This window comes from Candidatus Cloacimonadota bacterium, assembly GCA_019429305.1.
Lineage (GTDB): Bacteria > Cloacimonadota > Cloacimonadia > Cloacimonadales > JAJBBL01 > JAHYIR01.
In genome coordinates, this window is record JAHYIR010000001.1 from 1 (window position 1) to 57671 (window position 57671).

Here is a 57671-nt window from a genome sequence, read left to right on the forward strand (position 1 = left end):
AAAACTGTTATATCCGATAGCACCTGGAGTATTAACAACCACGCCGGCAACACCTTCGTTACCGTTAGCACCAATACCAGTAGGCCAGTTAACACTGGTAGCATAACCGATGTTTGTTTCCCATTCTTTGGATACTTTAGTTAAATAACTTGTCCAAAGATTAGTAGTACCTGAGCCGTCTGAACGGTGAACGACTTGAATCGGCAATCTGGGGAGTCTTTTCCCCGGATTAAGGTCTTGAATTCTCTTATCATTCCAGGTTTTAACCTTTCCTAAAAAAATGTCAGCCAAGAGAGGACCGTCAAAAATCAATCCTTTCTCTATACCGGGAAGATTATAGGTGACAACCACATCAGCCAAAGTAATTGGCATATTGAAAGCTTTACCACTGGTATTTTGCTCGATGTTTCTCATGACATCGTCGGAAAGAAATGCTTCGGTCATGCCAAACATTATGGTCTGCTCACTGAACTGGCGAATACCGCCACCAGATCCTATTGATTGATAATTTATAGTTACTCTACCGTTGGTAACATCACGATACTCATCAGCCATAGCTGTCACTAATGGTGCAGGGAAAGATGCACCGGCACCTAAAAGCTCAACTCTTCTTTGTGCTTCTAAACTAATAAAACTGAAGCATAATAGAATTACCAAAAAAAGTAAGGTTATTTTCCTCATTTCTAAACTCCTTAGTTTGTTTTAGCGGAGAACTATTTCTCCACATACTGACACTTAAGGGTTACCAAATATTTGTTAATAAAGTATAAAGGAACTGTTAAACTTGGGTTAGAGTTGAGCAGTGGTATTTGACAGCCTGAATAGGCAGAAATCTTATAAAAGAATACCTAAAACATGTAAAATTGAGTTCTTTGCCGAACACCAGTAAACAGATAAGGCATTATAAAACAAAACTGTCTGAGTGCATCATTTTAACATTATCTTAACACTTCGATTATTGGCTTTTAACATACATAATGTAAAATTGAGTATCTGTTAACTTAGTAACAGAAATAACCTTAGATAGTTTTAATTATGTAGAGGATGAGAAATCTAAGGTTTTAATCTGTTTTATAAAAGGAGAAGAAAATGATAAAAGAGAAGATCTTGAAACTAAAAGAAAAGCTAATTGCTGAAGCAAACATTGTTCAGATGATGATAGAGAAAAGTATTGATGGTTTAATTGAGGGTTACTCCGATAAACTGTTTGAAGTTATGAGACACGAAAGTGAAATAAATCAAATGGAGATCGAGATCGAAGAGTTATGTACTAACACAATAGCTCTCTTTCAACCGGAAGCCAAGGATCTGAGAACTGTCCTGATGATATATAAAATCAACAATGACATTGAACGAATCGGTGATCAGGCAGTAAATATAGCAGAAAGTAGTCAATTCTTGATCGAAAGACCAGCTCTGAACTTGATTAAGACTATTCCACCTATGGCAAAAGAAACTATAGGGATGATACGAGACAGTATTTCAGCTTTCGCTGATGAAGATACTAAACTCTCTATGAGTGTTTGTGTGCGTGACTCTAAAGTGGATAACATGAATGAAGAGATCATAAAAGAATTAATAGAGGAGATGATCAAGGATCCTCAAACCGTTGAGAGAGCCTTTCATCTGATCAGAATCTCAAAGAACTTAGAAAGAATTGCTGACTTATCAACTAACATTGCCGAAGATACAATCTTCATGACCGCTGGTAGGGTTATAAAACACCATCAGGAAGCTTAAGAAGAAAAACTAATATTACTTATTATGACATTTGATTTCACTAGCTCTTCTACAAACTACGATTCGTGAATACTCACGACAATTAGACTTGACTTGAGACGTATCTCTTAACATCAATCATTACTGAGGTATAAATGATGAAGGTTGTCATACAAAGAGTAGAGCAAACAGTTGTCAAAGTTGCTGATCAGGTGATCGCATCTATGGGTAAAGGACTCTTGCTGTTGCTTGGAATTGCTGCAGAAGACGATGGGAATCAAATTCCTTGGTTAGCAAAAAAGATAGTTGAATTGAGGATCTTTCCTGATCAAGAGGGCAAAATGAATCTGTCGGTAAAAGACATCGGTGGCGAGATCCTCTTGGTTTCACAATTTACTCTTTGTGCTAATACAGATAGAGGTAGAAGACCAGATTTCTTTATTGCTGCTGAACCGGAAAAGGCAGAGAAATTGTATGAAGAGTTTGCTCTTGAATTGGAAAAACACGGGATAAAGCCAAAACTGGGAAGTTTCGGTGCCTACATGAAGATCAGTCTTACTAATGACGGACCGGTTACTTTTGTTTTGGAGAGATAGAAGAGATTAATTCCTCAATGCAAATAGACGCTATCTTCATACTTCACCAAAATGGATTGCTATATAGAATTGGTTTTACTATTTTGGTGAAGGAGACTCAGGATGATATAATTAGAGGATCAAAGTGATCATTAAGATCTCTGAAACGTTAATGTATCCTATTATCAGCTAAAAATTCCGATTATCATTGACGTTTTTTTAGAGGATGATTTTTTGTTTAAAAAAAGAAAAAATAGGAGTAAAAGGGGGACTTATGTCAAGAGTAAAGAAAGAAACGATGGATGGTAACACTGCAGCGGCTCATGTAGCGTATGCCTTAAGTGAAGTAGCAGCGATATATCCAATAACACCTTCTTCGCCGATGGGTGAGCTTTCAGACGCTTGGTCAGCTGAAGGTCGTAAGAATATATTTGGTTTACCTGTTGAGGTAGTTGAATTACAATCTGAAGGCGGAGCTGCCGGGGCAGTACATGGCGCCTTATCAGCAGGAGCGCTAACTACAACATTTACAGCATCACAAGGGTTGATGCTGATGTTACCTAATATGCACAAGATAGCGGGGGAGATGTTGCCTACGGTATTTCATGTCTCTGCTCGATCTTTAGCTTGCCAGTCGTTATCTATATTTGGTGACCATTCCGATGTTATGTCGGCACGCAATACCGGCTTTGCTTTAATGGCAGGAAGTTCAGTACAGGAAGTACTCGATCTGGCTACGGTATGTCATTTGGCAACTCTCAAATCTAAGGTACCGTTCTTGAACTTTTTTGATGGTTTTCGTACCTCCAATGAAGTACAGAAAATCGAGGTGATGGATTATGATGCTCTCAAAGAACTCGTTGATATGAAGTATATCGAAGAGTTTCGCTCTCGAGCTATGAATCCCGAGTTACCAAGAGTAAAAGTTGGTGCACAGAATCCTGATGTCTATTTTCAGGGTAGAGAAACGGTAAATAAATATTACCAAGTCACACCTGCTATTGTGCAAGAATATATGGATCTGTTTGCTCAAAAATTTGGCAGACAATATCACTGTTTTGACTATTTCGGAGCTCCTGATGCAGATAGAGTTATTGTCGCAATGGGAAGTGGTTGTGATACTATCGATGAGACGATTCAATACCTGAATAATCATGGATATAAGGTTGGTCTGATCAAAGTAAGATTATACCGTCCTTTTGATGTTGAGAGATTTTTAAAGGTTATCCCCTCTTCTGTTAAGAAGATAGCTGTTCTGGACAGGACAAAAGAACCGGGTTCGATTGGCGAACCTCTTTATCTCGATGTAGTTACTGCTCTGCAAGAAAGGCGTGATATAAAAGTTATTGGTGGTAGATATGGTCTATCATCAAAGGAATTTACGCCGTCGATGGTAAAAGCTGTTTATGAGCATTTAAACGATAAATGTACTCATGGTTTTACGGTTGGTATTAATGATGATGTATCCAATCATTCCATACCGATAAAGGATCATATCAATACTATCCCTGAAGGAACAATAAGTTGTAAGTTCTGGGGTCTCGGTTCTGACGGAACCGTAGGAGCAAATAAGAACTCGATCAAAATAATCGGTGATAGTACCGATATGTACGCTCAAGGTTATTTCCAATATGACTCCAAAAAATCTGGTGGTATAACCAGAAGCCATCTGCGATTTGGAAAAAAGCCGATCCAATCACCTTATTTAGTGCAAAATGCCGACTTTATCGCCTGTCATAATCAGGCATTTATTGGCAGGTATGACCTTTTAGAAGGAATTAAAGAGAAGGGAACATTTCTGCTTAACTCTAATTGGACTGCAGAGGAAGCTTTCTGTAAGTTAACCGAAGATATGCAGAAGACGATTATCGAGAAAAAGATCAAATTCTATAACATTGATGCCTTGAAGATAGCTACTGCAGTTGGCTTAGGCAATAGAATCAATTCTGTGATGCAAACTGCCTTTTTCCTGATCTCAGGTGTACTGGAGAGACAGGAAGCAATCAAATTGATCAAAGCCGCTATCAAGAAGACCTATCAAAAAAAAGGTGAGAATATCGTCAAAATGAACTGGGAAGCAGTTGATAAAACCGATGAAGCACTGAAAGAGATACCGGTACCACAAGAGATACCGGGACAATGTTCTGATCATAAAAAACTCGTTCCTGACGATTCGAACGAATTTATAAGAAAAGTTATCGAACCGATAATGAGAGAGAAAGGGGATGAAATACCTGTTTCTATGATGCCTCTCGATGGTTATGTCCCTTCCGGAACTACCAGACTGGAGAAGAGAGGAGTTTCAGCGATAGTACCACATTGGATATCTGAGAAGTGTATCCAGTGCAACCGTTGTTCGTTTGTCTGTCCACATGCAGCTATACGAGTCAAACTTATCGATAAAAAACTACTCGATAAGGCACCAAATACTTTTACCACACTGGAAGCTGCAGGTAAAGACAAGGATAACTACAACTTCAAGGTTCAAGTATATATAGAAGACTGTCAGGGCTGCCGCAACTGTGTTATCGAGTGCCCTGTACAGGCATTAGAGATGAAGCCGGTAGAAGAAGAAAGAGAAGCTGGAGAATTTAACAATGAGCTCTTCTTTGAATCTTTACCGAATGATGTGATCGGCGATTCCGTAAAAGAGACTACCGTCAAAGGTAGCCAGTTCAAACAACCGTTATTGGAGTTTTCCGGTGCCTGTGCAGGATGTGGAGAAACACCATATGTTAAACTTATTACTCAGCTCTATGGTGATAGAATGATCATTGCGAATGCTACTGGTTGTTCTTCAATCTGGGGAGGCACTTTCCCGAGTATTCCATATTGTAAGAATTCAGATGGGGAAGGTCCAACTTGGGCTAATTCGCTCTTTGAAGATAATGCCGAATATGGCTTTGGGATGCGGCTAGCAGTCGATTCCAATCGTCGTATGTTAGCTCTCAATATAGACAAATTACTGGAGATAGGAACTGATTCTGAGCTGATAAAAGCTCTGCAAAAGGCAAAAGAACTCTGGAAGGAGACCGGAAAAGAAGCCAAAGAGAATGTCAAATTGATCAAGAAGATGTTGTCTCAGTCATTGGGTAACGAAAAAACCGATCCTTATGTTAAGAGAATTATAGAGCTACAACACTATTTCATCCAAAAGAGTGTCTGGGCATTTGGTGGTGATGGTTGGGCTTATGATATTGGGTACGGTGGTCTTGATCATGTGCTGGCTTCCAATAGGAATGTGAATATACTGGTTATGGATACAGAAGTTTATTCCAATACCGGAGGTCAGGCATCAAAAGCAACTCCCTTAGGAGCGGTTGCGAGATTTGCTGAATCAGGGAAAAAGACAACTAAGAAAGATCTCGGTATGATGCTGATGAGTTACGGTTATATCTATGTAGCTTCAGTAGCCATGGGATACGATAAAAACCAGCTCACTAAAGCTATCATCGAAGCCGAAACTTATGATGGTCCTTCTATTATAATAGCTTATGCACCTTGTATAAATCATGGTCTTGATATGTCATTGACCCAAAAAGAAGAAAAACTGGCAGTAGATTCCGGTTATTGGATACTGTACCGTTATGATCCTCGTTTAAGAGAGCAGGGGAAAAATCCGTTACAATTGGATTCCAAAGAACCTGGTGAACCGGTTACTAAATTCCTCGATAATGAGAAACGTTATAGTTCTTTGAAGAACACTTTCCCAGATAAGTTCGACAATTACAGGGGAGAGATCGAAAAGTTCGTTAAGGAACGATACACTGCCTATAAGAGAATGGCTCAAGAATTCTAAATAGAGTAAACTATATCGACATAAATAAAAGTCCTCGTATTGAACGGGGACTTTTTTTGTTACAATAAATCTATAATATTATTAAGAGAGGTAAGGTGATTTATTCTGTAGATCTCTCTGCTAACTCAATGTATTACATATTTATGAAAAGTCTGAGAGAAGTATTTCTATCTCAGGAATCATACTTGACAAAAAGAACATCACTTTTAAGAGGATTATGGAGCTAAGGAGCTCTTTTAATATTATTTTTAGAGGATATGGTTTTGGAAACATTAGATTCTAAGGCATTAGCTGACAACCTTGCTGCGACCAAAGTTGCCGATATAATACTCGATAAGGATGCGTTGTTTTTGCTTTCCTTATCTGATGAGTATTATGGCATTCAAGAGCGTTGTAAGCGCTTTTTAGAAGAGTTATATCACCCGTATGTCAATCCCGATACAGTAATATTAATGATGCGGCAGTGTGTTCTGGGAGATTTGTGGCTTTATGTGCAAGTGCCAGAATCTACTAATGCTATTAAGGTTATAATTAAGCTGTTTAAGAAACTGGATACTGTATGTAAAAAACCAAATCAAGAAAAACTCTTAATTCAGTTGTTTTTGGAATTTGTTTCAGCTCTTTCCGATCACAGAAACTTAACAATTAATGTTTTAGACAATATCAAAATCATATTACAAGATTGGATAAAGCATAAGAAAGATGTTTTTATCCGATTGAGTGGGTTGTGCCGTAAAAGTCTGAATCGTTTGATTACTTTTCAAACAGAAGAGGATATTTTTTTTCAGATAGTAAAGAATCTCCTGAAAGAAAGTCTAAAATATTGGGAAAAGAACACAGATATTGAGAGTTTATACAAACGCATAGGCTCATCGAATAACGTAAGTATCGTTGAGCTAAATAATGCTATCGGGAAGGATTATTACCAGAACTGGCTGCGGAAATTGAGATATAGAAAAGACATGAGCTCCTTGAGTGATATACCTGCTTTCAATGATATAGCTGCTCAACATCGCGATTTTCTAAGAGAGTTTACTCATCTAACTGAGAGGATACATTACATATTCTATCTTTTAAGTTTGCCGGGTATGGTTGATTTGCGAGATCATCTTTTATGGGATCTGAACCGGCAATTGGCTGATTTAAACAAAGAACTCTCACCGGAAGAAATTTTATCAATGCTCGATTCTCTGTTTAAAGCTTTTAATGATCTTCGACAAAGTCATCTTACTATTGTTTTGGATTGTCTACATACCATCGGTAAAACAGTTTTATCAGGAGAGGATCAAGAACTAAAAAACACTCTACTGCGGAAGATTATTGACTTAGGATTTACCCCTCCGGGAGATATTCACATAACTGATGACTGGCAGATCGAGGTAGATAAAAACCATATAAAGCATCTTAGAGTCTATTTGGAGTTAATAGCGATTGATCCCCTACAATGTAAAAACCTTCTGGCTCACATGATCATTAGTCTCACTCGCCAAGGTGTATTTATTTCCGATACCGATCTTTTTCAAAAGGATGTATCGTCTTTCCTGAACTCTGACATAAAGCCATTGTTTGTACAAATAAAACATCTCTTACGTCTTTTCCCTGTCTTTTTCAATGAAATTGGAGCAGAGGGTGAAATACGAGATATCAGTACAGAAATAGATGAAATAGGTCATCGCAATGACCGTTTGATACATTTCCTGCGTAAACAATTGCATAGTGAAAGTAACAATACTCACATACTTTTGATAGAAAAGATCTTAGCATACTGGATCGATCTGAATCCTAAACATCTCAACAAGATTATCCCTGAAGATGTAAAAAACTATATTCAGCGGCCAGATGAAAATACTAGAAAGCAGAGTAAGATCGTTAACCATTTTCTACAAGATAAAGGTTTTAGCGCTGAGGAACTTTTAAGTCTCTCTTGGCAGAAAGTTCAAGGATTGTTTGAAGATAGAAATGATGATTTTTTTCTAAAACGCTTGAAGTTGCTTTGCTATTGTCACTTTCTTCTCAAGGATAAATACAATTTAGACCCGCATGACGTAATAAAATTTCTCTCTCATTATAGCTTTTTTACTGCAAAAGAACAAAATCGGCTACGGCATTGTTTGGTCCGTAAGGATTACGAAAGTTCAATCCGTCTCATGCTTAACTATATTGAAAGACTAAATATTACGATTTTGGACTCCAAACAAAGTACCGGTTGGGAAAACATTTATTACAAAAGACATATAGCCGCAGGGATTCCATCTATGTACGGTGTTTATAAAGAGCCGAAATTGGATGCTATGGGAATGGTATTTAGACTGGAGAATGTAATTCGCAGACTCTTTGAAAGGAATATTGCTCAGTTAAACATACATTATATAAATGGGAAAACACTACGTCGGATTATTCGCATTCTTGACCTTTATGACTATGCAATGAAGCAAGAGATGGTAACTAATGATGCCTTTAGTTCTGCATTGGCAATGTTGAGGTCAGTAGTGAATATAACAAATCTCTCACTTGACCAGTATTTAGATATTTTCAGACTACTGAAAGATAGTATAAATGAAATAATTAACGAATACTATTATCGATTTTACGATAGTGAGATTAAAAAGATCAGCCAGCTTTATAAAAGCAAAGAAGCATCAGAAATTTTTGCTGAAGAATTTTATCGTAATCTGTTCTCGACCTCTTTCTTGGTGCAAGGTTTGGATAATTTTATAGCTAGCATATTAGATTCACTGGAAGAGATGAAATACCTATTTGCTTCAAACGATATATCTAGAGTAATGTCATATGATCCGGATAAGCTTTTTTTCCATCTTTATACCAAGAATTCCCGTATAGAAAATCAAGTGCTCTTGGGTTCAAAGGCATACTTTTTGAAGAGAATGTACCAATATGAATTTCCTATACCACCAGGTTTTGTTATCACTACTGATCTGTATAGATATCGTGATATCATTAATACACATCCGAATATCTCTAATGAATTTGACGATCTTTTATGGCAAAATATTAAGCGATTAGAGCAATATACAGGTTTACGATTAGGAGATCCGGAAAGACCATTGATCTTATCTGTTAGATCTGGTGCTCCGTTAAGTCTTCCCGGAGCTATGGATACTTTCCTCAATATAGGACTGACTGATGAAATTACATTGAAGCTTTCCCAAAGACCTAATTATGGATGGACGGCTTGGGACTGCTATAGGCGATTAATTCAAAGTTGGGGAATGGCTCATGGTATTGACAGGGATGATTTCGATGCTGTTATGATCCGTTTCAAAAAGTTGTACCAAGTCGAGTTGAAAACTGAGTTTACTGATGATCAGATGCGTTTAATGGTTGATGAATATAAGGCTGTTTTAGCAGAAAATGACATTTACTTAGAACAAGAACCATTTATGCAGGTTTATAAGGCAATATCGCATGTTTTGGATAGCTGGAACACTGAACGAGCAAAACTATATCGACAAAAACTACATATAGCGGATGAATGGGGTACAGCTGTAATCATTCAGAAGATGGTGTTAGGCAACATATCTCTTGACTCCGGAACAGGGGTATTATTCACATATGCTGATTGGAATCCACAGCTTGGGATCTGTTTGAATGGAGATTTTAAATTGTGTAGTCAAGGTGAAGATGTTGTGGCTGGTCTGGTACATACTTTACCGATTTCAGAATCACAAAGACAGCAAGGACAGCATTCAACAGAGATATCTTTAGAAAAAGATTTCTCGGAATTGTATCATGCATTGTTGTCTTATGCGAAAAAGCTGATTGAAGATCGCAACTATCCTCATCAGGAAATTGAATTTACCTTTGAAAGGCCCAATAAAGAAAAACTTTATATCCTCCAAACAAGAAATCAAGTTATTCATAAAACACCGGATTATAATGTGTTAGCTTTAGATAATAGCAAACGTAAACTGATCGGAACTGGTATAGGGATAGGGAAAGGTGCTGTTAACGGTATAATTGTAATTACTAAAGAAGATATTGAGCGTTTTGCTAATAAGGATTCAGCATTGATTCTGGTTAGACCTGACACAGTTCCGGATGATATGGATATGCTATTCGAATGTCAAGGTTTACTTACTTCCCGAGGAGGTGTAACTTCCCACGCTGCAGTGACTGCTACACGACTTGGATTAATCGGAGTAGTGAATTGTCGCGAATTAGTAGTAAACGAAGAAGTAGCAACTTGTCGCATTGGTAATTTCAGTTTAGTAGCTGGCGATAAAATTGCTTTGGATGCCACCAGTGGATCTATCTACTTAGGCCACTATCCATTAAAGAGTGTAAATGCATTAAGATAGTATAAAATATAAAGGAGTATAGAAAAATGGATCTTAGTTTAAAAAACAAAGATTTACTCGGTATCAATGGTATGGGTAGAATTGGTAAGCTGTTGTTGTGGAACCAGATTCACCTCAAAAAATTCGATGGTATAATAGTGAATTGTGGACGTGAGATTGGAAAAGATCTCGATGATCTCATTCAAGCTGTTGAGACGGACAGCACTTATGGTTCTATTCATAAGTTTCTCTATGGTATGACAGGAAAAAAGGCATCTATTACTATCTTAGATGCAAAGATGCCGATACTGGAAATAGATGGAATTCCTGTAAAAATTCTGCGGAAAAATAGGAACCCTAAAGATATAAATTGGTTAAATGAAGGTGCAAAAATTGTTGTGGATTGCACCGGCAACTTTCTTGATCCAACATTGACTGCTGAAGCAGGTAAACCCTGCCTGCGTGGACATCTGGAGGCAGGAGCTCTCAAAGTTATTTGTAGTGCACCTTTTAAAATAAAAGCCGGTTCTAATAACAGTGCAGATTCTAAGACTATGATCTACGGAATAAACCATCTGGATTATGACCCAAGGAAGCACCACATAATATCTGCAGCTTCCTGTACAACAACGGGTTTAGCACACATGATAAAGCCACTATTAGAGAATAAATTAACTTCACGTGTAGTGACTGCCTCGATGAGTACGATACATGCCGCAACAAATACACAGTCCATTTTGGATAGTTTGCCCAAGACAGCAGCAACTGATCTTCGAAAGACACGTAGTGTTTTGAATAACATCATTCTCTCTACGACTGGGGTCACAAAAGCTTTAGAACAGGTGATGCCTATTATTAAACATATTGGCTTCATGGCGGATAGTGTTCGTATTCCTACTAATACCGTTTCTTTGATAAATCTGAATGTAACTTTTTATACTCAATTGAATGATTTAGGAGATCCCATCATCAACCGTAAAGTAATCAATGATGTTTATCAAGCAGCTGCAAATGGTGCACAAAAAGATCTTTTGATATATAGTGAAAGACAGAATGTTTCAGCTGATCTAATTGGTACAATGGCAGCAATTGTTATCGAAGCACATGAAACCCATACAAGAACAGGATTTATAGATTTTCCACCTGAAGCATTAGCTCTTCAGGGAATAAAAACTGATAAGATGCTGGAAATGCCGGTAACTCATGCTAAGATATATGGCTGGTACGATAATGAACTGGGCTCATATGTGAACTGCCTCTCCCGTCTGACTAACTATATTAAAGAAAATTCTTTATGATAGACAGAAGATTTATTGACTAATGATTTAGATAATGGGAGTTAAGCTATTGAGGGAAAATGAATAGAATTAAGGTATTGTCAGAAGAGGTAAGTAATAAGATAGCTGCCGGTGAGATTATTGATCGCCCTGTTTCAATAGTAAAAGAGTTGGTAGAAAATGCACTCGATGCAGAGGCAACAAAGATCACTGTTATTATTGAAAATGGTGGTAGAAAGAAAATTCAGGTTATTGATAATGGTCTCGGAATGAGTGAAGAAGATGCTCTTTTAGCTTTTGAACGGCATGCAACCAGTAAGATCCGCAATGTAGAAGATATAATCAAAATCTCTTCTCTTGGCTTTCGGGGAGAAGCAATACCGAGTATAGCTTCTGTAAGCCGTCTGGAGATGATAACAAAAGATGAAGAAAGTGAAACTGCTACGAAGATAGAAGCTGAATTCGGGAAGATAAGAAATGTTAGTAAAGTGCCTGCTAATAGGGGTACGGAAGTAACTGTACAAAGATTGTTCGATAATCTACCTGCCCGTAAGAGTTTTCTTAAATCAGAACAGGTGGAGTTAAAACATATCACCGATTATATGCATTATCAGGCACTGACCTTTCCTGATATCCAGATAAGATTGATTAGTAACGGACAGGAGAAATTAAACTATCCGGCTGTTAAAGATCAGACACAACGACTCTCAGCTGTATTAGGGAGTGGTTTTTACAAACAGGATTTCGTGAAGATTTCAGCAAAAAGTGACCAAGTAGAGATCAATGGATATATTGCCGGTTTAGAGGAATCAAAAGGTACTTATGATGATTACCGCTATATCTTTATCAATGGCAGATTTATTAGAGACCGCATCGTAATTCATTCTATTAGAGCAGCTTATGAGCCGTTTATAAAAAAGTATCGCATCTATCAACAGGGGAAAACACCGCCATATATCCTATTTTTGAACATTGATCCTGAGTTGATAGACTTTAATGTTCATCCGGCTAAGTTAGAGGTTAGATTCCGAGATCCGCATCTCGTGCATAGCTATCTTAAATCTACTATTATTCAAGCTTTATTGGGCTATCAGGAGAGCAAGTTCAAGATCGCCAAAGAAAAGTTTGATCTAACATATCAGGGGGGAAGCCCAAGTATCCTTGAAAAGCAGATGCTTGCCAAGAAAGCCAATAAGAAAGAACTCAGGCAGATGAATGTCATTCTGAATGAGCTGTATCAACCCGATATCTTTAAATCAGATGCTTCAGAGGGTGGGACGACAGTAAATATAGCACCGTTGGAACAGAGAGCTATTCCTGCGGATCTTTATCTACCTCCTGAAGAAGAGGTTGTTAACCCTTGGCAGCTACATAACAGCTATATTTTAGTTCAGAGTGAGGATGGTTTGATCATGATCGATCAACATGCTGCCCATGAAAGGATCATCTATGAAAAAGTTTTCCATAGGATGTGCGGAGTACCTGCAGAATCGCAAAAGATGCTTTTTCCGATTGTTGTTGATATACCCCCAATACTCAGACCGACAGTCTCTATTATGTTAGAAGAAAATCCGGAATTATTCAATATGGTTGGCTTCTCTCTGAAAACTTTTAGTGGGGATTCGGTTGTTATTGATGAAATCCCGGTAGAATTGGGTAACTGGGATGGGGGAGAGGTGTTTATTGAAATTCTATCTCAATTACAAGATGAATATAAAGAAACAGAAGATTTTCGAGACAGTATCGCCAAAGCAGTAGCCTGTAAAGCCGCTATTAAGGCAGGAGATAAAATATCCCGCAAAGAGATGCTGCAACTTATAAACGATCTTTTTGCCTGTCAGGTTCCTTATTTCTGTCCACACGGCAGACCGGTACTGATAAAATTCACTCTCACCGATTTGGAGAGAAAATTCAAAAGAATATGATCCCTTTAATTATCATAGAAGGTCCGACAGCAGCAGGGAAAAGCTTTTTAGCTATACAGATAGCAGAAGCTTTGGAGACAGAAATCATATCTGCGGATTCAAGACAGATCTACCGCTACATGAATATTGGTACAGCAAAACCAACGAAGCAAGAAAGAGAAAGGATAAAACATCACTTAATTGATATTGTTGAACCCAATGAAGAATACAGTGCCGGTCAATTTTCCTCTGATGCCGATACAATACTAAAACAACTAAACTCTGAAGGGAAAATTCCCATAATCTGTGGTGGTACTGGGTTTTATATAAAATCACTTCTGGAAGGGCTTTTTGCGGCACCAGAAATACCTGAAAAAATTCGTACTGATCTGGAAGAATTAGAAGACAGCAAAGGGACAGATTATCTATTTCAAATGCTGTTAAATGTTGATCCTAATTCTGCAGATAGGATCCATCAGAATGATAGTTATCGCATCAAGAGAGCATTAGAAGTATGGATTGCTACCGGTAAAAGCCTTGGAGAACATTGGGAGAATCAAGAAAAAATTGAAAAGAAATATAATACTTGCAGGATAATGGTTACGGAAGACCGCCAAATACTTTATGAGAGAATAAACAGTCGCCTAGAAAAGATGATCCAAGATGGATTGATCAATGAGATAAAGCAAATATTAGAAGCCGGATATAGTGAAGATGATCCGGGGATTACCTCTGTAGGGTATAGAGAATTCATTCCTTTTATTAAGGAGAATACTTCATTTCTTACCTGTCTGGAAGAAGCAAAGAAAGATACTCGCAATTATGCCAAACGTCAATTAACGTGGTATAGAAAGGTTTTTTTCGATATGATTATTCATATTACCGACTACAAAGTACATGACCTGCTAGACAGGATCAAATATTTCTTGGAAAGTGAAGATAAAGCATTATCTTGAGTAGAAAGAAGCTAATTATGTTAGTTTTTTTTGGAACAAAAATATAAAGGAAGGTAAATAATGATTGTTGCCAGTGTCAACAATTACGATATTGATGAAAGAGAGTTTCTGGCCGAATTGAACAGATTGCTCCGAGAAAAAAATCGACAGCAAGTTAATGCCCAAATGAAAGAAATCGCCTTAGATAATCTCATTAGCGGTGCCATAATATTAGAAGAAGCACGACTTCAGAATCTGAGTGTTTCAGAAGATGAAGTACAACAGGAGATGATAAACTTCCAAATGTGTTTTAAAACTTCTGAAGAGTATGAAGAGTTTCTCAAATCAACTGGATTGACCCATGAACAGATGTTACAGAGACTGTATGATAAGATTCTAGTCCGACGTTATTTGGAAAGTTGTGTTTCAAAAGAGTTTGATGTGGATGATCAATATCTTCGAGAGTTTTATGAAAAAAATATCCTACTATTCAATACAGAATTGATGATTCGAGTTTCACATATCCTGACAACCTTAGACAAGGGATTGGCAGGATCTGAGGAATTACGACAAGAGATTAAAAATCCTAAAGATTTTGACCAGGTAGCGAAAAAGTGTTCTGAGTGTCCAAGTTGTTGTCAGGCAGGAGATCTGGGGTATATAGTCAAAGGTAAGATGGTCAAAGAATTCGATGAGACTGCCTTTAATTTGAAAGTAAATGAGATCAGCCAACCGGTAAAAACAAAACATGGCTATCATATAATTATGGTTACCGAACGCAAAGAACCGGGTACGCTTTCGTTTGATGAGGTAAAAGAACCTCTAAAAAAGAGATTATGCCAGATTGAATATGAGTTGGAAGTAGATAGACATATCAAAGATCTAAGGGATAAAGCAGATATCTATATCAATGAAGAATATTTCGGTTTTAAACTCAAGAAAGGAGCTCTTTAAGATGGCTTTATTAGGTGTTAATATTGATCATATTGCTACCATAAGACAGGCAAGATTGGGCATTGAACCTGAACCTTTACATGCTGCTCTTATTGCTCAACAAAACGGGGCAGACCAGATTACTGTTCATTTAAGAGAGGATAGAAGACATATCCAGATCAGGGATGTTAAGATGCTGCGAGGTATAGTACAAACAAAACTGAATTTGGAAATGGCACTGACTACAGAACTTATAGCCATAGCTAAATCAATTAAACCGGATACGGTCACGCTTGTACCTGAAAAAAGAGAAGAACTCACTACAGAAGGGGGGTTGAATCTCAATATAAAAGGATTGGAAGATAGCATCAAAGAGCTTATAGATAACGGAATTGAGGTAAGTCTCTTTGTCGAACCGGATCTAGAAATAATAAAAACTGCTGATAGACTAAAAGTCCAAGCAGTAGAGATACATACCGGAACTTATGCCAATGCTAAAGATGAACAAGATATTAAAAATGAACTAGCAAGGATTTACAAGGCAAGTAAAGCTATTAAATCTGCAGGCATGAGAGTTGTTGCGGGGCATGGCATAAATTACCATAATGTGTTTGGATTAACTGCCTTAAACATAATAGAAGAGTATAATATTGGACATAGCATTGTCTCTCGTGCAGTATTCACAGGTCTTGCAGAAGCCGTTTCTACCATGAAAAAGTTTATTTCCTGATCATCGTTTTTCCAATGAAAATAAGATAAATAATTTCCCTTTAGAACTAGTGATTATGCGGTGTGATGGATTATAAGAAGAAACTATACTCTATAGAATGGTTAGTTATACCGGCTCCAGATATTCAAAAAGCCCGCATTTTTTATAGTAATGTTTTTAACTTTCAATTAACAGAATACAACGAATCCTTTACTCTGTTTAAAGCCGGTAACATCAGTGGTGCTTTGGATAGTAGTTTAAAACCATCCATCAATAGTCTCAGTTTTTCTATTACAGTGGATGATATACTAGAAGTATCCGATAAAATTTTACAATATGGGGGAGTGATCATCAAAGAAACGTATTCACTAGGGGGAAATCTTGGTGTTTGTGCGCAATTTGCTGATCCCAATGGTAATATTCTCGAACTCTATTCTACAAAATAATCATTAATCTTATGAAGGGGAAAGTATGTCGATTGAAATCCGAGAGATAAAATCTCAACGAGAGGTTAATCAATTTGTCAAGTTACCGGCGAAATTGCATAAAGATCATCCTAACTGGGTTCCACCTATCCATTCTGAAGAAAAAAAGCTACTTGATCCTAAACAGAACTTATCCCATTCCTATTGTGATACGATCTTTGCTTTAGCATATGAAGAAGATCAGATTATTGGCAGGATTGGAGGGATAATTAACAAACGCTACAATGAAAAACAAAACTTGATTAATGTGCGGTTTACTCATCTGGAGTCTCCTGATAGAATTGAAGTTACCCGAGCTCTGCTAAATTTTATTGAAAACTGGGCGAAAAAGAAAGGAATGGAGAAAATCATCGGACCGATGGGATGGACTGAAGAGGATCCGGAAGGCTTTATGATCGAAGGATTTGAACATATTCCCAATCTGGTCACTTATCAGAACTTCCCCTATATTAACTACCATCTGGAGCAGTTAGGTTATAGCAAAGAGATGGATTATGTAGTTTATAAAATAGATTTGAAGAACGCTATGACTGATTTTTATCGGAAAGTTTATGAGAGAGTGAAGCAATACAAAGAAGTAAAACTCCTTGAATTTCAAAAAAGAAAAGCTCTGAAGAGATACATAGTGCCAATATTCCGTTTAATGAATGAGTGTTTTATCAATATCTATGGTTATTCCGAACTCGACGAAGAAGAAATGAAACATTTAGCGAAAAGATATATTCCTGTTATAGATCCCCGATTTGTCAAAATCGCTGTCAATAATCAAGGTGATGTAGTTGGCTTTATTATTGGAATTCCTAGTTTAGCAAAGGGTTTGATTAAGGCAAAAGGACGACTCTTTCCCTTCGGTTTTTATCATATTCTATCAGCTCGGAGAAAAGCGAAAAAGCTCGATGTATATCTCGGTGCTATTAAAGAATCTTATCGAGGTAAAGGAGTTGATATTTTGATGGGTTATCACATGCTAACATCAGCTATTGCCACCGGTTATGAATACATAGACAGCCATCACGAAATGGAGACGAATACAAAAGTCAGAGCTGAAATGGAAAGAGTAGGTGGACAAGTATATAAAAGATTCAGACTCTATCAAAAGAGTTTAATTTAGGTTTTTACAGAGATTTTTAGAGAAAATATCTCTTTTTAGTTATACCGATCGACATTTTACCTTTACACCTTCTATCATAATTATCCTCTCTGTTAAGGGTTTACCTGATTCAGGGGGAAAATCCCTTGACGTTAAGACTGTTTATTAAGAAGGGTTTCATTACAAATTCATAGTAATTTTCAGCATCTTGAATACAGAGCTTCAATCTAAAGGATAGAACCTGATAAAATTAAGAAAATAAAAAATAGATAAGGAGGCCATAAGATGGCATTAGAAGTGATGAAATCTAAAATTGCCAAAATGCAAGAGAAACACAACATATTATTAGAGTACTCCTTTGATGTAGTTGAGTTGGATAAAGGATACGCCAATCGCTATCTGCGGGTAGATCTAATGAAAAAAGAGGTCACTATTCAACTGGTTACCGAACAGATGAAGGATCTTTGGGTTGGAGGAAAAGGGTTTGATCTTTGGTTAACTTTTAAGGAGATTACCCCTCAAACTCGTTGGGATAGTCCAGAGAACCCTATTTGCTTCTCGCCGGGTCCTTTAGGTGGTACTACATCTTTTCCGGGTTCCGGGAAAACCTTAGTTACAGCAATATCGCCACTGACCAATATTATGATCGACAGTAATGTCGGTGGATATTTTGGACCTTATTTGAAATTTGCTGGATTTGATGCTTTGTTGGTCATAGGGAAAGCAGAAGAAGATGTTGTATTGGTTATTGATGCTGCCAAAGGGAAGATCAGGATTGAAACAGCTCCGGAAGAACATCTCGATTCACATATCTTAGCTGAAGAGCTAACTGAGATGTACGCAGATAATGAGTTAGACAAACGTAATGTTGCTGTAGTTTCTTCTGGTAGTGCTGCCGCTTATTCTCGAATAGCTATGCTTAACTTCTCATTCTGGGATTGGAGAAGAGGAGTAACGAGGTTTAAGCAGGCCGGACGTGGTGGCATTGGCATGGTATTTCGTGATAAAGGATTGAAAGCTATAGTAGCCAAGAACCTTGATATAACTCCCGCTTGGCGTATTGAAGAGAGCAAAGTTGCCCATCTGTTACGTCCTGAAAAGATATCTATTCAAGAAGATGAAGGAGATATAACCAAGATTATAGACATAATCAATAAATGGCATAAAGATGAGGAATATGTCATAGAGATGATGCAGGACATCCAACAAGAGTTCAGACATATATCTCAGACAGCGATTGATCTGATCAATAAAGAGACCGGCAAACCTAAAGCTTACCTTTATCATATAGCAACTTTCTATAAATCACTCTCCTTGGATGAAAAAGGAGAATTAAATATTCAGGTCTGTATGGGAACTACCTGTCATGTAAAAGGTGCTGCCCGAATTATTGACCGTTTCGAACAGATCTTAGGTATTAAGTGTGGTGAAACAACGAAAGATAAAAAATACTCCTTAGAAGCTGTTGCTTGTCTGGGTGCTTGCAGTATTGCGCCGGTCATCAAAATTGGTGAAAAGGTAGTAGGTAATGTACAGGTAAAAGATGTCGAACGGTTGATCAAAGACCCTGAAACAGATCAAAGAGAAGGAGAACAGAAATGATGAAGAATATAAGTATTGATGATCTGACAAAAATTGCCGGTTCTGAAAAAGAGCGCTGGGCAAATTATAAAGGGATGTTGATGGTCTGTACTGGTACAGGTTGCGTTTCTGCCGGTGGTATGACGATTAGAGATAAGTTCGTGGAGGAACTTAAAAAACATAATCTTTCGGAAGACTATCTGACTGTTGGAACAGGTTGTAACGGATTCTGTGCCGTTGGTCCTATCTGTGTAGTGCAACCGGATGGGATCTTTTATCAAAAACTAAAATTGAAAGATGTGGAAGAGATAGTTGAATCCCACCTTAGTAATGGTGTTGTAGTAGAGAGATGCCTGCATAAAGATCCACTCAGCGGTGAAGTTAATGAAAAGATGAAAGATATCCAGTTCTTTACTAAGCAGTATTTAATAGCATTAAGAAACAAAGGGTTAATTGACCCGGAGAATATTGATCATTACATAGCTCGTGATGGATATCAGGGACTAAAGAAAGCTCTGACAGAACTTACACCACAAGATATTATCGATTTAGTTAAGAAATCTGCTATTCGCGGAAGAGGAGGCGGTGGTTTCCCTGCAGGTTGGAAATGGGAAACTGCTTATAAAACTGCCCAAAATAAGAATGAAGAAATCTATATAGTCTGTAATGCAGACGAAGGGGATCCCGGTGCCTATATGGACCGAAGTATAATTGAAACTGATCCTCATACTGTTCTGGAAGGGATGATAATCGGAGCTATAGCTGTGGGTGCGAAAGAGGGATTTATCTATATCCGAAAAGAATACCCACTGGCAATGGAGAGATTGCAGAAGGCGATTGAACAAGCCCGAGAATATGGGTTACTTGGGAAAAATATCCTCCAAAAGGGTATCGACTTTGATATTCATATCCATCGTGGAGCCGGAGCATTTGTCTGTGGTGAATCGAGTGCTTTAATGGCTTCGATGTCTGGTATGGCAGGTGAGCCGCGAGCCAAGTATGTTCATAATGTTGAAGTTGGTTATCGTGATAAACCGACAGTTCTTAATAATGTGGAAACATGGGCTAATATTCCGGTAATAATCACTAAAGGAGCTGAATGGTTTGCCCAAATAGGTAGCGGAGATGTTAGCGAGAACCCTTGGAATGGTTCTTCCGGTACCAAGGTTTTCTCTTTAGTAGGGGATATTCACAATACCGGTTTAGTTGAAGTCCCTATGGGTATAACCTTGAGAGAGATTATCGAAGAAATTGGCGGAGGAATACCTAATAATAGAGAGTTTAAGGCAGTACAAACAGGAGGTCCTTCCGGTGGTTGTTTGCCAGCTAGTAAACTCGATATGCCGGTTGACTTTGATTCTTTAACTGCTGCAGGTTCAATGATGGGTTCCGGTGGAATGATTGTTATGGATGACAAAACCTGTATGGTGGATGTAGCGAGATACTTTGTCGATTTCCTGATAGATGAATCTTGCGGAAAGTGTACACCATGCCGTGAGGGGCTATTTGCTCTGAATAAGATTCTTACGAGAATTTGCAACGGCGAAGGAAAAGAACAAGATCTCGAGGAGTTAAGGTCATTATCGGATACTATCAGAGATGCCAGCTTATGCCAGTTAGGAGGATCGGCTCCCAATCCTGTACTAAGTACAATGAACTATTTCATGGATGAATATATCGAACATATTCGAGAAAGAAAGTGTCGTGCCGGAGTTTGTAAACCACTGATCAAATATTCTATCAGTGAAGAGCACTGCACCGGTTGTACGTTATGTGCCCGCAATTGCCCTGTAGCTGCTATAACAGGTGAAACCAAGAAATTGCATGTTATAGATCAAGAAAAATGTATTAAATGTGGTATCTGCTACGAAGTTTGTAATTTTAATGCTGTGGAGGTGAAATAATGAGTAATCAAATGGTCACAATACTGGTAAATGATAGAAAAGAACTGCAAGTTCAACTGGATACTTTTTTACTTAAACCAATATTAGCTGCTGGAATAGTAGTTCCTACATTATGTTATCACAAAGACTTAACTCCGGACGGTTCTTGTAGATTGTGTGTATGTGAGATAGAAGTGAAAGGGAAGAGAAGGTTAGTCACCTCTTGTAATTACCCTGTTAGGGAAAACATCAAAGTTTGGACAGATTCAGAGCGAGTTAAACAGCATCGCCAGAAACTAGCTGAGATGTATTTAGGTAGATGGCCAAATGTCAAAGTGGTACAAGATGCTGCTAAACAATGCGGAGTAACTGACGGATCAAAATTCAGAAGTGAGTTGACAGAAGAAAGCGATAAAGCATGTATCTTATGTGGTAAGTGTGTCCGTGCGTGTAAAGAATTCATCTTGGAAAGAATAATAGATTTTGCCGGAAGAGGAATAAAGCGTCATATAACTATGCCTTTTGGACAGGTAGATAAACACTGTATCGGCTGTACTTCATGTGCTTATGTCTGCCCAACCGGAGCTATAGAGATCATTGATGATATGAATCATCCCGTTGATCCAAAACTCATTCGTGATCACGGAATGAAGGTCAATGCCGAAATGGCAACTCTTGATAGCCATCAATGTTGCATGCGTGAAGTGGGAACAGCAAATATCGTAGAGGTTATGGACCGATATGATCTGTTACCGGTTCATAATTTCAAGTATGGTTCTCATCCCGATACACCCAAAACAGATTCCATCGTTTTGAGGAAGAAGTATTTTACTCAGGAACATGCAGATGCCTGTTGGCGTGGTTGTTCTATGGCTTGCTCTAAGGCAGTAGATGGATTTGAATTGAAAACAGGTCCTTATAAGGGAGACAAAGTTGTAGTTGATGGACCGGAATATGAAACAGCAGCAGGTTGTACGAATATGGGTTGTTTCGATCCCGATTTTGTTGTAGAATTCAATTTCTACTGCGATACTTACGGAATTGATACAATATCCATGGCAACAGCAACTGCCTTTGCTATGGAATGTTATGAAGCTGGGATACTCACAAAAGAGGATACCGGAGGCAAAGAACTCAATTTCGGCAACGGAGATGCAGTTCTGGAATGCTTGCATGAGATGTCACGCGGAGAAGGTTTCGGAGTAGAATTGGGACAGGGCATTAGATATCTGAAAGAAAAGCTCCAGAAGAAATATCCTGATAGAGCTCAATGGTTGCACGATATTGGTATGGAAGTAAAAGGTCTCGAGTATTCGGAATATGTCAGCAAAGAATCATTAGCCCAACAGGGTGGTTATGCTATGGCTGTTAAAGGTCCTCAGCACGATGAAGCTTGGCTGATCTTTATGGATATGGTCAATAACCAAATACCGACATTCGAGGATAAAGCAGAAGCGTTATATTATTTCCCGCTGTTCAGAACTTGGTTTGGCTTGATGGGTCTCTGTAAAATTGTCTGGAACGATGTAGTCCCTGCCGACAATGCAAAAAAATATCCGCCGCAAGTAGCGGCAAAAATACCAGATCACGTAGAAAATTACTGGAAGTTCTTTGAAGGGATGACTGGTAAGGAGCTCGATGAACAGAAGATGTTAGATCAGTCAGCAAGAGTTCATAACTTGCAAAGAGTTATGAGCGTTATGATGGGTTATGGCAAAAGAGAAGATGACATGCCACCTTACAGGGCTATGGGTCCTGTTACAGAGGAGGAATACCTATCCAGAGAAGATCGTTATGATAAACAACTTCAAGAAAATCTGGGAGTAGATCCGACAAAACTATCCCTAACAGAAAAGATGGAGATGACCCGTAAACATCGCTTTGATCAATATAATAAGTTAATGGATGCTGCCTATGAAAGACGTGGTTGGAATAAGCAAGGAATTCCTAAAATAGAGAGATTACAAGAATTAGGAATAGATCTGCCTGAATTAGTCGAGATTGTTCGACCATTTCAATAGATCAGAGAAAAGGTACAGATTGAAGTCTAAGTTACATAAAAAAAGGAAAAGAATAAAACCGATCAGGGGTAGAGTGCGATGAATATCGAAGATTTATTCTTAAGAAATGTTCCCAAGATGAGAGAGAAGCTAAAAGCCAACAAGGTTGGTATAGCAGGGTGTGGTGGTTTAGGAACCAATATAGCTGTTAGTCTTGTCAGAGCAGGCATTGGTGAGATACTTCTTGCTGACTTCGATAAAGTGGAACTATCTAATCTAAATCGTCAGTATTTCTTTTTGGATGATATAGGTAAAATGAAGACCGAAGCATTAAAAGAAATCATACAGCGGATAAATCCGGAAGTGAAGATAACGACGATAAATGAAGAACTTACTCCCCAAAATGTCGTAGAGATTTTCTCTGATATAGATGTAATGGTAGAAGCGTTTGACTTGGCAGACAGAAAGTACTGGCTCATTGACAGCTGGTCTCGTCATCACAAAGAGATCCCATTGGTATGTGGTAGCGGAGTAGCCGGTTATGGCAAGAGCAACGAATTAAAAATGGTTCGTATCGGTAATCTCTATGTCTGTGGTGATCAAAGATCAGATATGAAAGATGGACTCTGCTCTGCCCGAGTTGCGTTAGTTGCCAATATGCAGGCAAATACAGTCATTGAGATCATCATGCAGAAGGAGTTTAAATGATAACTATCAATAATAGAGATAAACTAAACTGGCAACAGGATCTGACAATAAAAGATATACTAAAAAAAATGAATTATGATTATAGTTTGATCAGTATTTATCTGAACGAAGAATATGTACCACCGGAAGAATATGAAAGTAGAGAAATCCCTGATGATTCTTCTGTGCAGATCATACATCTGGCACATGGTGGGTGATTAACAAAGCTTAGGGTTTTATTTAGTTAAAGAAGAACCAACGAATTCCTAAATTCCAGTGAATCCCGGCTACAGGATAACCAAAGACTGCATCTGTCTCCAGAAGATTCTTAGCATCTGCCTGAATATCGAATAATCTAGTGATGCTGATTCTAATATAACCATCAAGGACATTAGTTGCCGGTACTTTACGGATTGGCGTATAGTACTCTTCTGTATGAAGATATATCAATCCTGCTGTAATAGCATTATTATGCAGTAGGTTATAACGGCATTCCAGATTTGTTTTACCATACCAACGAGGCAGATAATCGAGTTCATTATTCACATTTGACGTCACAAAACCAGCTAATAACCAATCGGTAACTCCCAAGCTTTGGGTCACTTCAAATTCTCCACTTACATAAGGTGTAGATAAATCTACAGTCTTTTCATTTCCTGAACTTATCAGTTCTTCTTCCGGATCAAGAAAATCATCCAAGTAATGATATGATAATCCGTATTGCCTCTGTTTCCTCTGCCCAAATGATGTTTTGAAGTGCCCAAATGATGTATTGATATTCAATGTTGCATAAAGATCGTTTTTGATCAGTGTACTAACACTATTTTGTTGATTGAATCTCGGTTCACTATCTAACAATCCTAGACCAACGGAGTACAATTCAGCTGGGTGGTAACTCAATTGGCTGTGGGAATGATAATTAAATCCCATACCGGAAAATGCTTCTGTTTCAAATTTTATCTGATCACTACCGTAGCTATACCAGATTTTTCTTATATCTTTATGTTTTGTAGTCAGATATGGATAACTAAAGAATTCTGTCTCATCAATATCAAAATATTCGTATTGGAGATTGATCCGGTGATTTCGCCAATGTAAAGTACGGTTGAGCAATAATTGATAAAGAGTCCTCTCTGGTCTTTCTATTTCTGGTATCTTACGGTATTCCATAGTTTCATACCTTAAACCTAAATTAAGATATGGATTTTCCCAAAATACTGAATGTTCATTGATCTTCTCTTCATAGGGAAGATTGGTAATATACTCATATTGGTTGCTGATTTTTACCGGCGGGATATCCTGACTGATAAAGAGAGAGTTCCAATAGAACCTATGTCTTCCCAAAGGATATTTCAAGTTAATTGCTAAATTGGTGCTTTTTTCATTAACCCCCATCCAGAATCCATCCTGAAAAAGAAGCGTAGCCCAGATCTGCAGATCGTCAATGTTTAGAGCGTTGTTCTTTCCCAGATTGATATGAGCAAAGTCCATATCAAGAAACCCGATTCCTGCATAACCTTCAATAAAGGTAACAGGAAGAGTATATTCAGTTGAACTGAAAGACCAGCTATGTTTTGAAACATCTGCTTTATAAAGGGGATAGTAATTCTGGAAAATATGAGAAGACAGAGTTTGTGACGGAATTATGGAAAAATTGTCTCTCTTGATATACGGTACTCTTCTCTGCCATGATATGATATGATAATTTTCACAATAAAATGGTTCGTTGACTAGATTCAAAGAATGATTGATCGGTTCTTGACGCGTATCAATGAATTTTTCTATCTTGTCCTGTAATCTTTCTATCTCTGCCGTATCTATCATGATTGTGTCGGCTAAGGCGATCTCTTCGTCTATCTCCAAAAAATCAGGGATGAAATTGACTTCGACAGTTAACAACCCGATGGTCGGTTCATCGTCTCTGTAAGCCGGCTCAAAAGTCCATTCCATAACGTTAGCTATTGCCAGACTATCCAGTTCGGGGACAGATTCTATGATACCAATATAACCAATGGTACTGTCAGCCAGTACAGTAACCTCTAATACAACTCTGCCCATGATCAATTCATCTTGCAACTCTTGCGGATAATAAAGAGGGGTACGATTAATAACTTGCGGGGGGACAATTTCCGAATTATCAAGTTGAGCGAGGATCTCGCATCTGATACAAGCATATAATTGAGTTGGGAAGATGTTAAGGATAATCGATAGTATTGTGATAAAGGTTAAAATGATCAGATACTTCTTCATAGCCAACCCTGTTCCTTATACCACTCATAAGTTTGTCGCAACTCTTCTGTAAGGTTACTCTCTAAATCAAATCCGAGAGATTCTTTAGCTTTTCCAACGTCACAGATCCAATTTCCTTCTTTCATTTCTCTTACCTTCTGCAAATTGATCAAAGCAGCTCTCTTGCTTAACCCCCCTTTAACTTCTCCCCACAAGGCAACTGGATAGACAAGAAATTCAGGAATTCTAATACGTAAAGTTTTCTTTCCCATTGCTTTTTCTAAAGCGCTGATGAAATCTTCCCAGCTATAAAATGAGCTGCAGGAAGCAAAAAAGATCTCATTAAAAGCTTGGGGATTATCGAAAGTTCTGTATACCATATCAACCAGACCGGAGATATGAATGAGACTGATGTATCTCGGTCGAAAACCAATGATAAAAGATATACCGGAGCGAACGAGTTTAAAATACTGCAAGAAATCTGCATCTCCTGCACCGAAAACAGAAGCAGGTCTGATTATTGTCCAATTCTTACGACAGTTATTCATTATCTCTTCTTCTGCCAGCAGTTTGCTTCTACCATAATAGCTGACAGGTAAACACTCCTCATGTTCTCTCTTCCCGGCAGTTCCTGTACATACTCCTGCTGCTGCCTGACTACTGATAAAGACGAATTGCTTGAGCGACTGGATCTCATTGAATATTTTTACTAAATGGTTAGTAAGTTCAACGTTCTGTTGATAGAATTGCTGCCAGTTCTTACCTCGAGTTATGGCTGCGTTATGAACGATGATATCTTGATCATGCAAAACAGATTTAACCTGTTCACTATCCCAATAGTCAACTTTAGTTGCTGTATAGTTTTTAGGTAATAAGGACAAATTGGCAGTGTGTCGGACTAAACCGGTAACCTGACACCCTTTTTCAAGGGAATATTTTACTAAGTTACTACCAACAAAACCATTGGCTCCGGTTATCGCGACTTTAAGCATATTTTTCCTATTCGAATCTCTCTAATAATAATTGCTGATTACTATTAAATAGCAAGAAATTGAGTCAAACTTTTTGTTGCAGAAAGACCGAGGAAAACACTTCTTCGTGGCTGCTTCCGAGCTCGACGAAGTCATTCATAGGAAGGATCTATTTCAATAGCAGCATTTTCCCTATAGTTTTTTCTGTCTCTGTTTCTAACACAGGGAAGTAAATCCCGCTTGGTAAGAGATTGCCCTTTTTATCTGCTCCATCCCATACGATAGAATGGTCTCCGTTTTGTAAAGAATCATCAAGAAGGGTTACTATACGGTTCCCTTTAATAGAATATATAGAGAGATTGACATTCGCCGATTCAGGAAGACTGAACCGAATTGTAGTTCGATAGTTGAAGGGATTCGGATAATTCGTTATCTGTAAAGATTTGCTCGGGATAATAAATTCTTCTTCCGTAGAGACCTCATCTATCTCATTTCTGTATCTGAAAACGCCGTCTCCTATAGTGCCAAGAAACAGTTCATCTAATCCTTCAAGAGCACGGTATTCTAAACTATAAGTCATTCTTTTGCCGAATCCACCGTTTACCACATCCCAAGTTTCTCCACTATCAGAACTAATATAAAGGAGAAAATCTTCATAGACATATCTTTGATGCGATGAAGCATAGACGATCTGATTATTATGTTTGCTGACAGCCATTCCCCAGATATCAAATTCACTTTCCATCATTACAGTCCAATTATAACCACCATCAGTACTTTTAATCACTCTGCCTTCCATACCAACATAAAGTGTTTGATCATCAACAGGATCGAATGCTATAGATTCAGAGGCATTATCTCCGCCAACTAATGTAGCAAGGTTGAATTCTAACCAGTTATCACCACCATCATAAGATTTTAACAGAAATGGGGTCAAAGAACCATATTCTCCGCCAACTCAGATAAGATTAGGATGTTCAGGGTGAATTTTTACAAAATGATATCCTAAAGCTATCATACTCCAGTCTCCGGCTACTAATTCCCATATGTTAGAGGGTTCAATCAATCTGAGAACATAAGATATACCGGTAGAAAATATTATATGAGGAGTTTCCGGATGATAGTCTATAGATAGAGTTTGAAAGTAAAAATCATCGGGATCTATCCCTTCAGAAAAAGGATACCACAATATTCCGCCATTATCGGTTCGAAGAATAGGGTGTTCGGAATTTAAGAAACTCATTCCGGCAATTATAGTTTCATGGTTCAATACTGTAAGACAATTAACATATTGTTCTTCTAATCCCAGATGAACCCATAAGGTGTCTTCTTGATCGATGTTCTTTTTATAGATACCATTATCTGTTGCTGCATAAAGATACTCTTCATAGATTGTCAAATCGAGTACAAAGTGATTAGAAAGGCCAAGGTGAGTCCACTCACTAAATAATGAACATGTCGTTAACGACAATAAGAGTACTAATAAGATAGTTTTCATAGCATATCCTCCTTATTATTTCATCACCCACAAAGATGCCTGTAGTTAACTGTCATAAGCCAATTTGTCAAGTTATTTATTTATGCCCTTATCCTATTAATCGATGCTCATTTTGGGCTTAGTTCTAATTTTTATCAAGAGATGATTTTGTTAATCTACAGAGGATTTAGAATCATAAGCAATCTTATTATAAGATAGTTGCTATAGCAATAATTTCAACAAAAATTAGTTACACTTCTCTGAATTCAATACTTATTTTAGTTGACATTTCGGGTTGATAAAATATGAAGCAGTAACGCCGAGCAATATGGTCTAACCCATTTGGAATGATCAGTTGCCGATAGGGTAAAGAGGGAAACTTCTTTGCCTCCCCTGTTCTTCTTTAAGAAGAGAAGATTTTGGAAAGGTGAAAAAAGCAAATATGAACACTTCCTGGATCTTCTTTCTTTGAGATAATAGTATAGAAATTAAAAGAGGTTACTTTGTCACGTTGGTTGAGTAAATTTTCGACTCAGGATTTGATTATCATAGCGATAATAGCGGCTCTCGGTTTAGCGGTAAAGCCGGTTATTACCCCTATTGTGCATCTGGTTTCTGCACCACTACTGATCCCCGGCGGTTCTTTAGCGGGTGGTTTCTATATGCTCTGGTTCGGTTTGATAGTTGTATTGGTTCCCCGTAAAGGTTCGGCAATTTTAACTGCATTTGTCCAAGGTGTAGTTACTCTGATCATTGGTCATTTTGGTCATCATGGGGTGATGAGCATTCTGATCTATACTGCACCGGGAGTTGCTGTGGAGGTTGTTGCTTTGTTCTTTCGAGATAAGAGTTCTGTCATTGCCCAGACAACAATCTGCGCCGGTGCTAATCTTGTCGGATCGTTACTGGTAGCACTTCTCATAATGAGATTACCGACGATTCCATTGGCAATATCTCTCACAACTGCTTTGATTTCAGGTATTGGAGGTGGAATAGTTAGCTATGCTATCATAAAACAATTAAAAAAACACCGGTTCGAACTACTCACAAGAGAAACAGAAGGAGATAGTGATTAATGAAGCGAATTTTCTTGATCATAGGAATACTATTGTTCCTAATTGTATTGAGTTTAGTCATTTATCACTACTTCCACGAATTTGCCGGTTATGAAATCTATGGGGGAGAAGCAACCTTTAGCTTGATCCGGGAAACAGGGAATTTAGTTGATATCTTAAAACAACACGACGCAGGGGAGATTTACGAGATTCTTATCTTCGATGAGCAAAACAAAACAATAATTATTCAGGAAGAAAACTTAGCCGATTTTCAGGTAAAGAGAGGAGTAAGAGGTTTCTTTTTATCTGATCTGCTGACTAATACCAGATTAATTGATGTTAAAAGGATCGTTATTCAGACCAATAACTCTCATTTTGGAGTTTATCATCTCAGCTATACCGAGGAACTATCTTTTTATCCTATCTATGATTTGATCAAGGAGATGATCTATTATCAAGGTTCTGAAGGGGCTAGTTATTTTTATGGTAGTTATAATCCATCTGATGAAGTATTTACCGTTCCTATAGAAGCTGATTCTATCCTCTTTGTATATAGTAGCGGTGAAGAAGAGTGGAGAATAGTCGATTCTCCAGAGAATTTCTCTGTTTATCAGGAGCTAATCTTTTCCTATTCTCCTGATCAACAAGAGAGAAAGCTATTGAAAGCTATCTGGGAAAAGCCACCTCTACTCTCAGCATTAGATATGAATGCGAAATTAAAACAAGCTGTGGGAGAGAAACCGACTTTAGCAATCTTTATTGACGGTTTGGGCTATAAACTTTGGAATTATGCTGAGGAGATGGGATATACAAATTCTTTCCCTGAGATGCTAATTTTGCCTATGAGATCGGTCTTCCCACCAAAAACTATCTATAACTATTATGCCTTTGGAACAGGGGATTTATTACCGGACAATCTATCAGAGCGGAAAGAGATTTTCGCAGATCTCTTCTTTTCAGGAGTAAATGGTGTTATTATTGAAGGGGAGATGCAGATCTTCTTTTCGCCTTATGAACAAATACTACATACAAAGCAAGCTCATTATGATAATATCGATGTTAGGATCTTTAACTCTGCTCTGGAAGTCTTAAACGATTATGATTTTGTCTTCATCCATTTTCACGACATCGACAATAATGGGCATAGATTTGGTCCTTACAGCAGCGAAGTACTGGAAGCTATTCAGAGAACAGGCAATTTTATTACTGAGTTGAAAAACAGATGGAAAGGAAGCTTTTTTATCTTCTCTGATCATGGGATGCACTGTCATTATGAAGAAGATCAGAAAAATTGTAGTGGAGCTCACTATACAGCACAAGCAGAAGATATTATCGCAATTTTTTCGGATATTTCTGAAGATATCTATCAAGGAGTATTAGATGAAAAACAGTAAGAAAGCATGGTTAGCCATTTTACTGGTCTTAATTATTTTGAGCGCAGTTTTGTTATCATTGATCTATATACGTTATCACGATTTAGAGCATATCAACGGACTGCAGATCATTTGGGGAGATCTTACTATTCATCCTTCCCACAACGATTTAGAAAATATACCCCTAACGACCATTAAGATGGATAACAGGGCTGAATTTTATGGTTATCTGGTAAAGGATCTGATCAATTATTATAGTATCAAATGGGCAGACATAAGCGTAGTTTACTTCACAGCTCGTGATGGCAGTAGAATAGTAGTTTCAAAAGATGAAATAGAGAGCAGAGATGTCCTGTTAGCTCTTGATTATAGTGAATTCCGTTTAGTTTTTCCGCAGGACAGTTTTCCTAACAGATGGCTAAAAAACATTATCTTAGTGGAGTTGAAGTAACTAAAAATGCTCACTTTGAATAACTACACTTTTCGTTATCCCGGTGATGATAAATTTCTCTGGCAGCCGTTGAATTTTTCTTTTAATCGAGGAGAGATCATTCTGATCAAAGGTAGTAACGGTAGTGGGAAAACCACTCTACTATATAGCTTATGTGGAATAATCCCGCAAGCAATAAGTGGGGAGATGAAAGGTGAGATTCTTTTCAATCAAGAATCAGTATCAAATATACCTCTCAAAGAGATTGCGACGGAGATCAATATCCTCTTTCAGGAGCCGGACAAACAGATTTTTATGCCCTTTGTAGAGGAAGAAATTGCCTTTGGTCCGGAAAATCTCGCTTTGGATCGGGAAGACATAAAAAGAAGAATTGATAATCTTCTTGATAGGTTTGATATAGTTGAACTTCGTAAAAGAGCTACCGCCTCTCTCTCATACGGAGAAAAAAAGTTGGTAGTTTTAGCGGCGATCTTAGCGATCTCACCCGCTGTTATCCTGATTGATGAATTTTCGGCAGGCATAGGTGATAATATGATAAACCGTTTTGTATCTTATCTAAGGGAACTGAAGGATGAGGGGAAGACAATAGTCCTCGCTGAACACCATCCTGCTGTGAGAGAGATAGCAGCTAAAGTTATTGATCTCGATGCATTGAAATATGGATAAGATTTATCGCATCTCCAATCTCTCTTTTTCGTATGAAGAAGAGATCAATGTTTTTTCCGCAGTTAACATTGACTTACCCTCAAGTGAGATATCTGTCATCGTTGGCAAGAACGGAGCCGGCAAAACAACATTAGCTCGCATTCTGACCGGATTAACAAAGGGTTATACCGGATCGATCTTGCTGGATAATATCGAATTATCCAAGCAAAGAAGGGGAACGATCATTGATCAAGTTCTCTATGTAAAGCAAGATCTGATCGGGAATTTTATGGGTATTACACCCGATGAAGATCTGATGATCTGGCAGAATAGGTTTATTGAGGAGGATAATAGAAAGAAAAAACAGGATAGAGAAAATGCTCTTTATCAATTAGGGATAACCCACCTATTCAACAAACCTGTTTGGGAATTGAGTTACGGTCAGAAAAGAAGATCAATGCTCTCTGTTTCATCACTCTTGGCTAACAAATTCTGGATCCTTGATGAACCAACGGCATCTCTCGATGAACAGGGTATCTCACTGTTAATGAAGTTAATAGCAGAAAAAAAAGAGACTAACAGCGGGATGTTAATTCTGACACATAGACCGGAACTCTTTAATAAATTAACCAATAGCGTCTATTTCATAAGAGAGAGCCAAATAATCAAAAACTCTCAATCTTAGAGTTGGTATGCACAGACTAATAAATGTCCGAACGATTTTGTTAACAGCTCTAACGCTTTCTAGTATTGCGGTTTTCAGACAAAACATCTTAACACAGCTAATGGTGGCTTTTATAGCTATCCTGCTCCTTATGCTACAAAGAGACAGAAGATCACTATTCGGTAAGCTAATTGGTAGGATAAGGCATTTCTGGTTTGCTATAGTAGCGATAATTATTCTTCAGATCTTATTCAGACAAGATGGAGCTGTCTATCTGAGTATCTGGTTTGTTAAGGTTACCGATGTAGGGGTAATGTATGGTCTATCTGTCGGGATGAGGTTGATTAACCTGATCCTGATTGCCGGTCTCCTGTTTAACATCTCATCTTCCGAGTATATGCTCGCTTTCAAAGCTTGGAGAATACCCTACGAGATCTCCTTTCTGGTAACTACGGTCATCCGTTTCATTCCCGATTATTATCGCCTGTTCATTGCCTACCGTGAGACGATGTATCTACGGAATATAAATCTGAAAGAATTAAGTATCAGAAATAAATTATCTGCTCTGGTATCCTTGTTGATCCCGGCTCTGACAACCAATTTGGCAGATGTAAAGTATCGGGCTATAGCTCTCGATCTAAAAGGATTCAGATATTCCAAACAGAGAACTAATCTTTACGAATCGAAGCTGAAAGCCCATGATTATCTGATACAGTTCATTACACTCGCAGGATTTGTTTTACTTATTGTTTTTATCTTATGAAGAGAATCAGCAAAACAGATACTGGTAGCATGATTATAGCGTCGAGAGACATTTTACTTGACGATAAAAACCGGCTCTTATTTTTCTGAACTTAAGCTGAAGTGGTGAAATTGGTAGACACGCTAGGTTCAGGGTCTAGTGGGTGAATTGCCCATGGGGGTTCGAGTCCCCCCTTCAGCACCAGTTTTGTATTACCTGATCGATTTAATACATTATGATAGATAATTGATATGAAAAGTACTATAAGTTTTACTCCTGTTGATCAACCATGTAATCTTCAAAACAATTTTTCTCCTTGCTAATCCTTTCGTAGGAGCATCTATGTTTATCCTTTTTTTAATCTGTGCACATCGGTGGTTGATGCTTACTTTCATAACTATTTAGGGGATCAGCAGGATATTTATCAGGGAGTTCTATTATGACTAGATTAGAAAAGAAAATCATCAGTGAGATCGATCATGCAAATGATATATGGCAACTCTTCTCAGAGGGGGAGAGGGTGCTGTTAGGAATATCCGGAGGTAAAGACTCAATTGCTCTCTACCATCTCTTACAAAATTATCAACTAAAACTGGAAGCTCTCCATATCAGATTGAGTTCTCGCTTCAGTATCGACTTCATTACCCAGAATAACCTTACAGATAAACTTGAGGTCATCGAGACCGATATCTATGATCAAATTAAAAAGTCTGATAACAGTCTCAATACATGCTTTGTCTGTTCCAGAGAGAGAAGGAAGAGAATACTGGAGTATGCTAACGATAAAGGTATCAAGAAGATCGTTTTTGGTCATCACCGCAATGATGTTGTGGAAACCTTGTTGCTCAATCTTCTTTTCAGCAGAGAGATCAGTACTCTCTTACCAAAGCAAACTCTTTTTGAAGGTAGATTTGAAATTATCAGGCCCCTTTATCTGGTTGAAGAACAACTGCTAATATCTCTCCAGAAAGAGAAGGGTTGGCAGATATCTAAACCGGTTTGCGAAGAATCAATATCCTCCAAGCGCCAGTATATGCGAGACCTTCTTACCCAAATTCAGGACCAACATCCAAAGATAGATATCAGAGATAACATCTTCTCTTCTTTAAAATCGGTAAAAACGTCGTTTATGCCGTTCCCATTTATAGAACAAGGAGGAGGCCGAGATGAGGAATAAATATTTGCTATTGACACTATTAGATATTATCTAATAGATATGAAAAAGAATACTGAAGGAGGAAAAATGGAGAAGGTTGAATTATTAGAGGCAATTAAAAAAGGAATCATGGCAGAACGGGACAGTATCGAACTCTATCAGAAAGCTTTAAACAGTGCTGAAGATGAAGAAGTGCGATCATTTTTTCAGGAAAGGGTCGAAGAAGAAAAACAACATTATAACTATCTTGTGAATTATTCTCATGATATTGAACAGGACAAAGATTTAGTAGATTATACACAAGATCTACCCGATCCGGATCCAGCAAAGATATTCAGCGATTCATTTCTGAAAAGAATTGGCGAAAAACAGACCCTCTTTTCAGCTATTTCTACAGCTGTTTTATTAGAGAAAGATTCTCTACAACACTATAAAAACTTAGCTCAGGATGCCGAACAACCTGAGTTGAAAAGCTTTTTCAGCAGAATGGGACATTGGGAGACCCAGCATTACATCGATGTTCTCAACATCCAAAAAGAGGCAGAAAGATACTATTGGGAATTAAACGAGTTCGAACCTTTTTAAAGTAAGATTATTTTTTAAATAATTCCGGATTCTCTTCGATAAACTGATCTTTGAGTTTCCAAAAGGTAATGTCTTTGGACAGTTTTTTCTTACTATAACAGTAACCAATAACCGATACTATAAGTGCACCAATTGTATTAACAATGAAATCTCTCATAGTATCTAAAACCCCTAATCTGGTATCGAAAACCCCGTACACTTCTTCTAAATTACGTGCTTTCTGCATGTTAACACCGAATAGTGTGTCAACACCAAATTCAAATATTTCCCATAATACTCCTACTGTCATAGCGAAGCAGAAAGTGAAAAGAGCAATGAAAAAGGGGCTGAGTTTTACGTGAATATTCTTATCTTTATTGAGGGCATAGATCAACAAGAAGCCAATATATCCCAGAATAATGGCAGAGATAGAATGCAACATACTATCCCACCAACTATACCGGTAAAAGTAATTCTGGATCTCACCCAGATACATAGAAGCAAAGATGAAAAGGAGGATTATTATTTGGAACAGAGCAGGGATATGGATTTTCGTTCTTTTAGAAAAGATAGTCGGTAAGAGGAAGAGTAAGAGTGTCAGGATGGCACTGAGTAATATCTCCCATTGATAATTAATGAAGTTGTAAACAATGGCTGCAATGGTTATAACAATAAAGAAATAACGCATTATTGGTTCGATCTTTTCAGCAATCATTTTCTTCCTTTTCATATTGAAATCTTCCTTGAGGTTACTTAAATACTTATTCTACCTGCTTAGTTCGAATGAATAAATAATATACTGATGGAATAATGAATAGTGTCAAGAGCGCAGAAACAATTACACCACCAATACTGACAATGCCCATTGCCTGCCGGAATTCCCTGGCAGCAGTTCCGATTCCCAAAGCCATGGGCAGCATTCCCAGAATTATAGCAAAAGTTGCCATTACTATCGGTTTTAATTTTGTAGGACAGGCGATGAGCAGAGCTGTTCTGACTTCATCCCCGCGTCGGACAAGTTGATTGGTATAATCTAGCAGAAGGATAGCATTATTGACTACTATTCCCACCAGCATGATGATAGCCATCATGGAAACTATATTCATGGTTTGACCTGTTACAAAGAGAGCCAGAAAAACACCGATCAGAGCCAAAGGGAGAGTAGCAAGAATAAATATTGGTTGGACAAAACTCTCTAAGATAGCGGCGAGCAACATATAAGTCAATAATACAGCCAAGATGAATGTTCGGATCATATCTGTTATTGTTTCATCAAGCATTTGGCTTTCACCACCCCATTCTACACGAAATCCCGGTGGTAATTCTACTTCATTTGTGATGACCTGATTGATTTGTCCGGTTATGTCACCTAAAACAGCTCCACCTGTTAGATCCCCTGTAAATTCAATGGCAGCAAATTTATCTTTGCGGAAAAGCATACTGGAGCCGGTAGCAAAGTCTAAATCTGCTAACTGAGAAAAACTATAAACTCCGCTTTGTGTAACAATAGGAAGGTCAGCTATTTTTGCCGGAGTATCATAAGAAGGGCGATCAAGCAGCACTTTTACATCGTATTCCCTATCTCCTTCCCGATATTGTGTTGCGACTAATCCCTCAACTGAGGAGCGGAGATTAATAGCCAGTTCTTGACTCGTCACTCCAGCCGCTGACATCCTGTCTAATCTAGGTTTGAAAGTCAGCTCCGGTTTTCCCGGTCTTAATGAAGTATTTAGATTGGCTAAGCCGGGTATATCCTTTAGCTTATCATAGATTTCTTGGGACATTTCTTCTAAGCGATCTAAATCCTGTCCCATTACAAAAAAGTTGATCGGAGAATCTCCACCGCCTATAGATGAAATGGCTGAAACTCTTATTTTGGTATTAGGTATTCCGGATAAATCTTCAATGAATATATCGGCAATCTGTCGAGTAGTTAAATTACGCTCTTTGGCAGCGATAAGATTGACACTTGCCCGAGCTACGTTGCTTCCGACATTTAGAGTACCGATGGAACCGATATTAGTTAAGATAAAATCTACTTCCGAATGTTGAGAGATAATATCTTTAACTTGCTCCATTACAAGTGCTGTCTCGGAAAGATCATAACCTTCCGGTAGCTCAACTTCTACTCTAATATTTCCTTCATCGAGAGATGGTAAAAACTCAAATCCTACAGCAGCAGCAATAAAGAAACTCAGGACTAACAAAATAAATACCGAACCGACGAAAGAGATCGCGATCTTGCGGTTTTTTATCAAGAATCCAAGGATCTTTTTATAGAATGCTTCCCATTTCATGAAAATCTTTTCCATCTTCTTACTAAAGCGGTTATCTTTCTGATTTTGTGGCAAAATTTGTGATGCCAGCATAGGTGTAAGAGTAAAAGAGATCAATAAAGAAAACAGAGTAGCGAAAGTTACTACCAGAGCAAATTCGGTGAAAAACTGACCTGCCATAGAAGTCATCGTTGCTATGGGTAGGAAAACGACAATATTGGTCAGAGTAGAAGCAATTACAGCAGTTGCGATCTCGGAGGTGCCCAGATCAGCGGCTACTTTACGAGTATTCCCCATATTCTTGTGACGAAAGATGTTTTCCAGTACGATCACTGAGTTTGTAACCAAGATCCCTACAGCGGTTGAGAATCCCATCAAGGTCATCATATTCAAAGTAAAACCGGCGATCTGCATCAAAATAAAGGTTGATATTATGGAAGTTGGCATTGCCAAAGCGACAATAAAAGTGGAGCGCAGATCATTGAGGAACAAGAATAAGAGGATACCGGTAAATAGTATTCCGAGCAGAATATTTCCCATAGTATCGTTGACTGAACTTTCAATAAAGTCGGCTCGATCAGTCACAATATACAGCTTCATATTTTCCGGAAGTTCTGCCAGGATATCAGGCCATTCTCTATGTACTTGTCTCGAGATGTTAACCGGGTTACCTTCCGGACTCGGAATTAAGCTGAAGCGAATGATGTTATCTTCTCTAACCCCTGTTCTGTTATCAAAAAAGATAGCTCTTTCTCGAATTTCAGAACCGGTATCGATGATCTCTGCGATCTCATGTAATTTTCTCAAACCGGAAATAGTTGGTATCTCCAGATTACGAAGAGTTTCCAGATCTCCTATTTGTCCTTGTAATCTAACGGCAAATTCCTGTCCTCTTTGTTGAAACTGTCCACCCGGCATATCCATATTGTAAGCAGCTAAGATTCCCGAGAGTTGAGGCAAGGATATGGCGTTCTGTTCTACAGTTTGACGATTCAGAACTACATGGATCTCCCTTTTCTGACCACCGCTGATCTCGACTCGGGCTATACCCTCTATTTGTGAGAAACGATCTCTTAATCTTTGATCGGCATAATCATACAATTCGGTTCCACTGACCTCGCCACTGAATACTATATCCATTACCGGAATAGCAGAGATATCCCAAGTTAGAGCAATCGGTCTTTCGGCATCTCGTGGCAGTTCATTCAGGATAGCATCGATTTTTTCTTTTACTTCTCGGATCGCTACTTCCTGACTCTTTCTCATACTGAAACGCATCATCACAAAAGAGACATTTTCCATTGAATAGGTTTGGATAAAATCTACCTGACTGATAATGGAAACTGCATCTTCTATACGACGACTGATCTGGGATTCGATCTCTTGAGGACCTGCTCCGACATAGACAGTCTGTACAACAACAAAGGGAAAATCAATTGCCGGCATCAAATTGAGGGATAACCCTAAATATGCTAAAACTCCAAAGACCAAGAAAACCGAGATTAACATCGTGATCAGTACCGGTCTTTTGATAGATACTTTTGCTAAAAACATATTTTCACCTAACTTTCAATTCTTATCTTAATACCGTTACTAACTAATTGAGAACCTTCCTTGATGAGAATATCTCCTACTGCCAACCCTTCAGCGATCTCGTAAACCATGCGATCGTTAGCTCCGAGTTTGACATATCTTTTAACCGCATTACCATTAGCGACAATAAACACATAATCGCCCTCAATATCCGATTGAATGTATTGTCTCGGAACAATGATTGCCTTATCATTTCCGTAAGTTATTATATCTATTGATACCATTACCCCTGAGAGTAGTAAATTCTCTGGATTGTCAAATTCCAGATCGACACCAAATGCTTGACGATTACCGTCTATAGAACGGGCAACTTGAACAACTCTACCCGGCAGCTCCTGTTCCTGCCAGCGAGCAACAGCTCCTAATCCCGGTCTAACCGCGTTGATATCTCTCTCAATAACCCAGACCTTCGAACGATATCTATCTATCTGGGAGATAGTGATCAAGGGGTCACCAAAATTAGCTGTCTCAGTCTCTCTGAAATTTATTTGGGTAACATAACCTGCTATGGATGCCTTGATATAGATCATTTTGCTGGCAGCAAGGTAATTTGCCTGATTGATACTCTTCATGGTCTCTAACTGATCGAGTTCCTGTCTCGATATGCCACCCTCTGCAAAGAGGACACTCATTCTTTGATAGGTCTGTTCAGAGCTTTCAAAAGCCGCTTTTGCCTGCCGATATTGTGCTGAGGGACTATCTTCTGGGAAGGTTAACAACAACTGATCCTTCTCAACATAATCACCTACCTTGACCAAAACAGTTTCAACTCTGTCACTGAGAAGAGATGTCACTGTAGTTTCTCTGATCCCATTCAGGTTCGCATTGTAGCTCAGTATCAGCGAAAATGGCTGATAGACTATCTCCTCAACCTTGACTGGAATACCATCTTCCTGATGGATCTGTTCAATATTACGCATATTGTTATCATCATTGTTTCCACAAGCTGTTAAGAGAAACAACAAGGAAACGAGCATCAAAAGAAAACTGATTTTGTTCATATTATATCTAACTCCTAAAAAAGATTTATTGTTTAAAATATTATACCCATTGATTTGTGCAGAGCTTTCTGCGCCATGGTTATCTCATAAGCTGCCTGTAAGTAAGCCAAACGAGCTATTTTATGCTCTAACTGGGCATCTAATACCTCTAAATTGATACCGACCTGACTCTCGTAACGAGCAGTGGCAATGTTCAGACCTCTCTCTGCTAAACCGATCCGCAAAACCTGAGTTTCATAATTCTTTTGAGCATGAGCCAATCGTAAATAAGCATTCCTGATATCTAATTCTATCATATCTTGGAGATCTAAATAATCCAACGTTGCCTTGTTATACTGATGCCGAGCTTGAGCTGTCTTTGCCCGATTTCCGAAACCTTTGAAGATCGGGATCTGTATTCCCAACATTACTTGATAAGAAGAACCGAAATCGTCCGGTTCCCAAGTGAATTTATTTATATTGGAAAAACGATTATACTCCGCAGAGAGGGCTACATTAGGCAAATAATTACCCCGTTCTGCCCGCCAATTGATTTCATACATATCTCTGACCGCTCCCGAAAGATACAGCTCTATGCGTTCAGATTTGCCGCTTTCAATTGCCTCATCCAACTCGACTTCTATCTCTGGAGGAACTGCGATCTCTCCCTGTAAGGTTAGATCATAATCAATACCTAATCCGAGATGTTTTTTAAAACTCTCCTGCCAGAGTGAATAGTTGTTTTCTGCTTCCATTAGTTGAGGTTGCAGCTTATGGAGTTCTAACTCTGCCCGAATAAGATCAAATTCCGATACCAAACCCTGTCCGTACATAGAACTTATTCTATTATAATGCTGCTCTGCCAATTCCAAAGCTTCCCGGTTGATCTCCACGACATCGGTTAGAAGCAAACCCTGATAGAACAGATCGGTCGTTTCATAGATCAGGTTCTGCTTAGTTAATTCATAACGCTTGGCTTCGACTGTTCGATAGATACCGGCTGCTTTGATACCACTGAGCAGTTTACCACCTAAATAGACAACTTGGTCGAGTTTTATCTGACCAAAGAAATTGGTCTCATCCTGTTTTTGCTCCGGAATAAGCATATTGAAACCCTGTTCAATATAAGCAGCTAATAGTTCATCATCTTCAGTGGCATTCTCTGATAACTCATCGGTTATGTTAAACGCCGGGGGGATCATCGAACCGGGCAGCTCGGTTCTTAGCAATTGATAACCACCATTGAAGCTTATCTGAGGGAGCAATGCTGATGTCACTTCTCTGTAAAACTCCCGGGCGATCGCTATATCTTCCCCTGCCGATCGAAGAGATAGATTGTTCTTGATCGCCAATTCTATACTGTCTTCCAGTGTTATACTGATTAGTGATGATGTAAGTAATAAGATTAATGTAAACAATATTATAGTTTTCACTTGTCCTCCTTGTGGACATCTATGTTGATCAAATCAGCTATATTATTCACGAGGATAGAGATGTATTTGTCCCGAGTATTTTTTTTTGTAAAATCCTTACCCAAGAAATCCTCAAAGAGTTTTGGGAAAAGACCCGGATAAAACACTGCAGAGAGTACTTGTACAAGAACTATTTTCTTTTCAGGTAATGTCGAACCGGGAAGTTTTTCACTGATCAAAGCAAAAAAACGATTCAAGAAATCACTAAACCTTCTTACAAACTCCGGATCATATTTACCATGAATAAAGGCATCGTAGAAATGTGCCTTCATTAAACCCCGATACATAAACATACCTTCGATAGTATCACTAAGATAACTCTTTAATGCTTTGAGAGGATCTTTTTCCCATAAGATCTCATAGACTCTAAGGTTATTGATAAACGCCTCATCAAGGGTTGCTTTTAAGGTTTCCTCTATCAAATTTTCCTTAGAACCAAAGTAATAGTTGATAGCTGCAGGATTTACTTTGGCTTTATCGGCGATCTTTCTTACTGTTACTTGCTGGATCCCTTCCTCTTCGATACACTCTATCACAGCCAGAATTATCTGCTTGATTATTTCTTCTCTCATCTCTCCTCTCTTCTTAAACAATTGTCTTAAACGATTGATTCAAACAAGTGTTTCAAAAAATGTTTTACCCCTTTCCCTGTCAAGATTTTAAGAGATCCAACTCTCACATCCCCCCCATTTTTTTTCTAAAAGCATGACAACTGCACCATCTGATTAGCCGATCCTTTGAATGGAATCTTCGAATACCTCTTGAAACACTCGAATATTTCAGCTGCCACATTAGCCAAACGGTATAGACAAATACCTTCTGTTTTCCTAGATGATTCTTCCTAACAAGCATGAACTATCTCTTTCGATTATTAATCCGTTGCTTTTCTGCGAGTTGTTGATTTCTTACCTTGGGGTATAGCCTCTCACAACTTTTCTTTAAACTGACCTTTTCTTCCAACTTCATTCCGACATGGTTAACAATTATAGAAGATTTTTCAATATATCCCGTACGCTATCACAGGAGAACTTAAACCCGGGCAAAGTGAATTCATTAATGTAGCCGGATAGCTCTGCTATTGATAGATAGTATCAAAGAGATTTCTTATTCTAATAATGAAGAAGGTATCACAGTTCTTGGGAAGAGAAAATCTGTCGCCTAAAAAGTATTCACATAACAGACTGGAAAAGGCTTTTACAAGTATAATGAAGTACTGGAATTCCAGATAGAAAAGGTCTATGACTTCAACTGAAACATACGGTCAAAGCTGCTGCAAATATGCTTCGCCTCGATAACCGGATACACAATCAACCCTTACTCCGCTGGGTGTCTCATTCTCTACGGTAAATACCCTGAAGAAAAAAGGGGATGCGAGATTTATAAAATACTATTTCCTCCAGTTATTTGCTTTTACTCATTTCAGATAGAGCATTTTGCGAGTTCTGTCATAGTCTCCGGCCTGTAGGCGGTAGAGATATACCCCGCTGGGGAGGTCTCCGCCCCTGGTAGTTCGTGGTGACCAGATCACCGAATGCTCTCCCTGTTCCAATCTATCATCTATCAGGGTAGTTATCTTCTGCCCACCGATATTGAAGACTTCCAGTTTTACCTTCTCTCCCTTATCAAGATAGAAACTGATCCTTGTCTCCGGATTGAAGGGGTTGGGGTAGTTACCGAGGAGTTCGGTTCTGAAGGGGATAATTTCAGGTTCGGAAGAACTTAAGGACGGGGTTGCCAGTACTCGGTTGGATGGTCCGGATTCTCCCTCATCATACAGTGCCGTGACATAATATCTGTAGGTGACCTCATTGATCACATCGGTATCAAGATACTCGGTGACAGCGAGTAACTCCTCGTTGATCTGCTCATCATCACGATAGACATTATATCCGAGAAGGGTTCGCAGGCTGTCGGGCGGCTCGTGCCAGTTAAGGGTTACGATCTTATCACCGGGAGTAGCAGAAAGAGAAGCAGGGGGAATGAACTCGAAATAGAAAGTCTGCCAGCTCAGATAGGGGTAGCCGTCATTATGGAACATATAGACATCTTCAACCCAGATATTCTCGAAATCCCAGTTGATATACACATTGTCCGCATAGGGATAGGTCATCTCTTCGGTAGTTCTACCGTATGGGAATCCGGCGTATGGGAATCCGGTTGTCTCTGTATTGTAATAACAATTCCAGGGTGCACACTCCCAAACAAACCCCACTATCGGTCCTCCATACTGCTCTGAACAGGTGATAGCACCGGTAACGTAGCTGAGGTCCATATATGTACTCCATGCCATTCCTGCTATTCCGCCGACATAAATACCACCGGAAACCTCAGCATGAGTATATAAATTATTGGTCTGTGACCAATTGATATACCCAACCAGCCCGCCAACATAACTGCTTCCGGAGACAGACCCTTTTGTATAACACTTTGTTACTTCAACGCCACTGTTATAGCCTATTAAGCCTCCAACAAAATCACCTCCGCTTATGTTCCCTTCCACGAAACAATTTTCGATTAAGCCGCTTTCTGCTGCCTGACCGGCAATCCCGCCGACATGTTCATCCCCTATAACCGTGATATTGGTCAATCCCAGGTTTCTTACCGTTGCTCCATAGCTTATACTGGCAAATAGTCCTACTCCCCATCCCTCCGGGCGGTTAATATAAAGTCCGTCAATCTTATGCCCCTGTCCGTCAAAATGACCTTGGAAACTGTAAAAATCACGTTCATTTGCAGGCAGGATACCACTCTTGTTTAACGGTCCACCAAAATCATAGTTTTCTCCTATCGGTTCCCAGCCCTCTCCGTCAAACCAGTTGATGGTTTCCGAAGCATCGATATCGGATGTCTGAACAAAGTAAAGACCGTCGGTTTCGTTATTAGATTGATAGACGGTTATCCAGTAGAGATTCTCCAGGCAAGCTATCTGATAAGGATTGGGCTCTGTCCCGTCACCGGCGGGTGGTACAGCGGTCTGGGAAAAAATACTTACGGTTAAAAGCAGTAGAACGAGTATAGAGTAATACTTAAACATTTTTTCCTCCTGATAATCGGGTTACCGACAGAGCAATACTCTGCCGGTAACCCTTGTTGTGTCAATGTTTAATTATGCTCGTCATTTTATAATGAGCATCTTTTTTACCTGTGAATAATTATCTGCGACCAACCTTTAGTCATCTATATAGTCGGATAGATCCGACTATATAGATGACTAAGGGTAAGAGAGAGATATAAAGCATTAAGTAGAGGCATATTAAGCAGATTAAAAGAAGTTTTTTGAATATCTGGATGTTATTCTCAAAGTGCTTTACAATTCTCCAAGGATATTTTTCTTTGTTGGAAAATAATTGAGGTACTATAATTGAAAGAAATAACCTATCGTATAATTAAAGAAGCTGATAATGAGCAGTTAGTGAAACTATACCGGACAGCCGGTTGGTGGAGTGAAAAGAATGATAACATTGATTTTTTGAGTGATCTGGTAAGAAATTCTTTTCTCTTTATCGGAGCATATGATGGAGAGGATCTGATAGGAATGGGTCGCAGCCTTTCTGACGGGGTAAGTGATGCTTATATTCAGGATGTGACAGTTCTACCGGAATACCGGAAAAGGGGTATAGGTGGCGAGATAATCAAGACAATAGTCAAGAATCTGCATGCCAGAGGGATAAAATGGATTGGTTTGATCGGAGAACCTGGAACCCAGCATTTTTACGAAGAATTGGGTTTTTCTAAAATGGTTGATTATATACCGATGCATTATAAAGGTAAGAAATGATCAGTTTTGATATCAGCATGCTTCGAAACGTTAAGATCGAAGATTATGAAGAAATATCGGTAGTATTGAAGAGGTATCCAACATCAAGAAGTGCGTATGATATAGTAAATTTGATGATTTGGGGTACCCAGTTCAAATCACAATGGACAGAACATAATGGAAGACTACTTATTTACAATGAGCTTTGGACTTGTATTCTTATGCCTTTGGGATCTTATCCATCTCCCGATGAGTTAAAAGAGATTGCCCGGGCATTTTATAATGCCGGAAAGTGTAGCTCCATTTCTTATGTAGATAATGAATATGTAGCACAATTTGGAGATCATCTTCAAGAATTTGAAGTTGTGAAAGATCTTAATACTGCAGACTATATCTATCTCAGCGAGAGATTAGCTAAACTTAGCGGGAAGAAGCTGCAAAAAAAGAAGAATTTGATCTCTCAGTTTCTCAGGGCAAATGGAGATTATGAAGTGCATGATCTAAGCCCGACCGATGGAGAAGAGTGTCTACAGTTTTCTGATGAGTGGAAAGAAGAGCATCCGGAAGACAAAGAAAAGGGTTATAAGTATGAACGGGAAGCCATGAGACGCGCTTTCCAATATTTTGACAGATTGGCTCTCTCTGGCTTGGTTATCAGGCATAACAAGAAAATTATCGCCTTTTCTATATTTTCCGAACTGAAGGAAGACATGGCGATCATTCATTTCGAAAAATTTGCCAGAGATGTCAAAGGTTCTGCGCAAATAATCAACTGGGAGACAGCAAAGCATTTAAATAAGAATTATCAGTATATAAACCGAGAAGAGGATATGGGCATTCCCGGACTGAGAAAATCGAAACTTTCCTACCAGCCATTGATGCTCTTGGACAGCTATAAACTCAAGAGGAAGAAAAGTGAACAAATGGCGAAAGTGAATGCTGGTGTTTAATTTAAAGATAAGGAGTTGTGATGTATAAGTTAAAAGTGACAACCAATTTTTCTGCAGCCCATCGCTTAGATGGTTATCAGGGCGATTGTGCGAATCTGCATGGACATAACTGGCGTGTTCAGGTCGGAATTATATGTCTGGAACAGGATGATATTGGCTTAACGATAGATTTTAAAGAGGTTAAGAAAAGATTAAATCAGGTTGTTTCCGAATTAGATCATAAACTATTAAATGATCTCCCCTGGTTTCGTGATAAAAATCCGACCTCTGAAGAGTTAGCTCGTCATCTGTATAACAGAGTAAAGGAATCATTTAATGATCTTTCTTGCCAGATCGCAGAAGTAGAGATCTGGGAATCGGAAAACAGTTCTTTGGTGTATTCAGAATAATTGAGATGCTGAAAATAGTCGAATCCGAATTTATAACCAGTGCTGTAGAGAAACGACAATACCCGGAAAGCCCCTTTCTGGAGATTGCTTTTGCCGGAAAATCCAATGTCGGTAAGTCTTCGTTGATCAATGTGTTGCTCAACAGAAAAAAGATAGCTAAAACAAGTTCTACACCGGGTAAAACAAGATTGATCAATTTCTTCAAGGTTCGCGTGATTCGATATAATGAGCAACAGGAGAGAATCGGAGAGGGTTTTTTCTCGCTGGTTGATCTGCCCGGTTACGGTTATGCTAAAGTCAGTAAAACCGAGCGTGAAAAATGGAAAGCAATGATCAAAACCTATCTGGAGTCGAGACCTGAATTGAGATTACTGCTTTTGTTGGTCGATATCAGACATAGTGCCGATCATAAGGATAAGTTAATGATCGAGATGCTGGAAGCTTATCAGCTGCCTTATATCATAATTGCTACTAAAGCGGATAAAGTTCCTAAAACTACTATTAATAAATATCTAAAAGGGCTCAGTCGCGAATTTGGTAAAGACAGGGGAGAGTTCTTGGCAGTTTCGGTGTTGAATAAGACCGGAATCAAGGAAATGCTCGAAAAATTAGAAGAGACACTATTCTAAGATCGTTGTAAATTTATGATTGGATAGTCTCTGTATTGTTTGCAGTAGCTTAATGTTGTGCGTTATCGTTTTCCTGTTTCAGTAATTTAGCTAATTTATTTCCCACATATGAGATTTTTTTATCTCTCTCAGCCCTCCAATCGTAGATGACAAATTTTGTCAAAGTCATGAAATCGGGAGATTTATCTTTTAATCCTTTCTGCAAATAGATCGAGAGGATTTTTCTTAGAGCCATCATCAGGGTTCGTATTCTTTTATCGGAACCGGTCATTATCCATTCCCTAATATATGGATAGGTTTCTGCAGGACGGGAACGAACAACCTGTAAAAGGATATGAGTGACTTTCTTCTGTACCTCTAAACTTTCATCATCTAGCGCTCGGGTTAAAAAATCTAGAACAAAGGTCGGATCTCTCTCTGCCATTAGTTCCATGCCGTGAAAAGAGATGATTCTTTTCTTTTCTATATCGGATTTAAGCCATTCCGGCATCATTTCCTTCATTACATTCTGGTTTTTCCGCCACATCTCATAAATAATACTTTCTACTTCCCATGGAACTGATTCATAATTTTTTTCCAAGATAGCTACGATATTTTTGGGGTCATTGGCGTAAAGGTTATAGAAAAAGAAAAAAGCAGTTGCTCTGATGCCGTATATTTTGTGTGTTAACATTTGATCGGCAATTTTTGTAATCTGTTTCTTGTTTTTGTAATTAGTCATCAACTTACCGACTAATTCTCTAATGAAATAATTCGAGGTTTTACTCAATTCTTCTAATAGTTCCATAGCAGCTTGTTCTTTTTTCTCATCAAGTAAAGCAAATGCTTTATTAACTTCACCTTCGATATTTTGCATTTGTAGAGCATCAAGTCTGCCGACATCTTTGATTTCAATCATAGTTTACCATCTTTATTGATTTCTTTGTTTCTGTTGATTAAATATGCCTATCTGGGATGAGATAGCTTTCTATTGTTAGTTTTTTACTCACTTCAATAATGTTCATCTAAATTGTAATATTGATTATCCTCTCGAATGTGGCATTTATATCAATAGCAGTTAAGGGATTCCCTTAACAAAATCTATGTTACAAATGAGTTGGAATCAGTCAATCTCTTTTTTTCATGCAATGCTCCCAATTCAGCTATTAATCTCGATCAGTTGAACCAATTTTACTGAAGTGTTTTTCAGTTTTCACTTGATAATTAATTGCAGTATAATTATTAGTCTTACGAGACATTAATTCTGAGTAAGTGCTATTATAAGGGAGGAATAATGCCAAAAATAGTTAAAAGGTCAGTTAAAGCCGGGTTACCCCCGGGTACTCTGATTCATATTGGAGAACAGAAAGTTACCGATATCAAGATCACATCCATCCATTACAATAACTCTCAGGTCTCGAAGGAAGAGATCAAAGAGTTTTCCAGTGACTTGATCAGAAAGGATGATTTTGTGCAATGGATCAACATCGATGGATTGCATAATGTTGATTTGCTGAAACAGATCGGTACTACCTGTGATTTGCATATTCTAACCTTGGAAGATATTCTCAATACCGAACAAAGACCAAAGATCGAGGATTATGGGAACTACTATTTTATAGTAATTAAAATGCTCTCTTATAACAAAGAAACTCATGAAATAGAACAAGAGCAAGTCAGTGTTATAGTAAAAGACAATTTGGTAGTTACATTTCAGGAAAGAGAAGGTGATGTATTTGATCCGATCAGAGAAAGGGTCAACACAGTCGATTCCAGAATAAGACGCAACGGTGTTGATTTCTTGCTCTATGCATTGATAGATGCAATAGTAGATAACTATTTTATCATTCTTGAAAGAATAGGAGACGAGATAGAGGACATTGAAGAGACTATCCTTTCTAACCCGTCTGATGAAGTGATGCGAAATCTCTATATGCTGAAAAGAAATGTTGTTTTAATGAGAAAGAACATCTGGCCAATGAGAGAAGTGATAGGGTTTTTAGAAAGAACAGATGTCAGATTGGTCAAAGAAGGGAATAAGGTATATTTCAGAGATCTATATGACCATACCATACAGGTGATTGACAATATCGAGAGTTTGCGAGATTTGATTGCCGGTATGGTAGATATCTATCTATCTACTATTAGTAATCGTATGAATTCGGTAATGAAGGTTTTGACTATTATTGCAACAATATTTATCCCCTTGACCTTTATTGCCGGAGTTTACGGAATGAATTTTGTCAATATGCCGGAACTGGAATGGAAACTGGGATATCCCCTTGTCATAGCGATAATGATAGGGATCGGTTTAGTTATGTTGCATATATTTAGACGTAAAAAATGGCTATAAACAATAAAAGTGAGGTAAAAATGAAGTATTGGCAACCAGTGGAGATAACAGATAAAACTTTCTATAACACAAGATTGGGACCTCTACAGATCTTGCTGGTCAAGGAACTCAATGAATTGAAGATATCCGAGAGCCGGCTAACAGAAGAGGAGATGATAGAGGAAGATTGGGAGCAGATTAGTAGGAAAGCAGAGAAATGTGATCCACTTGATTCTTCAAATTGGAAAAGATGGATTGTGCCAGAAGAACCTTTGAAATTGAAATTCATTCCGGTTATGCCTGATCGTCCTGTAGTAGTAAGACCGGAGAGTGCTATTCAGATCTTGCCCGGTAATAAGACCCGCTTTTTTGTTTCAATCCCTGTTTGGGTTAGAATTGCTACAGAAAAGGATGAAACTCTGACCGATATTCCAACTCTTATTCCTTCCAATACTTGGTTTGGTGAACCACTTACCGGCGAGCTTTGTTATGCGGTTAAATCAAAGACAATTACCAATTTTGAACACCGGAAAGTGAAAGTTTATACTGCAATCTGCCCTATTTTTATTGAGAATCATTCTCCTAGTAACTTCTTTTTTAGACGAATATCTATCCATACAGAGTTTTTGGGTATATATGCCGGGCAGAAGCACCTCTGGACAAATCAGCTCGATGTTAAGATCGAAGGTGATGACCAGAAGAGTTACATAGATTTTTCAGAATCTGCTCCTGAAATAGAGAAGATCAGCGGTCAGTTGTCTGCACCACGAGAAGTGCCTACTAAAAAACTTTATCGTAAGATGTTTGCTGATCTACCTTTTATTAAGGGCTAGGAGGTTGTATGTCATCAATTATTGAAACTATTGCAAGCTGGCTGACTCCGGAAAATTTAAGAATAGTCATCAAGATAGCTATAATCGTTTTTATCGGAATCCCTTTAGTTAAAATAATCGCTAATTCTCTTGGGAGATCGGTCGGTAGAAGAAAGAGTTCACTACAGAGTGAAATGCTGATCAGAAAAACTATTTATTATTTAGGTCTGACGATCATATTCGTTACTCTGCTCAATATATTTGGTTTTAATATCTCTGTACTGCTTGGAGCAATAGGAATATTTGGAGTTGCTCTCGGCTTTGCTTCTCAAACTAGTGTATCCAATATTATCAGTGGTATTTTCCTGATTACGGAAAAACCGATAGAAATCGGTGATGTAGTACAGATAGGTACTACTGTCGGTATAGTTCTCTCAGTAGATTTATTGTCAGTGAAATTGAGAACTTTCGATAACAGATTTGTGAGAATTCCCAATGAGTCAATCATCAAAACGGAAATGGTTAACATCACAAGATTTCCTATACGGCGACTTGATCTGGATATTGGAGTTGCCTATAAAGAGGATATTGCCAGAGTTATTAGTATTCTAAAAGATTTAGCAGCAAAAAATCCTTACTGTTTAGAAGAGCCAGAACCTATGATCTTTTTGAATAACTTCGGCAATTCTTCCATTGATATCAGATTCGCCCTCTGGTTTGAGAAGAAGGATTTGATCAATCTAAGAAGCAGTATTATGCTGGCGATAAAAGAGAGATTTGATGCCGAAGGTATTGAAATACCTTTCCCACACATCACTGTCTATACCGGAGAAGAGGCAAAGCCGTATCCTATCAAACTTACTGAAGGGGATAAAAGCTCAAAGCCGAGTTAGCTTCCAAGTATCCTTTTCTACGTGAATTAACTCGACATCAGCTTCTTTGAACATCTGTTGAGCTAATTGGTCTGGGTAACCGTCAAAGATATATACTGTCTTAATCTCAGCATTGATAATCATCTTGGCACAAATACTACAGGGGTGGTTAGTGCAGTACATCTCTGCTCTTTGGGTTGTACTGCCATTGATGGCTGCCTGAATAATGGCATTTTGTTCGGCATGTATTCCGCGACATAACTCATGTCTTTCACCGGAGGGGATATTGTTCTGTAATCTGATACAACCCGTGTGTTCACAATGGGCAATATGCTTGGGAGCTCCATTATATCCGGTTGATATGATCTGATTATCTTTAACTAAAACAGCTCCGACTTTACGTCTAATACAGGTAGAGCGCTGTGAAACTAAAACTGCCATGTCCATGAAATACTGTTGCCAAGTTGGTCGATTTTCCATATATACATCCTTCTTCAGTATATGTTGAACTTTTAATAAAGACACTCTATGTCAAGCAGAGATTTATGTTTCCTGAAAGTTAATGTATAATAGTTATGTTAGAAATCCAAGGAGTTAACAGAGAAACAGCATTCTATTTACACATAACCGTACAAAGTTCTTTACATGAAAAATAGGTCAGCAAAACTTGCCGGTAAGAAAAAATCACAAAAGAGTAAGGTATAAATGAATAGATCAAAGCTTGTAGAAATAAACCTGCTGTTCATAATTGTTGGAATGTTAGTTTTATCCGTAAATAGTTGTAGTAGATGTTCTCCAGATGAAGAAATGCATTTCAGAATTAACGAAGAACTGCTGGGAGAGACCTTTGCCGATTCATTGTTAGCTATCGAGTTGCGAATTCCAGTTAACTGGACTGACATTACTGAAGATATTAAGATCTTAGTAGAGTCGAGATTTGAAGACGCTCAGCTCGATTTTGAGCAGGGGCTTAAATTTCAAAAGGGATATGGTAACTTAGAAGAGATGGCATTCATGCTTATCTTTGATTTTGATTATCGGAAAATTAGTGATGACAAAGAAGAAGCGATCTTAACTTTTTTAACTGACTTCGCTGAAGTTACAGAAATATTTCAACAGGGGACTTACTTGTTTAATGATTTTCGTTTTCATCAACTAACATCGAGAGAGAACGATATTATCAATATTAAATTGTTAGGATACGGTCAGGAAGAAGGTGTTTTCTTGCTTGATTATTACATTCATGAACCTAAATATATGAATTACATTGCAACTATAGAGTCTTCCATCGGTTCAATAAAACATAAGTAAGCGGAGGTAATATGCTGAAAAAAGGTGTTATGTTGACTATAGCACTTATTCTTTTATTGAGCTTAATTGCTTGCAGTACGCATGTACATACTGTTGGTAGAGGTCCTCAAACCGGGCAAGAAGTTCAAGCCCGCCAATGGTATATTTTATGGGGTTTGGTACCCATTAATACCGTTGATACTTATCAGATGGTTGCTGGTGCAACTGATTATGAAATCAAAACAGAACAGAGTTTTCTTGATGTAGTTATCAATTTCTTTACAAGTTCAGTTACCGTTTATTCAAGAACAGTAACAGTAAAAAATAATCCTACAATCAGAGAGCCATGGAAGACTCTTCATTATTTTTTAAGGAGTTAATAAAATGACAAAGCGTTTTTCTTTAACAGTATTACTAATTACTCTGATCATTACTCTTTTTGGAGTTGATGCAAATTACCTGATCAGCGTTGATGTTGCCAATGCCTGCAACAGAACTATTTTACGTGAGTTTGATCTGCAGATCTATCACATATCAGGAGATAATCTAATTGCTGGTATCTCTGATCTAAACAAGATATCACGTTCAGATGTTTCATGGAAGCTGATTGATGAGAATCCATGGTCAGATAAATATTACATTATCTCTGATAAAAAGGGAAAAAAGATAGAATTGGATGCAACTTTAGGAAAAGAGATCTATCGAGATGAAAATATAATGATCATCAAAACAACGGAGTTATCAGTAGAGCAGATTACTATTATCCCTTACTCGATCACAGAGATGTTTCCTATTCCGATAAATTACCGTTATGAGAGGGTCTATCCTTCATTGAGGACAGAAATCCAAACTGAAAGAACAGTAGTTAATGATCTATTAACTGAGATAAATCCCGATAGCTTGGGTTACTTTATTCAGAGTCTGGAGGATTTTGGAACAAGATATTGTTTTGCTGCTAACCGTGATCAGGTAGCAAATTGGATCAAAAACGAGTTTATAAGATTTGGATATACCGATGTCGTTATTGATTCTTTTTATCAAAACAATGTTTGGCATAAGAATGTAGTAGCAACGATAGAAGGAACCTTAAATCCGGAACAGATTGTTATTATTGGTGGTCATCATGATGCCATTACTTATACTAATCCATATGTTAATGCACCCGGTGCAGATGATAATGCTTCCGGTTCTGGTGCTGCTCTGGAGATAGCCCGGGCTCTGAAGGCGATAAACTATCAACCCGAAACGACTATTAGATTCATTACTTTCGCTGCTGAAGAGGTCGGTTTGTGGGGTAGCCATCACTATGCGCAAGCTGCTTTTGATCAGGGAATGAACATCAAAATTATGCTTAATAATGATATGATCGCTCATACAACCTATCCTCCCGATAATTGGTCTATTGTGATTTATGAATACTCTGGTTTTGAAAATGAAGCAAATTTTTCCAGACAGGTATTACAGCAGTTTACCAATTTAACTCCAGTAACAGGATACAACTCTCCTTCTTCAGATAGTTATCCTTTTTGGACAAGAGGATTTCCTCCTATTTTCTTTATTGAGACAGATTTCAATCCCTATTATCATACAGTAAACGATCTTTTCATTCATCTCAATATGGACTATGCTATCGAGACGGTTAAAGCTACAGCTGCTATAGCAGTTCTCATAAACTCAGTTCCCGACATACCAGAAGATTTTTTAGCAAGAGATGCCGGTAACGGTTCTGAGCTCATTTTAGAATGGTCTCCTGTTGAATCTACTGTCATTGACTATTATCAAATAGGAGTCGGTTTGAGTACTGGGAGTTATACCTCTTTTTATGAGACTGAGGATACTTCACTGACACTATCAGGCCTCACAGAAGGGGTGACATATTATGTAGGTCTTAGTGCAGTAGGTGCTTCGGGATATGCCAGTGCGATGGTCGAAACGACGGGTACTCCAAGATCTGTACCATTAGCTCCGGTAGGGCTATTTGATATGCCTCTATCTGACAGAATAATTTTGAACTGGTCTCCCAATATGGAAGCAGATCTAGCTGGTTATAGGTTATACCGTTCCGAGCAGGAAGGGGAGTTGGGAGTTCAGATCAATCAAGAACTATTAACTGAAAACTCGTATATTGATATCGATGTTGAAGCAGGTATTTATTATTACTATACTCTCAAAGCAGTAGATGAAACTAACAATGAAAGTGAACCATCCGAGCAAGTTAGGTCGAGAATCGTCACTATGGATCAGGGTGTATTAATAGTTGCCGATACACCTGACGGTAACGGAAGCTTTCAAAATCCTACTCTGGCTAGTGTAACAAGCTTCTATAATCAAATTCTGACAGGATACTATCCGGATATCTATCCCTTATGGTCTGAATATCGAGTCAAATTAGCCGATCTGGGTGCCTATTCGACAATAGTCTGGCATAAAAATAATGTTGCAGTTTCTACTTACGATGATGAGATAATCAACGTTATCAAACAGTTTCTTGATCTCGGTGGCAATATTCTTTTCTCTACCTACTTTCCCGGAAACCTTTTTGGTAACTCCAACGTCTATCCAAACAACTTTAGTCAGGGGAATTTTATTTTCGATTACCTAAAAATAAATCAAGTAAACATGATCAGTTCGGCAAGGTTTAAGTCTGCTAATTCGACTGTTTCTAACTATCCTGAGTTGATAATTGATGAAGATAAAGCTCCTGCCGGTTTTAACTATCATATTTTCAATGTTGAGAGCATTACACCTGCAAATCAGGGCACTGAGATATACAGCTATCATTCCGATTTTCCGGATGGAAGCCCTGAAGCTTCGATGAACGGTTTACCGGTAGGTATCGAATATATCGGGAATGATTACAAGGTCATCACTTTGAGTTTTCCTCTCTATTACATTGATCAGCAAGATGCTCGTGATTTCATCTCTTATGTAATGAATGAGAAATTCTTTGAGCCGGTCAGTGTAGAAGATGATGTTGTTATTCCCATCACCGATAAAGAGTTCTATTTATATGGCAACTATCCGAATCCCTTCAACCCTGAAACTGTCATCAAGTTCTATTTACAGCGAGAATCAATTGTTACTCTTGCAGTCTATAATCTTAAAGGACAAAGAGTTAGGGTGCTAATTGATGATAAAGTGGGAGTGGGTGAACACTTAGCTGTCTGGAATGGTAAAGACGATCATAATCGGGAAGTAGCGAGTGGGATCTATTTTTACCAATTAACAACGGAGTTTGGTCAAGATATCAAGAAGATGCTTCTGATGAAATAAAAGAATTAAATCCTATATAGTTAGTTTATCGACAAAAGAGTTGTATATAAATCTTTTTTATGATGTGACTTCATCAAGCTCAGAAGCAGTAACTAAGAAGAAATATCCTCGGTTCGATAAATTTTACCACTCAAAAATGAGTGGTAAAACACTCATGATTACATATATTATTGTAATTCTTTTTATAATCTGTGTTTATCATTTTTTAAATCAGTGTAAATCCGTGGTTTAATGCTTGCTGTTTTGTTTCGAGGTTGGTCAGAAATGAGATCTCTCCATTTCGCTACGCTCCAGTCGAGATGACACTTCTATTTAGTCAGTTTTGTGGTTATTCAGAAATCAATTCTATGATGTGATCTTCTAATCTCCAGTTCCAGGTATCGAGTGCTGTTTTTCCAGATTTATCGAGGATAGCTCTATCTATATTATGTTTTAATAGGGTATCGATCGTCTGCGGATTTCCTCTTTCCAAGGCATAGAAAAGGGCAGACCAACCATTGTTATCAACAGCATTGATCTCTGCACCTTTTGACAATAACATTGCCACAATATCCGGTAAATCCATCTTTACTGCTCTCATTAACGATGTATCGCTTAACTGAGCTCCGCGTGCATTGATATCAGCACCGGCAATGATCAGTTTTTCGGCAATTGATTTATCCCTGTTATCAATAGCTAAAAAGAGGGCTGGATTATTCTGTCTTACATCCTTGACATCGGGGTTCACTCTACTCTCCAGTAGCAGACTAACTATTTGTTCATTCTTGTGAAAGATCGCCTCTACTAAGGGAAATTCACCATGTCTCGTTTTCAACTCCGGATCAGCACCATTATTCAATAACAGAGATACCATTGGGGTATCCTGATTAGTAACAGCTGACAGGAGTGGAGTCCATTGATAACGATCTCTTTGATTAACTCTCGCTTTGTTGGTTAAGAGATATTCAGCGATTCGATAATGACTAAATAGCACAGCATATCTCAGGGGAGTCAAACCGTCTTCATCGGCTTTGTCAATTTCTGCTCTCGAATCGATCAAGAATCTCACAGCTTCGAACTTGCCATTTCTGGCAGCTAAAATGAGTGGAGTAAAGGAGTCCTCGTTAAGCCGGTTTATATCAAATCCGAGAGCAAACATAGTGTCCAGGATATTAACCAAACCAAGACCGGCAACAGTAACAAAGAGGTCCGGCAGGAAGAATCTACTTAGTTCGGAGGGTGTCATGCCGGTTATCTCTACGATCTCTAATAGATCAACGTTATGCAGAATCTCATTCAATTCGAGCAGATCTCTATCTTCACGTAATCCTGAAGTCAATAAACTATTCAGTGTGCTTTTCGTCTCCATTAGTACTTCCTGACGTTCTATTTCCTGTAACTCTTCTGTAATTAATTCATCAGCAGAGATCAGCGTATGGAAAGAAAAAAAACAGAATACTATTAGCAAACATAAAAAGATAGAGAACTTCATACGGTAGTTCTCTTTTGATATGTCATAAAGTCATAATCGAAAGGGTTATCTTCATCTCTTTTCCCCTTTTCGGAAGAGATAAGCAACCATTCATCCTCGTCATAGAGAGGAAAGTATGTATCTCCGGCAAAATCCTCATTGATTCTGGTCAGATAGAGTTTTTGCGCATAGGGAAGGAAGAGTTCGAAGAGTGTCTCGCCTCCGATGATGAAAATCTCTTTTTCCTGCCACTCACCTGAATTCATTTTCTGATCTATCAGGAGAAAAAACTCGTCTATATCAGCAACCCGATAGACATCTTCGTCCGTCTGTTTACGGGAAAATAGGATATTGACACGACCGGGGAGCGGTTTTCCGATAGATTCTATAGTCTTTCTACCCATTACGACGATAT

Annotated in this window: 49 protein-coding genes, 1 tRNA gene and 1 riboswitch (1 of these 51 running past the window's edge); of the genes, 35 read left to right on the plus strand and 15 right to left on the minus strand. The window is 38.3% G+C overall.

The window, feature by feature from the left end; genetic code table 11:
- The coding region (gene pstS, locus K0B81_00005; GenBank protein MBW6514982.1) for a phosphate ABC transporter substrate-binding protein PstS at positions 1-681 on the minus strand (681 nt) is incomplete at its 3' end.
- A 408-nt stretch (positions 682-1089) separates the two neighbouring features.
- On the opposite strand from pstS, the gene phoU reads away from it, so the two are divergent.
- The 16 genes from phoU (at position 1090) to K0B81_00085 (ending at position 24093) form a co-directional block, all read left to right on the plus strand.
- Positions 1090-1740 carry a phosphate signaling complex protein PhoU gene (phoU, locus tag K0B81_00010; protein MBW6514983.1) on the plus strand — a complete coding sequence of 217 codons (651 nt, stop codon included), beginning with the start codon at positions 1090-1092 and terminating at the stop codon, positions 1738-1740.
- A 137-nt stretch (positions 1741-1877) separates the two neighbouring features.
- Positions 1878-2315, plus strand: coding sequence for a D-tyrosyl-tRNA(Tyr) deacylase (gene dtd / locus K0B81_00015; protein MBW6514984.1), 438 nt, complete (start codon positions 1878-1880; stop codon positions 2313-2315).
- 253 nt (positions 2316-2568) lie between these two features.
- A complete protein-coding gene (gene nifJ, locus K0B81_00020) occupies positions 2569-6093 on the plus strand; it encodes a pyruvate:ferredoxin (flavodoxin) oxidoreductase (GenBank protein ID MBW6514985.1) in 3525 nt (1174 codons plus the stop codon).
- 263 nt (positions 6094-6356) lie between these two features.
- Positions 6357-10412: a pyruvate phosphate dikinase gene (locus tag K0B81_00025; GenBank protein MBW6514986.1), complete on the plus strand. Its 4056-nt coding sequence runs from the start codon at positions 6357-6359 to the stop codon at positions 10410-10412.
- Positions 10413-10438: 26 nt separating this feature from the next.
- Positions 10439-11689 carry a glyceraldehyde-3-phosphate dehydrogenase gene (locus tag K0B81_00030; protein ID MBW6514987.1) on the plus strand — a complete coding sequence of 417 codons (1251 nt, stop codon included), beginning with the start codon at positions 10439-10441 and terminating at the stop codon, positions 11687-11689.
- 59 nt (positions 11690-11748) lie between these two features.
- Positions 11749-13593 (plus strand): DNA mismatch repair endonuclease MutL, encoded by a 1845-nt coding sequence (gene mutL, locus K0B81_00035; GenBank protein ID MBW6514988.1) that lies wholly within the window; start codon positions 11749-11751, stop codon positions 13591-13593.
- Entirely contained in the window at positions 13590-14528 is a 939-nt protein-coding gene (gene miaA, locus K0B81_00040; protein ID MBW6514989.1) for a tRNA (adenosine(37)-N6)-dimethylallyltransferase MiaA, read from the plus strand. The genes mutL and miaA overlap by 4 nt, the downstream gene beginning before the upstream one ends.
- A gap of 60 nt (positions 14529-14588) precedes the next feature.
- Entirely contained in the window at positions 14589-15461 is an 873-nt protein-coding gene (locus K0B81_00045) for a peptidylprolyl isomerase (GenBank protein MBW6514990.1), read from the plus strand.
- Between the two features lies 1 nt (position 15462).
- Positions 15463-16170 carry a pyridoxine 5'-phosphate synthase gene (locus K0B81_00050; protein ID MBW6514991.1) on the plus strand — a complete coding sequence of 236 codons (708 nt, stop codon included), beginning with the start codon at positions 15463-15465 and terminating at the stop codon, positions 16168-16170.
- A gap of 65 nt (positions 16171-16235) precedes the next feature.
- A complete protein-coding gene (locus K0B81_00055; GenBank protein MBW6514992.1) occupies positions 16236-16595 on the plus strand; it encodes a VOC family protein in 360 nt (119 codons plus the stop codon).
- Between the two features lie 25 nt (positions 16596-16620).
- Entirely contained in the window at positions 16621-17745 is a 1125-nt protein-coding gene (locus K0B81_00060; GenBank protein MBW6514993.1) for a hypothetical protein, read from the plus strand.
- Between the two features lie 264 nt (positions 17746-18009).
- On the plus strand, positions 18010-19326 hold the full coding sequence (locus tag K0B81_00065) for an NAD(P)H-dependent oxidoreductase subunit E (GenBank protein ID MBW6514994.1): 1317 nt from the start codon (positions 18010-18012) through the stop codon (positions 19324-19326).
- Positions 19326-21209 carry a 4Fe-4S binding protein gene (locus K0B81_00070; protein ID MBW6514995.1) on the plus strand — a complete coding sequence of 628 codons (1884 nt, stop codon included), beginning with the start codon at positions 19326-19328 and terminating at the stop codon, positions 21207-21209. Before K0B81_00065 ends, K0B81_00070 begins: the two co-directional genes overlap by 1 nt.
- Positions 21209-23209: a (2Fe-2S)-binding protein gene (locus K0B81_00075; GenBank protein MBW6514996.1), complete on the plus strand. Its 2001-nt coding sequence runs from the start codon at positions 21209-21211 to the stop codon at positions 23207-23209. Before K0B81_00070 ends, K0B81_00075 begins: the two co-directional genes overlap by 1 nt.
- Positions 23210-23287: 78 nt before the next feature.
- Positions 23288-23896, plus strand: coding sequence for a sulfur carrier protein ThiS adenylyltransferase ThiF (thiF, locus tag K0B81_00080; GenBank protein ID MBW6514997.1), 609 nt, complete (start codon positions 23288-23290; stop codon positions 23894-23896).
- A complete protein-coding gene (locus K0B81_00085) occupies positions 23893-24093 on the plus strand; it encodes a MoaD/ThiS family protein (GenBank protein MBW6514998.1) in 201 nt (66 codons plus the stop codon). Before thiF ends, K0B81_00085 begins: the two co-directional genes overlap by 4 nt.
- Positions 24094-24115: 22 nt before the next feature.
- On the opposite strand, the gene K0B81_00090 is transcribed toward K0B81_00085, so the two are convergent.
- From K0B81_00090 to K0B81_00105, 4 genes are all read right to left on the minus strand, one after another.
- Positions 24116-26125 (minus strand): energy transducer TonB, encoded by a 2010-nt coding sequence (locus K0B81_00090; GenBank protein MBW6514999.1) that lies wholly within the window; start codon positions 26123-26125, stop codon positions 24116-24118.
- Positions 26122-27096: an NAD-dependent epimerase/dehydratase family protein gene (locus K0B81_00095; GenBank protein ID MBW6515000.1), complete on the minus strand. Its 975-nt coding sequence runs from the start codon at positions 27094-27096 to the stop codon at positions 26122-26124. The genes K0B81_00090 and K0B81_00095 overlap by 4 nt, the downstream gene beginning before the upstream one ends.
- A gap of 148 nt (positions 27097-27244) precedes the next feature.
- Positions 27245-28012 carry a T9SS type A sorting domain-containing protein gene (locus K0B81_00100; protein ID MBW6515001.1) on the minus strand — a complete coding sequence of 256 codons (768 nt, stop codon included), beginning with the start codon at positions 28010-28012 and terminating at the stop codon, positions 27245-27247.
- 21 nt (positions 28013-28033) lie between these two features.
- On the minus strand, positions 28034-28573 hold the full coding sequence (locus K0B81_00105; GenBank protein MBW6515002.1) for a hypothetical protein: 540 nt from the start codon (positions 28571-28573) through the stop codon (positions 28034-28036).
- A gap of 284 nt (positions 28574-28857) precedes the next feature.
- Positions 28858-28998: riboswitch (molybdenum cofactor riboswitch) on the plus strand.
- 57 nt (positions 28999-29055) lie between these two features.
- Between K0B81_00105 and K0B81_00110 the strand changes: the two genes are divergently transcribed.
- The 9 genes from K0B81_00110 (at position 29056) to K0B81_00150 (ending at position 35223) form a co-directional block, all read left to right on the plus strand.
- Positions 29056-29628, plus strand: coding sequence for an ECF transporter S component (locus K0B81_00110; protein ID MBW6515003.1), 573 nt, complete (start codon positions 29056-29058; stop codon positions 29626-29628).
- Positions 29628-31001, plus strand: a complete 1374-nt coding sequence (locus tag K0B81_00115; protein MBW6515004.1) for an alkaline phosphatase family protein — start codon at positions 29628-29630, stop codon at positions 30999-31001. Before K0B81_00110 ends, K0B81_00115 begins: the two co-directional genes overlap by 1 nt.
- Positions 30988-31431, plus strand: coding sequence for a hypothetical protein (locus K0B81_00120; protein MBW6515005.1), 444 nt, complete (start codon positions 30988-30990; stop codon positions 31429-31431). Before K0B81_00115 ends, K0B81_00120 begins: the two co-directional genes overlap by 14 nt.
- A gap of 6 nt (positions 31432-31437) precedes the next feature.
- Positions 31438-32097, plus strand: coding sequence for an energy-coupling factor ABC transporter ATP-binding protein (locus K0B81_00125; GenBank protein MBW6515006.1), 660 nt, complete (start codon positions 31438-31440; stop codon positions 32095-32097).
- Complete coding sequence (locus K0B81_00130; GenBank protein MBW6515007.1) at positions 32090-32761, plus strand: energy-coupling factor ABC transporter ATP-binding protein; 672 nt, start codon at positions 32090-32092, stop codon at positions 32759-32761. Before K0B81_00125 ends, K0B81_00130 begins: the two co-directional genes overlap by 8 nt.
- A gap of 7 nt (positions 32762-32768) precedes the next feature.
- Positions 32769-33503 carry an energy-coupling factor transporter transmembrane protein EcfT gene (locus K0B81_00135; GenBank protein ID MBW6515008.1) on the plus strand — a complete coding sequence of 245 codons (735 nt, stop codon included), beginning with the start codon at positions 32769-32771 and terminating at the stop codon, positions 33501-33503.
- Between the two features lie 95 nt (positions 33504-33598).
- Positions 33599-33686, plus strand: a tRNA-Leu gene (locus K0B81_00140).
- A 235-nt stretch (positions 33687-33921) separates the two neighbouring features.
- On the plus strand, positions 33922-34659 hold the full coding sequence (locus K0B81_00145; protein ID MBW6515009.1) for a hypothetical protein: 738 nt from the start codon (positions 33922-33924) through the stop codon (positions 34657-34659).
- A 66-nt stretch (positions 34660-34725) separates the two neighbouring features.
- Positions 34726-35223 carry a hypothetical protein gene (locus K0B81_00150; protein ID MBW6515010.1) on the plus strand — a complete coding sequence of 166 codons (498 nt, stop codon included), beginning with the start codon at positions 34726-34728 and terminating at the stop codon, positions 35221-35223.
- Positions 35224-35230: 7 nt separating this feature from the next.
- Here the strand turns inward: K0B81_00150 and K0B81_00155 are convergent, their stop codons facing one another.
- The 6 genes from K0B81_00155 to K0B81_00180 all read right to left on the minus strand — a co-directional run bounded on the left by K0B81_00155 (position 35231) and on the right by K0B81_00180 (position 44557).
- Positions 35231-35917, minus strand: coding sequence for a hypothetical protein (locus K0B81_00155; GenBank protein ID MBW6515011.1), 687 nt, complete (start codon positions 35915-35917; stop codon positions 35231-35233).
- Positions 35918-35963: 46 nt separating this feature from the next.
- Complete coding sequence (locus tag K0B81_00160; protein ID MBW6515012.1) at positions 35964-39032, minus strand: efflux RND transporter permease subunit; 3069 nt, start codon at positions 39030-39032, stop codon at positions 35964-35966.
- An 8-nt stretch (positions 39033-39040) separates the two neighbouring features.
- A complete protein-coding gene (locus K0B81_00165) occupies positions 39041-40072 on the minus strand; it encodes an efflux RND transporter periplasmic adaptor subunit (protein ID MBW6515013.1) in 1032 nt (343 codons plus the stop codon).
- Positions 40073-40104: 32 nt separating this feature from the next.
- Entirely contained in the window at positions 40105-41484 is a 1380-nt protein-coding gene (locus K0B81_00170) for a TolC family protein (protein MBW6515014.1), read from the minus strand.
- The gene (locus K0B81_00175; GenBank protein MBW6515015.1) at positions 41481-42095 is read right to left on the minus strand and encodes a TetR/AcrR family transcriptional regulator; all 615 of its coding nucleotides are present in this window, start codon (positions 42093-42095) and stop codon (positions 41481-41483) included. Before K0B81_00175 ends, K0B81_00170 begins: the two co-directional genes overlap by 4 nt.
- Before the next feature lie 842 nt (positions 42096-42937).
- Positions 42938-44557 carry a T9SS type A sorting domain-containing protein gene (locus tag K0B81_00180; protein MBW6515016.1) on the minus strand — a complete coding sequence of 540 codons (1620 nt, stop codon included), beginning with the start codon at positions 44555-44557 and terminating at the stop codon, positions 42938-42940.
- Between the two features lie 327 nt (positions 44558-44884).
- Between K0B81_00180 and K0B81_00185 the strand changes: the two genes are divergently transcribed.
- Genes K0B81_00185 through yihA form a run of 4 tightly spaced genes read left to right on the plus strand, consistent with a single transcriptional unit; the run spans position 44885 to position 47248 of the window.
- The gene (locus K0B81_00185) at positions 44885-45301 is read left to right on the plus strand and encodes a GNAT family N-acetyltransferase (protein MBW6515017.1); all 417 of its coding nucleotides are present in this window, start codon (positions 44885-44887) and stop codon (positions 45299-45301) included.
- Positions 45298-46230 (plus strand): DUF2156 domain-containing protein, encoded by a 933-nt coding sequence (locus K0B81_00190; GenBank protein MBW6515018.1) that lies wholly within the window; start codon positions 45298-45300, stop codon positions 46228-46230. The genes K0B81_00185 and K0B81_00190 overlap by 4 nt, the downstream gene beginning before the upstream one ends.
- A 20-nt stretch (positions 46231-46250) precedes the next feature.
- Complete coding sequence (gene queD / locus K0B81_00195; protein MBW6515019.1) at positions 46251-46619, plus strand: 6-carboxytetrahydropterin synthase QueD; 369 nt, start codon at positions 46251-46253, stop codon at positions 46617-46619.
- Positions 46620-46627: 8 nt separating this feature from the next.
- Positions 46628-47248, plus strand: coding sequence for a ribosome biogenesis GTP-binding protein YihA/YsxC (gene yihA / locus K0B81_00200; GenBank protein MBW6515020.1), 621 nt, complete (start codon positions 46628-46630; stop codon positions 47246-47248).
- 49 nt (positions 47249-47297) lie between these two features.
- Here the strand turns inward: yihA and K0B81_00205 are convergent, their stop codons facing one another.
- On the minus strand, positions 47298-48146 hold the full coding sequence (locus tag K0B81_00205) for a DNA alkylation repair protein (GenBank protein MBW6515021.1): 849 nt from the start codon (positions 48144-48146) through the stop codon (positions 47298-47300).
- Between the two features lie 375 nt (positions 48147-48521).
- Here K0B81_00205 and corA point away from each other — a divergent pair, with 375 nt between their 5' ends.
- Genes corA through K0B81_00220 form a run of 3 tightly spaced genes read left to right on the plus strand, consistent with a single transcriptional unit; the run spans position 48522 to position 51264 of the window.
- A complete protein-coding gene (gene corA / locus K0B81_00210) occupies positions 48522-49580 on the plus strand; it encodes a magnesium/cobalt transporter CorA (protein ID MBW6515022.1) in 1059 nt (352 codons plus the stop codon).
- A 20-nt stretch (positions 49581-49600) separates the two neighbouring features.
- Complete coding sequence (locus K0B81_00215; GenBank protein ID MBW6515023.1) at positions 49601-50392, plus strand: DUF432 domain-containing protein; 792 nt, start codon at positions 49601-49603, stop codon at positions 50390-50392.
- An 8-nt stretch (positions 50393-50400) separates the two neighbouring features.
- Positions 50401-51264, plus strand: a complete 864-nt coding sequence (locus K0B81_00220) for a mechanosensitive ion channel family protein (GenBank protein MBW6515024.1) — start codon at positions 50401-50403, stop codon at positions 51262-51264.
- Here K0B81_00220 and K0B81_00225 read toward each other — a convergent pair.
- Positions 51250-51723 (minus strand): cytidine/deoxycytidylate deaminase family protein, encoded by a 474-nt coding sequence (locus K0B81_00225; GenBank protein MBW6515025.1) that lies wholly within the window; start codon positions 51721-51723, stop codon positions 51250-51252. The genes K0B81_00220 and K0B81_00225 overlap by 15 nt on opposite strands.
- 225 nt (positions 51724-51948) lie before the next feature.
- Between K0B81_00225 and K0B81_00230 the strand changes: the two genes are divergently transcribed.
- The 3 genes from K0B81_00230 to K0B81_00240 are packed head-to-tail and all read left to right on the plus strand — an operon-like array spanning position 51949 to position 55806.
- On the plus strand, positions 51949-52554 hold the full coding sequence (locus tag K0B81_00230; protein ID MBW6515026.1) for a hypothetical protein: 606 nt from the start codon (positions 51949-51951) through the stop codon (positions 52552-52554).
- An 11-nt stretch (positions 52555-52565) separates the two neighbouring features.
- On the plus strand, positions 52566-52913 hold the full coding sequence (locus tag K0B81_00235; protein MBW6515027.1) for a Bor family protein: 348 nt from the start codon (positions 52566-52568) through the stop codon (positions 52911-52913).
- Positions 52914-52917: 4 nt separating this feature from the next.
- Positions 52918-55806, plus strand: a complete 2889-nt coding sequence (locus K0B81_00240) for a M20/M25/M40 family metallo-hydrolase (GenBank protein ID MBW6515028.1) — start codon at positions 52918-52920, stop codon at positions 55804-55806.
- 328 nt (positions 55807-56134) lie between these two features.
- On the opposite strand, the gene K0B81_00245 is transcribed toward K0B81_00240, so the two are convergent.
- Positions 56135-57277 (minus strand): ankyrin repeat domain-containing protein, encoded by a 1143-nt coding sequence (locus K0B81_00245; GenBank protein MBW6515029.1) that lies wholly within the window; start codon positions 57275-57277, stop codon positions 56135-56137.
- A protein-coding gene (locus K0B81_00250; GenBank protein ID MBW6515030.1) for a dihydrofolate reductase crosses the window boundary here: on the minus strand, positions 57274-57671 show its 3' portion. It continues 124 nt past the right edge of the window; only the last 398 of its 522 coding nucleotides appear in the window; its start codon lies off the right edge, out of view; it ends in the stop codon at positions 57274-57276. The genes K0B81_00245 and K0B81_00250 overlap by 4 nt, the downstream gene beginning before the upstream one ends.

Coding starts and splice junctions, on each gene's coding strand:
- phoU (MBW6514983.1), top strand. CDS start 1,090: ATGATAAAAGAGAAGATCTTGAAACTAAAAGAAAAGCTAATTGCTGAA.
- dtd (MBW6514984.1), top strand. CDS start 1,878: ATGAAGGTTGTCATACAAAGAGTAGAGCAAACAGTTGTCAAAGTTGCT.
- nifJ (MBW6514985.1), top strand. CDS start 2,569: ATGTCAAGAGTAAAGAAAGAAACGATGGATGGTAACACTGCAGCGGCT.
- K0B81_00030 (MBW6514987.1), top strand. CDS start 10,439: ATGGATCTTAGTTTAAAAAACAAAGATTTACTCGGTATCAATGGTATG.
- mutL (MBW6514988.1), top strand. CDS start 11,749: ATGAATAGAATTAAGGTATTGTCAGAAGAGGTAAGTAATAAGATAGCT.
- miaA (MBW6514989.1), top strand. CDS start 13,590: ATGATCCCTTTAATTATCATAGAAGGTCCGACAGCAGCAGGGAAAAGC.
- K0B81_00045 (MBW6514990.1), top strand. CDS start 14,589: ATGATTGTTGCCAGTGTCAACAATTACGATATTGATGAAAGAGAGTTT.
- K0B81_00050 (MBW6514991.1), top strand. CDS start 15,463: ATGGCTTTATTAGGTGTTAATATTGATCATATTGCTACCATAAGACAG.
- K0B81_00055 (MBW6514992.1), top strand. CDS start 16,236: ATGGATTATAAGAAGAAACTATACTCTATAGAATGGTTAGTTATACCG.
- K0B81_00060 (MBW6514993.1), top strand. CDS start 16,621: ATGTCGATTGAAATCCGAGAGATAAAATCTCAACGAGAGGTTAATCAA.
- K0B81_00065 (MBW6514994.1), top strand. CDS start 18,010: ATGGCATTAGAAGTGATGAAATCTAAAATTGCCAAAATGCAAGAGAAA.
- K0B81_00070 (MBW6514995.1), top strand. CDS start 19,326: ATGAAGAATATAAGTATTGATGATCTGACAAAAATTGCCGGTTCTGAA.
- K0B81_00075 (MBW6514996.1), top strand. CDS start 21,209: ATGAGTAATCAAATGGTCACAATACTGGTAAATGATAGAAAAGAACTG.
- thiF (MBW6514997.1), top strand. CDS start 23,288: ATGAATATCGAAGATTTATTCTTAAGAAATGTTCCCAAGATGAGAGAG.
- K0B81_00085 (MBW6514998.1), top strand. CDS start 23,893: ATGATAACTATCAATAATAGAGATAAACTAAACTGGCAACAGGATCTG.
- K0B81_00090 (MBW6514999.1), bottom strand. CDS start 26,125: ATGAAGAAGTATCTGATCATTTTAACCTTTATCACAATACTATCGATT.
- K0B81_00095 (MBW6515000.1), bottom strand. CDS start 27,096: ATGCTTAAAGTCGCGATAACCGGAGCCAATGGTTTTGTTGGTAGTAAC.
- K0B81_00105 (MBW6515002.1), bottom strand. CDS start 28,573: ATGAAAACTATCTTATTAGTACTCTTATTGTCGTTAACGACATGTTCA.
- K0B81_00115 (MBW6515004.1), top strand. CDS start 29,628: ATGAAGCGAATTTTCTTGATCATAGGAATACTATTGTTCCTAATTGTA.
- K0B81_00120 (MBW6515005.1), top strand. CDS start 30,988: ATGAAAAACAGTAAGAAAGCATGGTTAGCCATTTTACTGGTCTTAATT.
- K0B81_00125 (MBW6515006.1), top strand. CDS start 31,438: ATGCTCACTTTGAATAACTACACTTTTCGTTATCCCGGTGATGATAAA.
- K0B81_00130 (MBW6515007.1), top strand. CDS start 32,090: ATGGATAAGATTTATCGCATCTCCAATCTCTCTTTTTCGTATGAAGAA.
- K0B81_00135 (MBW6515008.1), top strand. CDS start 32,769: ATGCACAGACTAATAAATGTCCGAACGATTTTGTTAACAGCTCTAACG.
- K0B81_00145 (MBW6515009.1), top strand. CDS start 33,922: ATGACTAGATTAGAAAAGAAAATCATCAGTGAGATCGATCATGCAAAT.
- K0B81_00150 (MBW6515010.1), top strand. CDS start 34,726: ATGGAGAAGGTTGAATTATTAGAGGCAATTAAAAAAGGAATCATGGCA.
- K0B81_00155 (MBW6515011.1), bottom strand. CDS start 35,917: ATGATTGCTGAAAAGATCGAACCAATAATGCGTTATTTCTTTATTGTT.
- K0B81_00160 (MBW6515012.1), bottom strand. CDS start 39,032: ATGTTTTTAGCAAAAGTATCTATCAAAAGACCGGTACTGATCACGATG.
- K0B81_00165 (MBW6515013.1), bottom strand. CDS start 40,072: ATGAACAAAATCAGTTTTCTTTTGATGCTCGTTTCCTTGTTGTTTCTC.
- K0B81_00175 (MBW6515015.1), bottom strand. CDS start 42,095: ATGAGAGAAGAAATAATCAAGCAGATAATTCTGGCTGTGATAGAGTGT.
- K0B81_00180 (MBW6515016.1), bottom strand. CDS start 44,557: ATGTTTAAGTATTACTCTATACTCGTTCTACTGCTTTTAACCGTAAGT.
- K0B81_00190 (MBW6515018.1), top strand. CDS start 45,298: ATGATCAGTTTTGATATCAGCATGCTTCGAAACGTTAAGATCGAAGAT.
- queD (MBW6515019.1), top strand. CDS start 46,251: ATGTATAAGTTAAAAGTGACAACCAATTTTTCTGCAGCCCATCGCTTA.
- K0B81_00205 (MBW6515021.1), bottom strand. CDS start 48,146: ATGATTGAAATCAAAGATGTCGGCAGACTTGATGCTCTACAAATGCAA.
- corA (MBW6515022.1), top strand. CDS start 48,522: ATGCCAAAAATAGTTAAAAGGTCAGTTAAAGCCGGGTTACCCCCGGGT.
- K0B81_00215 (MBW6515023.1), top strand. CDS start 49,601: ATGAAGTATTGGCAACCAGTGGAGATAACAGATAAAACTTTCTATAAC.
- K0B81_00220 (MBW6515024.1), top strand. CDS start 50,401: ATGTCATCAATTATTGAAACTATTGCAAGCTGGCTGACTCCGGAAAAT.
- K0B81_00225 (MBW6515025.1), bottom strand. CDS start 51,723: ATGGAAAATCGACCAACTTGGCAACAGTATTTCATGGACATGGCAGTT.
- K0B81_00230 (MBW6515026.1), top strand. CDS start 51,949: ATGAATAGATCAAAGCTTGTAGAAATAAACCTGCTGTTCATAATTGTT.
- K0B81_00235 (MBW6515027.1), top strand. CDS start 52,566: ATGCTGAAAAAAGGTGTTATGTTGACTATAGCACTTATTCTTTTATTG.
- K0B81_00240 (MBW6515028.1), top strand. CDS start 52,918: ATGACAAAGCGTTTTTCTTTAACAGTATTACTAATTACTCTGATCATT.
- K0B81_00245 (MBW6515029.1), bottom strand. CDS start 57,277: ATGAAGTTCTCTATCTTTTTATGTTTGCTAATAGTATTCTGTTTTTTT.